This window comes from Photobacterium sp. GB-210 (assembly GCF_003026075.1).
Classification (GTDB): domain Bacteria; phylum Pseudomonadota; class Gammaproteobacteria; order Enterobacterales; family Vibrionaceae; genus Photobacterium.
In genome coordinates this window covers 115344-173014 of sequence record NZ_PYNU01000001.1, presented here as the reverse complement: position 1 = coordinate 173014, position 57671 = coordinate 115344, and the positions used below count along the sequence as shown (strand labels likewise).

At 40.5% G+C, this 57671-nt stretch carries 57 protein-coding genes and 2 tRNA genes (1 of these 59 only partly in view); 26 read left to right on the top strand and 33 right to left on the bottom strand.

Annotated elements, in window-relative coordinates:
* The first annotated feature begins 35 nt into the window (after window positions 1–35).
* Both C9J38_RS00885 and C9J38_RS00880 read left to right on the top strand, forming a co-directional pair.
* Window positions 36–112 (top strand) — tRNA-Arg (locus C9J38_RS00885).
* 362 nt (window positions 113–474) lie between these two features.
* Window positions 475–1008 (top strand): hypothetical protein, encoded by a 534-nt coding sequence (locus C9J38_RS00880; RefSeq protein WP_233217610.1) that lies wholly within the window; start codon window positions 475–477, stop codon window positions 1006–1008.
* 103 nt (window positions 1009–1111) lie between these two features.
* Here C9J38_RS00880 and C9J38_RS00875 read toward each other — a convergent pair.
* Window positions 1112–1187: transfer RNA gene (locus tag C9J38_RS00875), tRNA-Ala, on the bottom strand.
* Between the two features lie 204 nt (window positions 1188–1391).
* Between C9J38_RS00875 and C9J38_RS00870 the strand changes: the two genes are divergently transcribed.
* A complete protein-coding gene (locus C9J38_RS00870; protein ID WP_107205470.1) occupies window positions 1392–1928 on the top strand; it encodes an LA_2272 family surface repeat-containing protein in 537 nt (178 codons plus the stop codon).
* Between the two features lie 60 nt (window positions 1929–1988).
* On the opposite strand, the gene gltX is transcribed toward C9J38_RS00870, so the two are convergent.
* The 4 genes from gltX to zipA form a co-directional block, all read right to left on the bottom strand.
* Entirely contained in the window at window positions 1989–3413 is a 1425-nt protein-coding gene (gene gltX, locus C9J38_RS00865) for a glutamate--tRNA ligase (RefSeq protein ID WP_107205469.1), read from the bottom strand.
* A 414-nt stretch (window positions 3414–3827) separates the two neighbouring features.
* On the bottom strand, window positions 3828–5237 hold the full coding sequence (locus C9J38_RS00860) for a porin (RefSeq protein ID WP_107205468.1): 1410 nt from the start codon (window positions 5235–5237) through the stop codon (window positions 3828–3830).
* Window positions 5238–5766: 529 nt separating this feature from the next.
* A complete protein-coding gene (gene ligA, locus C9J38_RS00855; RefSeq protein ID WP_107205467.1) occupies window positions 5767–7779 on the bottom strand; it encodes an NAD-dependent DNA ligase LigA in 2013 nt (670 codons plus the stop codon).
* 144 nt (window positions 7780–7923) lie between these two features.
* Window positions 7924–9291 (bottom strand): cell division protein ZipA, encoded by a 1368-nt coding sequence (zipA, locus tag C9J38_RS00850; protein WP_107205466.1) that lies wholly within the window; start codon window positions 9289–9291, stop codon window positions 7924–7926.
* 355 nt (window positions 9292–9646) lie between these two features.
* Between zipA and cysZ the strand changes: the two genes are divergently transcribed.
* The 5 genes from cysZ (at window position 9647) to crr (ending at window position 14572) form a co-directional block, all read left to right on the top strand.
* Entirely contained in the window at window positions 9647–10408 is a 762-nt protein-coding gene (cysZ, locus tag C9J38_RS00845) for a sulfate transporter CysZ (RefSeq protein WP_107205465.1), read from the top strand.
* Window positions 10409–10678: 270 nt separating this feature from the next.
* Window positions 10679–11647, top strand: a complete 969-nt coding sequence (gene cysK, locus C9J38_RS00840) for a cysteine synthase A (protein WP_107205464.1) — start codon at window positions 10679–10681, stop codon at window positions 11645–11647.
* A gap of 308 nt (window positions 11648–11955) precedes the next feature.
* Window positions 11956–12243 carry an HPr family phosphocarrier protein gene (locus C9J38_RS00835; RefSeq protein WP_008986407.1) on the top strand — a complete coding sequence of 96 codons (288 nt, stop codon included), beginning with the start codon at window positions 11956–11958 and terminating at the stop codon, window positions 12241–12243.
* Between the two features lie 54 nt (window positions 12244–12297).
* Window positions 12298–14022 (top strand): phosphoenolpyruvate-protein phosphotransferase PtsI, encoded by a 1725-nt coding sequence (ptsI, locus tag C9J38_RS00830; protein ID WP_107205463.1) that lies wholly within the window; start codon window positions 12298–12300, stop codon window positions 14020–14022.
* 40 nt (window positions 14023–14062) lie between these two features.
* Complete coding sequence (crr, locus tag C9J38_RS00825) at window positions 14063–14572, top strand: PTS glucose transporter subunit IIA (protein ID WP_005370195.1); 510 nt, start codon at window positions 14063–14065, stop codon at window positions 14570–14572.
* A gap of 122 nt (window positions 14573–14694) precedes the next feature.
* Here the strand turns inward: crr and C9J38_RS00820 are convergent, their stop codons facing one another.
* The 3 genes from C9J38_RS00820 to C9J38_RS00810 form a co-directional block, all read right to left on the bottom strand.
* A complete protein-coding gene (locus C9J38_RS00820) occupies window positions 14695–15591 on the bottom strand; it encodes a Dyp-type peroxidase (protein ID WP_107205462.1) in 897 nt (298 codons plus the stop codon).
* 210 nt (window positions 15592–15801) lie between these two features.
* On the bottom strand, window positions 15802–16215 hold the full coding sequence (locus C9J38_RS00815) for a hypothetical protein (RefSeq protein WP_107205461.1): 414 nt from the start codon (window positions 16213–16215) through the stop codon (window positions 15802–15804).
* A 19-nt stretch (window positions 16216–16234) separates the two neighbouring features.
* Window positions 16235–16681, bottom strand: a complete 447-nt coding sequence (locus tag C9J38_RS00810; protein ID WP_107205460.1) for a DUF2919 domain-containing protein — start codon at window positions 16679–16681, stop codon at window positions 16235–16237.
* Between the two features lie 425 nt (window positions 16682–17106).
* Here C9J38_RS00810 and C9J38_RS00805 point away from each other — a divergent pair, with 425 nt between their 5' ends.
* The 3 genes from C9J38_RS00805 (at window position 17107) to C9J38_RS00795 (ending at window position 18209) form a co-directional block, all read left to right on the top strand.
* The gene (locus C9J38_RS00805) at window positions 17107–17454 is read left to right on the top strand and encodes a DUF2956 domain-containing protein (RefSeq protein ID WP_107205459.1); all 348 of its coding nucleotides are present in this window, start codon (window positions 17107–17109) and stop codon (window positions 17452–17454) included.
* A gap of 14 nt (window positions 17455–17468) precedes the next feature.
* A complete protein-coding gene (locus C9J38_RS00800; protein ID WP_107205458.1) occupies window positions 17469–17906 on the top strand; it encodes a DUF1499 domain-containing protein in 438 nt (145 codons plus the stop codon).
* A 69-nt stretch (window positions 17907–17975) separates the two neighbouring features.
* Window positions 17976–18209, top strand: coding sequence for a hypothetical protein (locus tag C9J38_RS00795; RefSeq protein ID WP_107205457.1), 234 nt, complete (start codon window positions 17976–17978; stop codon window positions 18207–18209).
* 45 nt (window positions 18210–18254) lie between these two features.
* Here the strand turns inward: C9J38_RS00795 and C9J38_RS00790 are convergent, their stop codons facing one another.
* From C9J38_RS00790 to napF, 6 genes are all read right to left on the bottom strand, one after another.
* Window positions 18255–18395: a TIGR02808 family protein gene (locus tag C9J38_RS00790; protein WP_107205456.1), complete on the bottom strand. Its 141-nt coding sequence runs from the start codon at window positions 18393–18395 to the stop codon at window positions 18255–18257.
* Window positions 18396–18410: 15 nt separating this feature from the next.
* Window positions 18411–18986: a NapC/NirT family cytochrome c gene (locus C9J38_RS00785; protein ID WP_107205455.1), complete on the bottom strand. Its 576-nt coding sequence runs from the start codon at window positions 18984–18986 to the stop codon at window positions 18411–18413.
* 19 nt (window positions 18987–19005) lie between these two features.
* A complete protein-coding gene (locus C9J38_RS00780) occupies window positions 19006–19515 on the bottom strand; it encodes a nitrate reductase cytochrome c-type subunit (protein ID WP_107205454.1) in 510 nt (169 codons plus the stop codon).
* A 67-nt stretch (window positions 19516–19582) separates the two neighbouring features.
* Window positions 19583–22069: a periplasmic nitrate reductase subunit alpha gene (gene napA / locus C9J38_RS00775; RefSeq protein WP_107205453.1), complete on the bottom strand. Its 2487-nt coding sequence runs from the start codon at window positions 22067–22069 to the stop codon at window positions 19583–19585.
* A complete protein-coding gene (locus tag C9J38_RS00770; protein WP_005370174.1) occupies window positions 22066–22338 on the bottom strand; it encodes a chaperone NapD in 273 nt (90 codons plus the stop codon). Before C9J38_RS00770 ends, napA begins: the two co-directional genes overlap by 4 nt.
* A gap of 21 nt (window positions 22339–22359) precedes the next feature.
* Window positions 22360–22857, bottom strand: a complete 498-nt coding sequence (napF, locus tag C9J38_RS00765) for a ferredoxin-type protein NapF (RefSeq protein WP_199195408.1) — start codon at window positions 22855–22857, stop codon at window positions 22360–22362.
* Between the two features lie 287 nt (window positions 22858–23144).
* On the opposite strand from napF, the gene narQ reads away from it, so the two are divergent.
* Window positions 23145–24830, top strand: coding sequence for a nitrate/nitrite two-component system sensor histidine kinase NarQ (narQ, locus tag C9J38_RS00760; RefSeq protein WP_107205451.1), 1686 nt, complete (start codon window positions 23145–23147; stop codon window positions 24828–24830).
* Between the two features lie 4 nt (window positions 24831–24834).
* Window positions 24835–25461 carry a response regulator gene (locus tag C9J38_RS00755; protein ID WP_107205450.1) on the top strand — a complete coding sequence of 209 codons (627 nt, stop codon included), beginning with the start codon at window positions 24835–24837 and terminating at the stop codon, window positions 25459–25461.
* A 48-nt stretch (window positions 25462–25509) separates the two neighbouring features.
* On the opposite strand, the gene C9J38_RS00750 is transcribed toward C9J38_RS00755, so the two are convergent.
* Window positions 25510–25788: a helix-turn-helix domain-containing protein gene (locus tag C9J38_RS00750; protein ID WP_107205449.1), complete on the bottom strand. Its 279-nt coding sequence runs from the start codon at window positions 25786–25788 to the stop codon at window positions 25510–25512.
* A 240-nt stretch (window positions 25789–26028) separates the two neighbouring features.
* Between C9J38_RS00750 and C9J38_RS00745 the strand changes: the two genes are divergently transcribed.
* From C9J38_RS00745 to C9J38_RS00735, 3 genes are all read left to right on the top strand, one after another.
* Window positions 26029–26382, top strand: a complete 354-nt coding sequence (locus C9J38_RS00745) for an ArsC family reductase (RefSeq protein ID WP_005370164.1) — start codon at window positions 26029–26031, stop codon at window positions 26380–26382.
* Window positions 26383–26395: 13 nt separating this feature from the next.
* Entirely contained in the window at window positions 26396–27526 is a 1131-nt protein-coding gene (gene dapE, locus C9J38_RS00740; protein WP_107205448.1) for a succinyl-diaminopimelate desuccinylase, read from the top strand.
* 159 nt (window positions 27527–27685) lie between these two features.
* On the top strand, window positions 27686–27880 hold the full coding sequence (locus C9J38_RS00735) for a DUF2897 family protein (protein WP_107205447.1): 195 nt from the start codon (window positions 27686–27688) through the stop codon (window positions 27878–27880).
* An 82-nt stretch (window positions 27881–27962) separates the two neighbouring features.
* Here the strand turns inward: C9J38_RS00735 and C9J38_RS00730 are convergent, their stop codons facing one another.
* The 6 genes from C9J38_RS00730 to C9J38_RS00705 all read right to left on the bottom strand — a co-directional run bounded on the left by C9J38_RS00730 (window position 27963) and on the right by C9J38_RS00705 (window position 34609).
* Window positions 27963–29204 carry a glutamate-5-semialdehyde dehydrogenase gene (locus tag C9J38_RS00730; RefSeq protein WP_107205446.1) on the bottom strand — a complete coding sequence of 414 codons (1242 nt, stop codon included), beginning with the start codon at window positions 29202–29204 and terminating at the stop codon, window positions 27963–27965.
* Window positions 29205–29286: 82 nt separating this feature from the next.
* Window positions 29287–30441 (bottom strand): glutamate 5-kinase, encoded by a 1155-nt coding sequence (proB, locus tag C9J38_RS00725; protein ID WP_107205445.1) that lies wholly within the window; start codon window positions 30439–30441, stop codon window positions 29287–29289.
* 255 nt (window positions 30442–30696) lie between these two features.
* Entirely contained in the window at window positions 30697–31101 is a 405-nt protein-coding gene (gene crl, locus C9J38_RS00720) for a sigma factor-binding protein Crl (RefSeq protein WP_107205444.1), read from the bottom strand.
* 273 nt (window positions 31102–31374) lie between these two features.
* Window positions 31375–32634 carry an esterase FrsA gene (frsA, locus tag C9J38_RS00715; protein ID WP_107205443.1) on the bottom strand — a complete coding sequence of 420 codons (1260 nt, stop codon included), beginning with the start codon at window positions 32632–32634 and terminating at the stop codon, window positions 31375–31377.
* Window positions 32635–32791: 157 nt separating this feature from the next.
* Window positions 32792–33250 carry a xanthine phosphoribosyltransferase gene (gene gpt / locus C9J38_RS00710; RefSeq protein ID WP_107205442.1) on the bottom strand — a complete coding sequence of 153 codons (459 nt, stop codon included), beginning with the start codon at window positions 33248–33250 and terminating at the stop codon, window positions 32792–32794.
* Window positions 33251–33319: 69 nt separating this feature from the next.
* The gene (locus C9J38_RS00705) at window positions 33320–34609 is read right to left on the bottom strand and encodes an NCS2 family permease (protein WP_107205441.1); all 1290 of its coding nucleotides are present in this window, start codon (window positions 34607–34609) and stop codon (window positions 33320–33322) included.
* Window positions 34610–35701: 1092 nt separating this feature from the next.
* On the opposite strand from C9J38_RS00705, the gene C9J38_RS00700 reads away from it, so the two are divergent.
* A complete protein-coding gene (locus C9J38_RS00700) occupies window positions 35702–37162 on the top strand; it encodes an aminoacyl-histidine dipeptidase (RefSeq protein ID WP_107205440.1) in 1461 nt (486 codons plus the stop codon).
* Window positions 37163–37266: 104 nt separating this feature from the next.
* Here the strand turns inward: C9J38_RS00700 and dinB are convergent, their stop codons facing one another.
* Window positions 37267–38346, bottom strand: a complete 1080-nt coding sequence (gene dinB, locus C9J38_RS00695; RefSeq protein WP_255418438.1) for a DNA polymerase IV — start codon at window positions 38344–38346, stop codon at window positions 37267–37269.
* A gap of 234 nt (window positions 38347–38580) precedes the next feature.
* On the opposite strand from dinB, the gene C9J38_RS00690 reads away from it, so the two are divergent.
* On the top strand, window positions 38581–39801 hold the full coding sequence (locus C9J38_RS00690; RefSeq protein WP_107205438.1) for a response regulator: 1221 nt from the start codon (window positions 38581–38583) through the stop codon (window positions 39799–39801).
* A gap of 61 nt (window positions 39802–39862) precedes the next feature.
* On the opposite strand, the gene nqrM is transcribed toward C9J38_RS00690, so the two are convergent.
* The 9 genes from nqrM to bolA all read right to left on the bottom strand — a co-directional run bounded on the left by nqrM (window position 39863) and on the right by bolA (window position 48005).
* Window positions 39863–40084 (bottom strand): (Na+)-NQR maturation NqrM, encoded by a 222-nt coding sequence (gene nqrM, locus C9J38_RS00685; RefSeq protein ID WP_105060759.1) that lies wholly within the window; start codon window positions 40082–40084, stop codon window positions 39863–39865.
* Between the two features lie 11 nt (window positions 40085–40095).
* Window positions 40096–41121, bottom strand: a complete 1026-nt coding sequence (locus C9J38_RS00680) for an FAD:protein FMN transferase (protein WP_199187029.1) — start codon at window positions 41119–41121, stop codon at window positions 40096–40098.
* A 152-nt stretch (window positions 41122–41273) separates the two neighbouring features.
* Window positions 41274–42500 carry an NADH:ubiquinone reductase (Na(+)-transporting) subunit F gene (gene nqrF / locus C9J38_RS00675; RefSeq protein WP_107205436.1) on the bottom strand — a complete coding sequence of 409 codons (1227 nt, stop codon included), beginning with the start codon at window positions 42498–42500 and terminating at the stop codon, window positions 41274–41276.
* A gap of 22 nt (window positions 42501–42522) precedes the next feature.
* Window positions 42523–43119 carry an NADH:ubiquinone reductase (Na(+)-transporting) subunit E gene (nqrE, locus tag C9J38_RS00670; RefSeq protein WP_005370126.1) on the bottom strand — a complete coding sequence of 199 codons (597 nt, stop codon included), beginning with the start codon at window positions 43117–43119 and terminating at the stop codon, window positions 42523–42525.
* Window positions 43120–43126: 7 nt separating this feature from the next.
* Complete coding sequence (locus C9J38_RS00665) at window positions 43127–43759, bottom strand: NADH:ubiquinone reductase (Na(+)-transporting) subunit D (protein WP_107205435.1); 633 nt, start codon at window positions 43757–43759, stop codon at window positions 43127–43129.
* The gene (locus tag C9J38_RS00660; RefSeq protein WP_107205434.1) at window positions 43752–44543 is read right to left on the bottom strand and encodes a Na(+)-translocating NADH-quinone reductase subunit C; all 792 of its coding nucleotides are present in this window, start codon (window positions 44541–44543) and stop codon (window positions 43752–43754) included. The genes C9J38_RS00665 and C9J38_RS00660 overlap by 8 nt, the downstream gene beginning before the upstream one ends.
* Window positions 44533–45777, bottom strand: a complete 1245-nt coding sequence (locus tag C9J38_RS00655) for an NADH:ubiquinone reductase (Na(+)-transporting) subunit B (protein ID WP_107205433.1) — start codon at window positions 45775–45777, stop codon at window positions 44533–44535. The genes C9J38_RS00660 and C9J38_RS00655 overlap by 11 nt, the downstream gene beginning before the upstream one ends.
* Window positions 45778–45780: 3 nt before the next feature.
* On the bottom strand, window positions 45781–47121 hold the full coding sequence (locus C9J38_RS00650; RefSeq protein ID WP_107205919.1) for a Na(+)-translocating NADH-quinone reductase subunit A: 1341 nt from the start codon (window positions 47119–47121) through the stop codon (window positions 45781–45783).
* A gap of 572 nt (window positions 47122–47693) precedes the next feature.
* Window positions 47694–48005 carry a transcriptional regulator BolA gene (gene bolA, locus C9J38_RS00645; protein WP_107205432.1) on the bottom strand — a complete coding sequence of 104 codons (312 nt, stop codon included), beginning with the start codon at window positions 48003–48005 and terminating at the stop codon, window positions 47694–47696.
* A 148-nt stretch (window positions 48006–48153) separates the two neighbouring features.
* Here bolA and C9J38_RS00640 point away from each other — a divergent pair, with 148 nt between their 5' ends.
* The 8 genes from C9J38_RS00640 to C9J38_RS00605 all read left to right on the top strand — a co-directional run bounded on the left by C9J38_RS00640 (window position 48154) and on the right by C9J38_RS00605 (window position 55185).
* Window positions 48154–49278, top strand: coding sequence for a methyltransferase (locus C9J38_RS00640; RefSeq protein WP_107205431.1), 1125 nt, complete (start codon window positions 48154–48156; stop codon window positions 49276–49278).
* A 98-nt stretch (window positions 49279–49376) separates the two neighbouring features.
* Window positions 49377–49946, top strand: coding sequence for a YajG family lipoprotein (locus C9J38_RS00635; protein ID WP_107205430.1), 570 nt, complete (start codon window positions 49377–49379; stop codon window positions 49944–49946).
* Window positions 49946–50497 carry a peptidylprolyl isomerase gene (locus C9J38_RS00630; RefSeq protein ID WP_107205429.1) on the top strand — a complete coding sequence of 184 codons (552 nt, stop codon included), beginning with the start codon at window positions 49946–49948 and terminating at the stop codon, window positions 50495–50497. The genes C9J38_RS00635 and C9J38_RS00630 overlap by 1 nt, the downstream gene beginning before the upstream one ends.
* 43 nt (window positions 50498–50540) lie before the next feature.
* On the top strand, window positions 50541–50909 hold the full coding sequence (locus tag C9J38_RS00625) for a hypothetical protein (protein ID WP_107205428.1): 369 nt from the start codon (window positions 50541–50543) through the stop codon (window positions 50907–50909).
* A gap of 184 nt (window positions 50910–51093) precedes the next feature.
* A complete protein-coding gene (locus C9J38_RS00620; RefSeq protein ID WP_107205427.1) occupies window positions 51094–52488 on the top strand; it encodes an MFS transporter in 1395 nt (464 codons plus the stop codon).
* 321 nt (window positions 52489–52809) lie between these two features.
* Window positions 52810–53562, top strand: a complete 753-nt coding sequence (locus tag C9J38_RS00615; RefSeq protein ID WP_107205426.1) for an outer membrane protein OmpK — start codon at window positions 52810–52812, stop codon at window positions 53560–53562.
* A 116-nt stretch (window positions 53563–53678) separates the two neighbouring features.
* Complete coding sequence (gene panE / locus C9J38_RS00610) at window positions 53679–54575, top strand: 2-dehydropantoate 2-reductase (RefSeq protein ID WP_233217679.1); 897 nt, start codon at window positions 53679–53681, stop codon at window positions 54573–54575.
* Window positions 54568–55185 (top strand): DJ-1 family glyoxalase III, encoded by a 618-nt coding sequence (locus tag C9J38_RS00605; protein ID WP_107205424.1) that lies wholly within the window; start codon window positions 54568–54570, stop codon window positions 55183–55185. Before panE ends, C9J38_RS00605 begins: the two co-directional genes overlap by 8 nt.
* Window positions 55186–55273: 88 nt before the next feature.
* Here the strand turns inward: C9J38_RS00605 and thiI are convergent, their stop codons facing one another.
* Entirely contained in the window at window positions 55274–56725 is a 1452-nt protein-coding gene (gene thiI / locus C9J38_RS00600) for a tRNA uracil 4-sulfurtransferase ThiI (protein ID WP_107205423.1), read from the bottom strand.
* Window positions 56726–57089: 364 nt separating this feature from the next.
* Window positions 57090–57671 carry the 3' portion of a flagellar motor protein MotB gene (locus tag C9J38_RS00595; protein ID WP_107205422.1) on the bottom strand. It continues 342 nt past the right edge of the window, so only the last 582 of its 924 coding nucleotides appear in the window; its start codon lies off the right edge, out of view — the gene reads right to left on this strand; the stop codon is at window positions 57090–57092.

Below are 57671 nucleotides of genomic sequence, written 5' to 3'. Positions count from 1 at the left end.
TATATTTTTGAAAATATACCGTATAATACTCAAATGCTTCCTTAGCTCAGATGGATAGAGCGTCCCCCTCCTAAGGGGAAGGCCACTGGTTCGACTCCAGTAGGGAGCGCCATATTTTTCAAAGGCTTAGCGATTTTTTATTGCTAAGCCTTTTTTATTTTCACACAATGTAGTGTCGTAACAATACAATATAGATTCAGTCTTTATCACTTCGGGTCGCATGATTTAATCTGCTCTTCTTTGAACAATCTGCTTTATAACGTGTTATTAGCCTTATTTTTGTGGCTAATAAACGGCTACAACTATTATTATCAAAAATATTTTTACTGTTTTAAATCAATAAAATGGATTTATTTAGCTCATTACTTGAAACATAACGTTACAATATTTGAACGTTGTTTTTTATTGTTTAGTGTTTATACTGCCAGCACTTCATAACTCTCATGTTATGAGTTTGTATAGGACATTATGAAAATGAAATTAGCATCTCTTATTGTATCTGCCGCTCTTCTTGCCCCTGCAGCAGCTATGGCTAACACACCAGTTCAGCTTTCAGTACCCGGCGTAAACCTACCAGCAGGTAACGTTACAGGGGTTCGCTTAAATGCTTTATATGGGCATACCGCTTCTGTAACAGGTGTAAACTTCTCATTATTAGGTCTTTCAGATATTGATACATTCAAAGGTCTAAACTTTGGCCTAGCATTTGGTGTGAACCGTACTCGTTCGATGATGACGGGGCTTGAATTTGGTCTTGCAAACTTGAACGACGGTAATGCGAAAGGGGCTGATTTTGGTGCCGTAAACTATACTGCTGGCAACTTTACAGGTGCGCAGTTCGGTACATTTAACTACGCAGGAACACTAAATGGCCTACAGTTTGGCTTAGTGAACGCAACCGATCATATTAATAAAGGTATTCAGATCGGCCTGATTAACTATGATAAGTCTGGTACTTTCGTCAGTAACAGCTTACCTGTATTCCCTATTGTAAATGCGCGATTCTAAGATTTCGCTATAGCAATAAAGAGCCTCGCCACTATGCGGGGCTTTGTTTTAAATGGATAAATTTAGACATAAAAAAACCTCGCACAAGGCGAGGTTTAGAATTTGGTGGAGCTAAGCGGGATCGAACCGCTGACCTCTTCGCTGCCAGCGAAGCGCTCTCCCAGCTGAGCTATAGCCCCAAAACAAGAATACAATAAAATCTCACTGCATCAGTGTCAACATAACTACAAAGATATAAGCATATTTGTGAATTAACTCAAAAATATAACCCTAACAAACATAAAATAATCACGCCTATATCATTTACTTACCATTGACACCTCTAGTAATAAAGTGCGGTTAAATATCTTTAATGGTGACGACTAACCTTAAGGATTATTTTCATGAAGCTTCAACTGACCTCTCTTTTACTCGCAACGGCAATTTGTGCTCCATCCGTTTACGCTGATTCTCCAGTACAACTTTCTGTTCCAACAATTAACTTGCCTGCAGGTGATGTATCAGGTGTTCGAGTAAGTGCACTTTATGGTCGAAGCCACAATGTGAAAGGGTTAAATTTTTCCGTTCTTGGTCTTTCTGATATTGATAACTTTACAGGAATTAACCTTGGTTTGTTCTATGGTGCAAACCGTACCCGTACAAGTATGAAAGGGTTTGAATTAGGTTTAGCAAACTTTAATGGCGGAACAGCAAAAGGGGCTGATGTCGGCCTAGTAAACTACACAGCAAGTAATTTCACAGGTGCGCAATTGGGACTCTTTAATTATGCAGGTAGTTTAAATGGACTCCAATTTGGCTTTATGAACGCAACAAATCATATTAATAAAGGTATTCAAATAGGTTTAATCAACTTCGACCGTTCGGGTACTTTCGTTAGCAAAGATCTTCCTGTTTTCCCTCTTGTGAACGCAAGATTCTAATTAGCAAATATAAAAAACGGAGCATTAATGCTCCGTTTTTTTATTTTATATTTAACAAGCTTATGCGTTAGCTTCACGCTCTGCAATAAATGCTAACGCCATTTTGATACGAGCGACAACACGCTCTTTACCAATAAGCTGCATCACAGCATCAACAGAAGGCGACTGACCTTGACCTGTAACAGCTACACGTAAAGGCATACCCACTTTACCCATACCTAGCTCAAGTTCTTCACACACTTGTGCAATAACGGCATGAAGATTTTCTGTTGTCCACTCTTCAAGTGCTTCAACTTTAGCCAGTGCAAGCGCTAACGCTTCTTTTGCCACAGGACGTAAATGCTTTTTCGCCGCGCCAGCTTCAAATTCGTTAAAGTCTTGGTAGAAGTAACGAGATTGTTCAGCAAGTTCGATCAATGTATTACAACGCTCACCCACTAGCGTGATCACATCTGTAATAGCAGGGCCATTTTCAATAGAAATTTCTTTCTTATCTAAGTGCCATTGTAGGTATTTCGCAACATACTCAGGTTCAGCTGTTTTGATGTAATGGTTATTTAGCCATAATAGCTTATCAGTATTAAATGCAGATGCTGATTTACTTACTGATTCTAGGCTAAATAGATCAATCATCTCTTGTCGTGAGAAAATCTCTTGATCGCCATGAGACCAACCTAGGCGTACTAAGTAGTTCAGTAATGATTGTGGCAGGTAACCATCATCACGGTATTGCATTACACCTACAGCGCCATGACGCTTAGATAATTTTGCGCCATCATCACCTAAAATCATTGCGCAGTGTGCAAACTCAGGTACTGGTGCACCTAGCGCTTTATAGATATTAATTTGACGAGGCGTATTGTTGATGTGGTCTTCACCGCGAACAACTTGAGTAATACCCATATCCCAGTCATCGATAACCACACAGAAATTGTACGTTGGGCTACCATCTGTACGACGAATGATAAGATCATCAAGCTCACTGTTCGCAATTTCGATGTGACCACGGATTTTATCATCAAAAACGACCGTCCCTTCTTTAGGGTTACGGAAGCGAATACAGAATGGTGAATCTTCTGTTGCTGCGGCATTAGCTGCAATAATTTTAGGGTGGTTTGCATCGTAGCGAGGTTTAATACCAGCTGCCATTTGCTCTTCACGGATTTCGTCAAGAAGCTCTTTCGGACAGTAACACTTGTACGCTTTGTCTTCTGCTAGAAGTTGATCAACCACTTCGTTATAACGATCAAAACGCTTAGTTTGGTAGTAAGGGCCTTCATCCCAGTTAAGCTCTAACCACTCCATCCCTTCCATAATCGCGTCGATAGCTTCTTGAGTTGAACGCTCTAGATCCGTATCTTCAATACGAAGTACAAACTCGCCGCCCATATGTTTAGCGTATAACCATGAGTAAAGTGCAGTACGAGCACCACCTACGTGCAAAAAGCCAGTTGGACTTGGTGCAAAACGAGTTTTAACCGTCATTGGAATTACCTTATGAATGACTATACAGTAAGGACTACTGTGTCTTATCTAATGAGGAGTATTTTAGCACTGTGAGGTAAATCTACAATAATCAGTAGACAATGATTATTTAGAATAAATAATTTTAACAGGAGTTAAGAGAATCGATTCTCTTTTTTAATTAAAAATCATTTGTTATGTCACTTTTGTTCTTACAAGCAAACCAAAGCGCAAAAAATGAGATCACTATTTGGTAAACACATGCGATTTGACCATAACTACCCGCCCCACTCATTCCGTTATGCCCATTCGTTCCACAAGCATAAACAGTCGATGATGCTATCTCCAATAAAACATTAACTATCTTATTTTTAATACAAACAAAAAGACCCACTAAAAGTGGGTCTTTAAAACATTCTTTAACTTTCAGTTATATTAGAAAGTGTAAGGAATGATAACTTGGAAACGTAGATCTGTTTCATCTGCAGAATTTGCACCTTCAAACTCGTCACGCTCTAGCACTGTACCGTGTAGACGAACGGTTGAACCTTTAAGTGCGCCAGTTTGAACAGAGTAAGAGATTGTACCATTAACTGCGTACTCGCTCTTGTAATCCCAATCGCCTAAAGCACCTTCAGCTGCTGACTTACCGCCAGAACCGTAACCGAAGCCTAGGTAGTAGTTCCAACCATTACCTTGGTCAAATGATAGACGGTTGTAGATAGAAACTTCACCAGATTTGTTCCAATCAGATAGTGCATCCCACCATAGTGAGTAAGTACCGTTAGTCATACCGTATGTGTAAATCATACGTGGGTTAACATCACGGTCGTTATCACTCTTAGCGTAGTTAAGATTAGTCATCCAAGAGAACTGACCAAAGCTTGCGTTAAATGCTAAACCAGTGGTGTAACCAAGACCATCATACTGAACATCATCATTTACGCCGTAGAAGTCGTATGCAACAGACATTGTGTCGTTGATATTGTATTTAGCGTAAACTTTGTAACCCGTTGTATCAACTGGATCGTGGTAACCTGTTACAACACCGTTAGCCCAGTCAACACCGTTTTGGTATTTAACATCTGTAACTTGACCTAGACCAAACTGTAGGAATAAATCATCAGTTGCATTACCTTGTAAACCTAGAGAGTGTGCAATACCCCAAGTTGTATCAGCCCAAAGAGCAGGAGCGTAATCATTTTTGCTTAGTAGCCAAGGAGCTGTAAACTGATCTGCAATGAAGTAAGTTGCTTTGAAGTTACCAATGTTTGCGTTAAGTTCAGCACCACGGTATGTACCTGGTACGAAAGACCAAACGTTACCTAAAACACCGTTACCATTCGCTTGAGTGAAACCAAAACGACCGTCTACGTTTTCGCCAGCTTTAAACTTAAGCGCTGCTTTTGTAACTTTAACAGGACCGCCTTCACCAGCACCCCAGTCTAAGTTATTACAAGTAGAAATTTCGTTACATAGGTACTCACCAGTACCACCGTTCATTGCACTATCATTGTATAGGTCACCAGAAAGGTAACCAGCAATGTCAGCGCCTAACCAACCATTGTGGTAGCCAGAAGTGAAGTCTAAAATAAGGTTGTAAGAAGAGTAGTTTAAACGACTCCATACATCGCCATCTTCACCGCCAGGAGCACCAGTTGAACGAGTACGTGAACGTGTATCAACAACAGCAACACCAGCTAGTGTTGAACCTTCAAGGAACTCATTAACTTGTTCTACATATTCAGGGCCAGCTGCACTGTCTTCCGTTGCCATTGCTGGCATTGCTACTGCACCTAACATTGCTGCTGTTAAAGCAGAAACTTTAAAAAACTTTGATTCCATGGAATAACTCCTAAAAGATATAAGCTGTTTACCTGTAACCTGAAAGGTTGGCCGCCGAAGGTTACAAGTAAATTTCCCATATGTTAGCCGAATCATTTCGACCAATTCATATTTTTTTCGTTCAAAATTGAACTTTGTGTAACTTCGCTATTAAGACTACTTTCGCAGCGCAAAACATCAATAAGAACTTACTTTCTTGTGTTAAAAATTTGATTCAGTGCAAAGTTTCCAGCCTATAGTGATCCAGTTCAAATGTTTTCATCAATAAATAAAATCACAATAAAAACAATAACCTACAAACATAACGGCATATATATGTGACCCTGATCGTATTTTCATTTTTATTGACATACCTGATTTTTTTTAAAAACAAATTATTAACACAATGATTTATTGTTGATAATGAAACATCTATTACACGTATTGATCACACAGTTATATACACTGTTTCATTTAATTCATAAAAAAAAGCCGCCCAAAATTGAGCGACTTTTTTTGTAACAAGGTTTATCAACCTTATAAAAAGGTATTAAGCCATCAGATCAACGAGTTTTTGTTCGTCCCAGATCTCAATACCTAGCTCTTGTGCTTTCGTTAATTTAGAGCCAGCCGCTTCACCTGCCACTAATAAATCAGTTTTCTTCGAAACACTGCCTGTGACTTTTGCACCTAATTTTTGTAATGCAGCTTTCGCATCAGAGCGAGTTAATTGAGATAGAGATCCTGTTAGTACAACCACTTTTCCATCAAGCGGTAATTCGACATCCTCATCAATTTTTTCAATTTCAGGCCAATGTATCCCAACTTCTTTTAACTCGTTCACAACGACCATATTGTGCTCTTCACGAAAGAAATTAAAGATATGCGCAGCAACAATACCGCCCACATCCGGCACTTCAATTAACTGCTCTTTCGTTGCTTGGCTAATTGCTTCTAATGTCTCAAAGTAATTCGCTAGGTTTGCAGCCGTTGCTTCACCTACCTCACGAATACCTAGAGAATAAATAAAACGAGGTAATGTTGTCAGTTTTGAAGCATTCAGCGCATCAACCAGTTTTTGAGCTGATTTAGGTCCCATACGCTCAAGTACCGTCACTTCTCCTGCACTGAATTTAAACAAATCAGCAGGTGTGGTTACCATTTCACGATCAACCAGTTGCTCTATCACTTTTTCGCCACAACCATCAACGTCTAATGCTTTACGTGATACGAAGTGTTTTAACGCTTCTTTTCTCTGGGCTTGACAGAAGAGGCCACCGGTACAACGTGCGACGGCTTCGCCCTCAATACGTTCAACCTTTGACTGACAAACAGGGCACTCTGTTGGAAATACAATCGCTTGCGCATTTTCTGGGCGACGAGACTCAACCACTGAAGCGATTTGTGGAATGACATCACCAGCACGACGAATAATAACGGTATCGCCAATCATCACGCCTAAACGCGCCACTTCATCAGCATTATGCAGTGTTGCATTACTGACTGTTACACCGCCCACAAACACAGGTTCAAGCTTAGCAACGGGTGTAATTGCACCTGTACGCCCAACCTGAAACTCGACATTGTTTAGAATTGTCATCTCTTCTTGGGCTGGGAATTTATAAGCAATTGCCCAACGAGGTGCTCGAGCAACAAAGCCAAGCTGTTGTTGTGTATCAACATCATCAACTTTAATCACCACACCATCAATTTCATAGCCTAGTGATTGGCGCTTTTCACCAATACTCTGATGATAAGCAATAACTTCTTCAATACTGTCAACTTTGCGAATTTCTGGGCACATTGGAAGCCCCCATGCTTTTAACTGGCACAGGCGTTCATATTGCGTATTGGCAAGTTCACGTCCATCGACAACACCGACAGCATAGGCATAAAAACTTAACGGCCGCGTCGCGGTAATTTTAGGATCTAGCTGACGTAAGCTACCAGCTGCTGCATTTCGAGGGTTTGCAAATGCCTTATCACCTTTTTTAAGCGCTTTGATATTTAACGCTTCAAAGCCTTTTTTAGGCATAAAGACTTCGCCGCGAACTTCTAATCGCTCAGGCCAGTCGTCGCCTTGAAGCTTTAAGGGAATAGCGCGAATAGTACGCACATTATGAGTAATATTTTCACCTGTTGCGCCATCACCACGGGTTGCTGCTTGTACTAACACCCCCTTTTCATACATTAGGCTCACAGCAAGACCATCTAATTTAGGCTCACAGCAGTAACTAAGTGTTGCTCCTGAACGCAAACGATCTTGTAAACGTTTTTGAAATGCACGTAAATCATCATCATTAAACGCATTGTCTAACGAAAGCATCGCGATCTCATGTTTAACTTGAGTAAACCCCTCTAACGCAGTACCACCAACACGTTGGCTTGGCGAATCAACCGTTATCCATTCTGGATGCTCAGCTTCGATCTTTAGTAATTGCTGCATCATCCGGTCATATTCAGCATCAGGAATTTCTGGGTTATCTTCAACGTAATAACGATGACCGTGGTAATCGAGTTGCTGTCGTAGCGTTAATAATTGTTGCTGAAGGTCAATACTCATTTTTTCTACCTGACAAATCTTGATAGTTTCTGCCAAAACAACGCCCTATCGATAATAAAACGATTAAGACTATTGCCTAAATTTAAATAAAAAAACAGGCCCCTTAAAGGAGCCTGCTCATTAATGACTTCATCTTTTTAAAGATTAAGCATCATTATATTTCACTGATTTTTCTCGATATTGCGTAATACGATTTGGCGTGATCATTACACGATCTTGATCGAGAACATCTGCATTTAACTCATCAGCAATTTGCTGTGCTGTTTGTAGCATTAAGTTAAAGTTACTGGCTGCCTTACCGTAACAAGGCAACATTAAGAAAAAGCCGATACCTGGTGTTTCAAAATGTTGGTAGTTAGTTTCAGGGAAAGAGCCTGGATTTAGCAAGTTAGTTACTGAGAAAATAACAGGTTCCGTGCCAGCTAAATCAGCATGACGATGGAACACTGAATTCTCACCAAAAATTAAACCATGACGCTCTAAACATGCGAACAGTGACGGCCCACGTAAAATCTTACCATTGCGCGCATGAACACATAGCGATATATAAGTTGGTGGTAATGGCTCTGGCTCTGGCTCTGGCTCTGGCTCTGGCTCTGGCTCTGGCTCTGGCTCTGGCTCTGGCTCTGGCATGAAAGATACACTTGGCTCTTGCTTGGCTTGAATCGAAGGCTCGGCAACTTGCACAACGTTTTCTTCAACGACTGGCGTTGCTACTTCAACTTGTGCAGGCTCTTCAGCAGGAACAAATTGTGCTTGAGGCTCAACAGCAGATTTTTCAATCGGTTGTTCAATAATTTCAGGCTCAACCACAGGAATGTCGACGACCACCTGTTGTGCTTGCTGAAACACTGGCTCGGCCGCTACAGGTTGCTGAACAGTTTCTTGCACTGGAGTATACGTAGGCTGCTGTGGTTGCTGAATGATTTCAGGCTGTACTGGCGCTTGCGTTTCTACAACAGGAGCTGTAGTCGCTGAGTTAATAGTTGCCGCAACCTGAGGCTGTATAACAGGTTCAACAGGAGCGCTATTCGGTTGAGCAGCCGATTGTTGAACATTTACAGGTTGTACAGATTGCACAGATGTTTGTGGTGATACTTGCTGAGGTTGCTCAACTGTCGTAGCTTGTGGTTGAACGGTTGTCACTTTTGTAGGTACATCGTCATTATCTGTTGCTGACATTCTAGGGAGATCATCATCACCGTCATCAACCGTAACATTGCCTAATAATGGATCTTGCTGTGGACGCTCACCAAAACTAAAACCAGGCTCTTTGCGTTTTGTTGGCTTTGTCTTTTCAACCACTTCCTGTGGCTTACTTACAACACGTGCTTCACTGACACTCTCTTCAACGTCACCTTGAAGATCAAATGCCGTTTCATCGATTTTACCTACTGGCTTTTCACCAAACTTGGCCGGTTTTTCTTTTCGACTTGTCCATAGACCATGAAAAAGAAGCGCTGTAATCGCAAGCGCACCAACAATAATAAGAACTAGACGCAATTCCTGCATACGAATACTCTGAAATTAACTCGTTATCCCTAGACGGGGTTAATAATAGTAAAAAATCAACTAGGCAGACAAAATCTCTAGCTAGAATTTCTTGCCGATGACTTACTGTACCAAAACTCAAATGATAATGAGAAGTTGAATATCGCTATTCAGGCAAGATAGTCTTTACAACGTGAGTTTTGTACACTTTATACACCATTTTTCATTATGAATGATGAGATTTAATGGTTTGTCAAAACTGTGACAACCATATTTTCATTTGATTCCATCCTACATAGCCCGTTAACATACTCTATATAATCTCTCTATCATCCCTCATCAAAATAAATGTGAGAGATCCGATTAAGGAAATCGAATGTCGCAACAGCATGCCATAAAATCAACAACCAGCGGTGCTGGATACTTTTTTACAGGGTTACAACTGGTTACCCAACCAGGAACGCGTCGTTTTGTAATCATCCCATTGCTCATCAATATTCTTTTATTAGGTGGCGCATTTGCCACCTTACTTACTCAGTTGAATGGCTGGATTGATGGTTGGTTAAGTTACCTGCCTAGCTGGCTTGAGTGGCTATCTTATGTGTTATGGCCGTTACTTGCTATTGCTGCATTAGTGACGTTTTCTTATTTCTTCAGTACCATAGCCAACTGGATTGCTGCGCCATTTAATGGGCTATTAGCTGAATATATAGAGGCTAAACTCACAGGTAATAATCCACCTGATGATAGTTTTAAAGCGTTAATAAAAGATCTACCTCGAACCATGGGCAGAGAGTGGACTAAATTAAAGTATTACTTACCCAAAGCAATTGGCTTATTGATCCTAATGTGGATCCCTGCCATCGGCCAAACGCTTGGTCCTATTTTATGGTTTTTATTTAGCGCTTGGATGATGACGATTCAATATGTTGATTATCCGTTTGATAACCACAAAGTGCCATTTATTGATATGCGAGATGCCCTCAAAGAACATCGTGGCCAAGCGTTAAGTTTTGGTGCCATCGTAATGTTTTTCACTATGACCCCAATTATTAACTTACTTGTCATGCCTGTTGCTGTTTGTGGTGCGACAGCAATGTGGGTTGATCATTACCGCGAGCAATTTAAACGCTATTAAGATCAACGATAAATATCTACCAAAGAGCACTTATTCTAGTGCTCTTTTCTTTTCTATTACCCTTGCTGCAAACACCATTGTTTATCGTTATTTGAGTAAAACATATTTGTAAATTAGTCACTTGACGCTTTTCATCCCACTATATATCTTTAGTTCAATATAATTCACACATTGATAACAATAAGATATAACCATTAATTACTTTTCAAATCACTTATCCAGTATATTCTTAATTTATATTACTTTTAACGTGTCACGAAGGAACGAAGCATGAGCAAGATTTATGAAGATAACTCACTAACTATTGGTAATACTCCGCTAGTGCGCCTTAACCGTGTAAGTAACGGTAAAGTGTTAGCTAAAGTAGAAGCTCGTAACCCAAGCTTTAGTGTTAAATGCCGTATTGGCGCTAACATGATTTGGGATGCTGAGAAAAAAGGTCTTTTAAAAGAAGGCGTTGAACTTGTAGAGCCAACTAGTGGTAATACTGGTGTTGCACTTGCTTTTGTTGCTGCTGCACGTGGTTACAAACTCACATTAACCATGCCTGAGAGCATGAGTCTTGAGCGTCGTAAACTATTAAAAGCGTTAGGTGCAAATCTTGTACTAACTGAAGCGCCTAAAGGCATGAAGGGCGCGATTGATAAAGCTGAAGAAATTGTAAATTCAGATCCAACTAAATACCTACTGCTACAGCAATTTAATAACCCAGCAAACCCAGAGATCCATGAAAAAACCACAGGTCCTGAAATTTGGGATGCAACAGATGGTGAAATCGATGTATTTGTCTCAGGTGTGGGCACAGGCGGTACACTTACAGGTGTTAGCCGTTTTATTAAACAGCAAAAAGGTAAAGCCATTACTACAATTGCAGTTGAGCCACTAGAGTCACCTGTTATAACCCAAACATTAAATGGCGACACTGTTCAACCAGCGCCGCACAAAATCCAAGGTATTGGTGCTGGTTTTATTCCTGGTAACTTAGATTTATCATTAATTGATGAAGTTCAAAAAGTAAGCTCAGATGACGCAATTGAAATGGCGCGTCGCCTAATGGATGAAGAAGGTATTCTTGCTGGTATTTCATCAGGAGCTGCGGTTGTTGCTGCAAATAACATTGCAGCTCGCCCAGAATTTTCAGATAAAAATATTGTTGTAATACTGCCTAGTTCAGGTGAGCGTTACCTATCAACAGCACTATTTGCAGGCATTTTCACAGAAAAAGAAACACAACAGTGATCACACTTTATAATTTTTAATAGGTATATCACTATGAAAAAAGCCCCTCTGCGGGCTTTTTTGTTGCATTTTGGACTTAGCTTTAATATAAAACTCGCACGTTTTATTTTTCGCTCCGAAATAAAGGGGTGAAAAAGCGCTTTAATTACTAACAAGTAAGTTTCTGATAAAACTTTGACTTGGATTAAAGCTAAGACAATATGATATTAGGTAGTTTATACTGCAGCAGCACAAGCAAATTATCTGTATTATGCTTGTCATAAATAATTTAATTATTAAATAAAATACTATATCTATCGGGGTGAATTATGTATCAGAAGCAAGTTGAAATCACAGCACCAAATGGTTTACACACTCGTCCAGCGGCTCAGTTCGTTAAAGAAGCTAAATCATTCGATGCAGATGTGACTGTAACTGCTAATGGCAAAAGCGCTAGTGCGAAAAGCCTATTCAAGCTTCAAACTCTTGGCCTAATTAAAGGCGCACAAATCACTATTTCTGGTGAAGGTGCTCAAGCTCAAGAAGCTGTTGATGCTCTAATTCAGCTAAAAGAAGATCACGACGGTTCTCCAGTTGCAATGTTCCGCGAAATCTAAGCTACGTTTATATACAAACGAGTTTTCAGTTTTTAGTTAATTTAAGGTAAGGCTATGATTTCAGGTATCTTGGCATCTCCAGGTATTGCTTTTGCTAAAGCACTACTGCTGCAAGAAGAAGAGGTTGTTCTAAATAAAACACCGATCTCTGCAGACCAAATCGATAACGAAATTCAACGTTTCTTCGACGCACGAAAGAAATCGTCTGAGCAGCTAGAAGTAATCAAAGAAAAAGCACGTGTCACCTTTGGTGAAGAGAAAGAAGCGATCTTTGAAGGTCACATCATGTTGCTTGAAGATGAGGAGCTTGAAGAAGAAATCATAGCCCTTATTAAAGATAAAATGTCTGCTGACTTTGCAATCTACTCTGTTATCGAAGAACAAGCACAAACACTTGAATCTTTAGATGATGAGTACTTAAAAGAACGTGCAAGTGATATCCGCGATATCGGTAGCCGTTTTGTTAAGAATGCATTAGGCATTAACGTAATCAACCTAAGTGCTATCAACGAAGAAGTTATCCTTGTTGCTAACGATCTTACACCGTCTGAAACAGCACAGATTAACCTTGATTATGTTCGTGGTTTTATCACTGATATCGGTGGTCGCACCTCACACACTTCAATCATGGCACGCTCGCTTGAGATCCCAGCGATTGTTGGTACAAACGATATCACATCAAAAGTTAAATCTGGCGATATGCTAGTACTTGATGCAATCAATAATCAGGTTGTAATCAATCCAACAGATGATGAATTAAACAAATTTAAAGCTATCAGCGACGCACATAAAGCAGAGCAAGAAGAACTAGCTAAGCTAAAAGATCTTCCAGCAATCACGCTTGATGGTAAGCAAGTAGAAGTTTGCGGTAACGTTGGTACAGTAAAAGACTGTGACGGCGTAAACCGTAATGGTGGTGAAGGTGTAGGTCTATACCGTACTGAATTCTTGTTCATGGATCGCGATTCTCTACCGACAGAAGAAGAGCAATACCAAGCGTACAAAGAAGTTGCAGAAGCAATGCACGGTGAGCCAGTGATTATCCGTACTATGGATATCGGTGGTGATAAAGATCTTCCATACCTAGATCTACCAAAAGAAATGAATCCATTCTTGGGTTGGCGTGCAATCCGTATCAGCCTTGACCGTCGTGAAATTTTACGTGATCAGTTCCGTGCTATTCTTCGTGCATCTGCACACGGTAAAATCCGTATCATGTTCCCGATGATTATTTCGGTTGAAGAAGTACGTACACTTAAAGCTGCAATTGAAGAGTTTAAAGTTGAATTAACGGCTGAAGGTTTAGCTTTTGATACTGACATCGAGATCGGTGTGATGGTTGAAACGCCAGCAGCTGCAGCAATTGCACACCATTTAGCGAAAGAAGTTTCTTTCTTTAGTATTGGTACCAACGACTTAACCCAGTATACTCTAGCAGTTGACCGTGGTAATGAGCTAATCTCTCACCTTTACAACCCACTATCGCCTGCTGTACTTACAGTGATCAAGCAAGTTATTGATGCTTCTCACGTTGAAGGTAAGTGGACAGGTATGTGTGGTGAGCTTGCCGGCGACGAACGTGCTACCCTACTTCTTTTAGGTATGGGTCTTGACGAATTCAGTATGAGTGCGATTTCTATCCCTCGCATCAAGAAAGTTATCCGTAACGCTAACTTTGCTGATGTAAAAGCAATGGCAGAGTATGCATTAACTCTACCAACAGCTGCTGAAATCGAAGAGCACGTAGAAAAATTCATCGCAGAAAAGACCATCTGCTAATATAGCTGCAGATAATATAACAACGCTTAGGAGCATCGATATGGGTCTGTTTGACAAATTGAAGAAACTGGTTTCTGACGACAGCAGTGAAGCTGGTGCAATTGAAATCATCGCACCACTTTCTGGCGAAATCGTTAACATCGAAGATGTGCCAGATGTCGTATTTGCTGAGAAAATTGTTGGTGATGGTATCGCTATCAAACCAGCTGGCAACAAAATGGTTGCACCAGTAAACGGTACTATTGGTAAGATCTTTGAAACGAACCACGCTTTCTCTATTGAGTCTGACGATGGCATCGAACTTTTCGTTCACTTCGGTATTGATACTGTTGAACTTAAAGGCGAAGGTTTTACTCGCATCGCTGAAGAAGGCCAAACTGTTAAAGTTGGCGACACTATCATCGAATTCGATCTTGCACTATTAGAAGAGAAAGCAAAGTCAACTCTGACTCCAGTTGTTATCTCTAACATGGACGAGATCAAAGAGCTAACTAAGCTTTCTGGCGCAGTAAACGTTGGTGAAACACCAGTACTACGCGTTAAGAAATAAGTTAAGTTCTATAACTGATAAAAAAGCGCTACTTCGGTAGCGCTTTTTGTTTATCTGAGCTTTAAAAAAGCATGCTTAAAACAGAGTTCATCGCATGCTTGTATTTATCGATTTTATAGTGATTAAAGGCTCTTTAGCATCGCCATCGATGGTGCAAAGAAGTATGCGCCAGTTACCGGTTTTGAGAAACGTAACATTTGGTCTGTTTTACCATCAGTTTCACCAAACATGCTTTCAAGCTGCGCGTCAAAGTGATGCTGACGCTGACAGTAAGCAATGAATAGTAAGCCATGATCTGATGTTACAGAGCCATATGGCAAGCTGTGGCGCAGAATCTTTAAGCCTTTACCATCTTCCTTAATATCAACGCGGCCAACGTGTGACGCAGCTGGCACATCTTCTAGTTCAATAGAATCTGGTTTCGTTCTACCAATCACTTTTTCTTGTGCTTTTACGTTTAGACGATGCCATGCTGGTAGGTTATGAACATAACGCTGTACCATTACATAGCTACCACCCGCAAACTCACCTTCAGCAATAACACCCACATTAGCACGATCTTCTGCTGTTTGTGGATTCTCTGTGCCGTCAATGAAATCTGTCATGTCACGGTGGTCAAGGTATTGGAAACCATAGGTTTCATCTAACACTTCTACGTCTTGAGACAATTTTTCTAAGAAAACGCGAAACGCATAAAAGTTAAGATCATGGCGATTAGAATGGATATGCAGTAAGACATCCCCCCCTGTTGCTGGCGCAATAGTCTCACCTTCACCTAACTGACGAAACTCTGTTAATTCAGCTGGGCTTTGTTGACCTAAAGACTCCCAAAATGCCTTACCGAAGGCAACACTTGCATGTAACTTTGCGTCTTGCTGCTCAGTATTGAGATCCGCAAGTAACTGATGAATTGACTGGCATTGAGCAATAACATTTTGCTTATTACCTACAACATTCATCACCACATAAAGGGCAAAGGCGCCACGATCTGGAACGATTGCTGGTTGGGCAATACTCATAGGTGTCTTCTCCTAACAGGATGTTTAGTCAAAAATGAAAAGTAATTATAACGATATAAAGACGTAAATCACTTGATCTTAATACATTAGTAGAAAGTTTTACTCTTATCCCAACGATATAGGACATTTTGATACCGACTTAATACTAAAACGCCTTCTAAAAAGAAGGCGTTATTAAGAAGAAAAAGATCAACTATCGATGTTAATACATTATGCCGTCATTATTTCAATTTGAAGTTTAACGCGCTCTTCTAAGTCGGTATTTTCACTTTCAAATAATACTGGCATATTAAGCCCAGTAGACAAAGTTTTGGCTAAAATAGTACGCCAACCACCATCATCTAATCGCTCTTGGATCTGAAAAGCAATTTTCACTTCATCTGGAGAAACATCAAGTAGTTGAGCACGACCAATCACTTCACGACACAAGTTATGTTTACTTTGACTTAAGCCATTAAAAAATATCGTTTCTTCACCAGGCACTAATGATAATGAGGTATTCACTGTATGCTTCGAATGACAGTAACTGCTCAATTCAAAGCTAACATCAAGTAACCAATCAGCCATCGCTAACGGGCTCAGTAACGTGCTTAACAGCAATTGTCCTCGACTAAAATCATTCATTACAGCTCCCCTTTACAGGCTAGTCTGCAAATATATCTTTAACTCGAGAGCTTCTTAGAAGGTACAACCCAAGCCATGCTGTTAACAGTAATGTGGTTGCCCGTATCCAGCTAAACTCACCATGACTGATAACCAAATGATATATTTGCATTAAAAAATCAAAACTATATGCAGCAAGTAACACTCTTTTCCCTTGCCGCCACAGAAAATGTATTAATTTATTATTTTTATTTCGTTGACCTGATAACCACATCAATAATATTGCGGGACTACCTATTGCCATACCTATATATAAAACATCTCTTATTGGATAAATAAGCTCAAGTAATTCACCGCCTTGAGTACGGCTAACCCCCGCCATAACAAACACTAACCAAGCTTTGGCGTTAAATAGCAAGACGAACCACAACACGGTATTAATTTTTAATTGTCCATGCTGATCATAAGCATCTATCGGATATAACAAGCCATTTCCCTCAAATAGGTATCCAATGAAATTCAGATCAGAGCTTAATAAACTTCTCTATGGTTCACAAACGACTCTAATCTATTCATTTAGATTTTGAACAACAAGGATAAAGTTTTGTGCTGAACCGCACTTTTCCATTTTTTATATTGCCGTTATCGTCACACTTTTTGATCTAAAAAAAACAAAAACACTGTTTTTTAAACATAGATCACAGACAGTAAAAGGTATATACAAATACCTAAAAAACATAAAGTTACACATTAAAAACACCGTTAACAAACCCTTTACCTATTTCTGAAAATTTCCTACACAATCAGTAAGATAGTCCATTACCTTTTCCGTCTATTTTATTGCTATGACATCAACTCTGTTATTTATGGGATATAATCAACGCTTAAATGTTATTTTCAGGGATCTATACCATGGCGAGTAGAAAACAACCGGCCTCTTCACCAGAAACACAAGCTGAAGCTATACGTATAGCAAAGGCCACACAGAAGGTAGGGCAAACAAAAGAGCAAACTCGACTGATTGCACAAGGCATTCAAAAAGGTATAGAGCAATATAAAAAGCAGCAAAAAGCTAAAGCTCGTGAGCAAGACAAACTGAAAAAAAAGGTTTCACGTAATAAGGCCTCTAATGATGCTAACAACGCCTCAGAAGTCATAACTAATACAACTGTTATCCACCATCAGAGTAAACTCGCTTGGGGGCTTTTAATTGCCTCATGGTTAGGGTTTATCACTTACCTACTTCTTCCGCGATTATAAAAAGGATTTACATCGTGTTACTTCGCTTTACGCTATTGCTGTTACTCTTCCTCACTGGCTGTAGCGATACAAAGACAACCTCATGGACGCGTTCAATAAATCAGCTTTGTGAAAATAAGCCCAATTGTGTCTCAACGATTGAAAAGCGTGAACAGTTTAGCGTTAAGCCTTTTCTTTTAACGGCGAAAGGTGAGCATAGCTGGGAAGAAATAAAACGGGTAGCGCTTCAGTTACCAGGTGCAAAAATAGCAGAGCAATCAGATCACTATCTTCATATTGAAGCCACCAGCAAGATTTTTCGGTTCATTGATGACTTTGAAGTCGAAAAAAAAGCACAGCAGTTACAAGTACGCTCTGCATCACGAGTTGGTTATTCTGATTTTGGTGTGAATAGGAAGCGAGTTGAAACATTCCGTAGCCAATTAATAAAGCACGAACTGATTAAACAATAAAAAACAATTTGATAATAATTCTCATTTGCATGTATATTTATAATATTATTCGAAACAGGATTAATTATCATGGATAAGACAACGTTTAAGCTCTTCACGCTATTAGGACTAAGCGTTATTCTTGGTTTACATTTTATTGAAGTCAGTACAAACGAAAGTCAGTCATTCTCTATCGCTTATTTTATGTTTGAATGGCTGCCACTTTACCTTGCTTGGGGATGTTGTTTGCGATTGGGTATCGCCAGTGGCAGCGTAATCCCCCCGCGAAAAAACAACAAAAGCCGCCCTTCTATAACGCACTAGCGCATTAAAAGGACGGCTTATTATTTCTTTATCTCGAATATTGGCTTATTCGCTAATTTTTTTATCTTTACCTAGCGAAAGTAGCCAAATACAAATAGCTGCGACTACAGCAAACCCAGATAGAACAATCACCGGCATGGCTGCGTAACCGAGTATATGCCAAATCACTGACTCTAATGTGCTCATCTTATCTCCTTAGGTTTATTGCCAACCTTCAATGTTTTTCATATCAGGCAGTTTATGTGCAATACCCTTGTGGCAATCAACGCACGTTTTATCTCCTGATGCTAATGCCGTCGAATGCAGTTTTGCACTACGAGGCGCTTGCTCTGAGAAATCCATATAATTGAATTCATGACAATTACGGCACTCTTGTGAGTTATTGTCCTTCATTCGCTTCCATTCCCGTTCTGCTAAATGCCCACGGCGATCAGCAAATTTTTCAGGAGTATCAATCGTTCCCATTAAATGGGCCACAATTTCTTTTGATGCCTGTACTTTACGCACGATCTTATCTGTCCAATTGTGAGGAACGTGACAATCCGAACAAATAGCACGGACACCAGAACGATTAGAAAAGTGGATCGTTTCTTGAATTTCTTCAACGATTGGTGCGTGACAACCAGCACAGAACTCTTCAGTGTTAGTCTTTTCCATCGCGGTATTAAATGCCCCCCAGAATAATAAGCCGCCAATAAACCCCATAAAGAGAACGAGACCTACTGCTACTTTGCTGGGTGTTTTTAAGCGTAACCAAAACGTTTTTAATAACTTCATATATCATCCCTTACTTTGGTTACTGCAATGCACTAACACGTTTGAAGTCATTCTCTACTAATGGCTTAGCATCCGCTTGTGGTACGTGACACTGCTGGCAGAAGTAACGACTTGGTGATACATCAGATAGCACCTGTCCTTCTTGCGGTGACACATAGTGCGTTACACTGATTTTGGTTGCGCCCATCTCTTTGGCATTTTTCCAGCTATGACAAGCAAGGCATTTGTTTGCGTTTAGCGACACTTCGTAATGACGGATCGTGTGTGGGATCAACGGTGGCTGATACACATAATCGTTATCAATTACACCTTGATCTTTCGGATAATGCTTCATTGGATCAGCAGGGCGTGTATCTTCTAATTCAGCAGAACCACGTAATGATTCAAGGCCACCAATACCGCCCGGATTTAATATTTCTGTTTTCGCTACGGCTTCTGATACCGGTTTAGCTGGTGTTGATTCTTCGCTTTGCACAACCCCAGCCATTAATGCACTCACCGCTAATATAACCAATAAGATTCTTTTCATGATGTTCTCCGCCAACAGGCTAATTCTGAAATGAGGCGAGTGATTGATTCACTCGCCATAGGCAGGCTTATACCTTGCTGATTTTAACTGGACATTTTTTGAAGTCTGTTTGCTTCGATAGTGGATCGGTGGCATCAAGGATCAACTTGTTCACCAAAATTCGAGCATCAAAAAACGGCACAAAAACCAAACCTTGTGGCGGGCGATTACGGCCTCGTGTTTCTACTCGACAGCGTACTTCACCTCGGCGATTAGAGATTGCGACTTCATCACCACGACGTAAACCGCGTGTTTTAGCATCTTCTGGGTGGATATAACACAGCGCATCTGGCACTGCTTTATATAATTCAGGAACACGTCGAGTCATGGTACCTGTATGCCAATGTTCTAATACTCGACCTGTACAAAGCCACATATCAAATTCAGCATCAGGTACTTCAGGTGGCGCTTCATAAGGCGCTGAAATAATCCATGCTTTACCATCAGGCTTACCATAAAAGTCCCAACCAGAACCTTTTTTTGCATAAGGATCTGAGCCTTCTTTAAAGCGCCATTGCGTTTCCTTGCCATCAACAACAGGCCAACGTAAACCGCGCACTTGGTGGTAAGTATCATACGGTGCTAAATCATGACCATGATCACGACCAAATGCCGCATATTCTTCAAACAAGCCTTTTTGAACATAGAAGCCTTGCGCTTTTGCATCATCATTTAACGGTTGGGTTTCCGTTAATGGGAATTTATCAACCTGTCCATTGCGGAATAAAATGTCATACATGGTTTTACCACGGTACGCTGGCATTTTATTAACCAACTCATTTCCCCACACTTCTTCAATAGTAAAGCGCTTCGAGAATTCCATGATCTGCCATAAGTCAGACTTAGCTTCACCTGGTGCTTCAACTTGTTGATACCAAGCTTGTGTACGGCGCTCTGCATTACCATATGCCCCTTCTTTTTCTACCCACATTGCGGTTGGTAAAATAAGATCGGATGCTTGTGCGGTAACGGTTGGGTATGGGTCGGAGCAAACAATGAAGTTTTCTGGGTTACGGTAACCCGGTAATCGCTCTTCATTAATATTAGGGCCAGCTTGCATGTTGTTATTACACATCACCCAATACGCATTTAACTTACCGTCTTTTAACATGCGATCTTGAACAACAGCATGATAACCAGGTTTAGGTGGAATAGTGCCTTCCGGTAACTTCCAGATTTTTTCAGCAATGGCTCGGTGTTTAGGATTCGCAACCACCATATCAGCAGGCAAACGGTGAGAGAACGTCCCCACTTCACGTGCTGTACCACAAGCAGATGGCTGACCCGTTAATGAAAATGGACTGTTTCCTGGGGTTGAAATTTTACCGGTTAATAAGTGCAGGTTATAAACCAAACTGTTCATCCACACACCACGGGTATGTTGGTTCATTCCCATGGTCCATAGTGACATCACCTTGGTTTTAGGATCAGCATAAAACTTCGCAAGCTCTATTAACTTTTCAGGTTTAACTCCTGACATTTCTGATGTTTTTTCAAGCGTATACTCAGCAACAGAAGCTTTGTATTCCTCAAAATTCATTGGGAAAATATCACCTGAATTCGGGTGAGCAGCTTGCTGTTGTAGTGGGTTATCGTCACGCAGACCATAACCAATATCTGTTTCAGCACGTTTAAAGTGGGTATGTTTGTTAACAAAGTCCCAATTAACCGCATCGTTTTCAATGATGTAATTAGCTATAAAGTTGGCGATGGCTAAATCGGTTTGAGGCTTAAAAATCATACCGTTATCAGCGAGTTCAAAAGAACGGTGATAATATGTAGACAGTACATTGACTTTAACATGAGGGTGACTTAAACGACGATCAGTAATGCGAGTCCATAGAATAGGGTGCATTTCTGCCATATTTGAGCCCCATAAGACGAATGCATCAGCATGTTCAAAATCATCGTAACAACCCATCGGCTCATCAATACCAAAGGTACGCATAAACGCACCAACAGCAGATGCCATACAGTGGCGTGCATTCGGATCGATATTGTTAGAACGGAAACCGGCTTTCATCATTTTTGATGCCGCATAACCTTCCATCACCGTCCATTGACCTGAACCAAACATACCTATGCCTGATGGACCATGTTTCTTTAAGGCTAATTTCCACTTTTCAGCCATGATATCGAAAGCTTGATCCCAAGAGATTGGAGTGAATTCGCCTTCTTTATCATATTTTCCATCTTTCATACGAAGCATTGGCGTTTGTAGACGATCTTTGCCGTACATGATCTTTGAAAGGAAATAACCTTTAATACAGTTAAGACCTTTATTTACTGGTGCTTTAGGATCACCTTGAGTAGCAACAACTCGACCATTTTGGGTACCCACCAAAACAGAACAACCTGTACCACAAAAACGACACGGCGCTTTATCCCATTTAATTTTTGTTTCATCAGAACTAACAATTAAATTAGTTGCTGACGCGGGTAAGGTAATACCTGCAACAGCCGCAGCTGAAGCGGCAGCATTTGCTTTAACAAATGCGCGTCTTGTCATTTTCATGAGTTGCCCTCTGGTTGCGTCTCAAAGTGCTCTATTTGGTGATACACCAAAAAAGTAATTAACACATTTTCTAAATTATTGATTTTATCTATGGTATCGGTCACGTAGCCTTGGTTTTCTGTCTCAAGTACTACAATGATTTTCCCTTCTTCACTGTCGCCCGGTATTTCGGTATTTGGCATTGCTAAGATCTGCTCTTTTATTTCTTGCAAGTGCTCAGGTTTTACATGAACCACGAGACTTGATATATGTACTTCTTGTAAAGACATACAGACCCTCTTTGATATGTACTATTGTGCGTTGTTCTCTACACAATCGATTGTTATTGCTGATACAGGACACCCAGATAAACAGGCACCACATCCAGTACAGTCTTTCTCTGTAATCGTTGGCATCGCGACTTTTCCAACCTGTAATTGAAATTTGATCGCTTGAGGTTCACACATATCACCACAGCTTCTGCATTCAATATTTTTAGATGCTATACAACTTTCATTAATCGTTGCAATGATGTCCCATGGCGATTCTAATTGCGGAAGGAACAACGGTTCAGGACACGCCTCTGCGCACTGATAACAAAAAGTGCATTCACCTTCACCTTGGCTGAAATCCACTTGAGGAAAGCCGCCATCACCTTTCACTATGATGTTTGTCTCACAATGTTCGATACAACGTTCACAACGCGAACAAAGATCGGTAAAAGTATCTGCATGATTTAGCCAAGGTAAGCGTGGAATGTTTGATGGTGTTTTGCGTGTGAATAATGAACGTCTTAAACGATCAACCATCATTACCTCTATCGTTGTACTATTTGTGTTACATGGCTGATAAAATACTCAGCAAATAACTCAAATAGCATGCATTAATAAGCTATTCATCTTTTTATACATTAATTCTAAATAATGAAATAATTGCTTAAATACCCCCTAAGGGGTAATTGGTAGGAGTTTTTGCTCTAGATCAATAAATCTAGCTGATAAAGCTCACATTAATAGCTTAATTTTCTGCATCAAAAATTAAGCTATTAATAATTTCAGGGTAAGTAACAGTAAGGATTGCTGTGAATAGGCAAAAAATGACACATTCTGTAACAACGACGATAGCGCGTTCTTTAGTGTTAATTTTGATCATTTCGATAATAACGACTGCACTTGCATTAATGACATTGGTTTCGAGTCAAAATGATGCTGAAGCTATAAATATTGCAGGTTCTTTACGCATGCAAAGCTATCGATTAGCTTTTGATGTTGAAACAGAGTCGCCTCTTTTATCTACACATATTGAACAATTTGAACACTCGCTTTATTCAGCGCCAATGAAAGAACTCTCTTACTGGTTTACCTCTTCAGAGCTCCAACAACACTACGATCACATCGTTCTGCGCTGGGCAGAGCTGCACCCGATCCTTGAAAAAGATAACAACACGGTATTTATTCAACATGTCGCCCCATTCGTCCATCGTATTAATACTTTTGTTTCTGAACTGCAAAAATCATCAGAACTTAAAATCCAACGACTCGCTATTATTGGCGCCATAGGCCTTAGTCTGATTTCTCTTATCATCTTCTACACTATTCGTTATACACGCCAACAAGTTGTCGCACCTTTAAATGATCTTGTTGATGCTTGTAAGCAAGTAAAGCGTAAAGATTTTCGATTGGATTTATTAAATAATAGCAATAATGAACTAGGTATTCTTGCCCATACCTTTAGTAGAATGTCATCAGATCTTGAACAGCTTTATCAAGGCTTAGAGCGCAGTGTCAATGAAAAAACCCACCGCTTACGTCATGCAAACGAATCACTCCAAGTGCTTTATAATTGCTCACAACAACTTTCTGTTAGCCATTTAACCCGAGAACAATTTACCAACATGCTTGAAACCATGATTGCTATAGATGGCTTAATTGGTACAAAACTGATCATTGCAGAGCCAAATGGCAGCACATCAGAAATTCAAGTGGGTCAACAAGCAGGTCAACATTGGCAATATAACGAATTGTATATCGATGGTGAATTAATGGGACAACTTTGGTGGCAGTACACTTTACCTTGTCCTGATAAGGCATTAATTAATAATATCTCTCAGATCCTTGCTCGCGCTATCTATTACAACCGCGCTCAAAAACAAGCGGAATATTTATTGATAATGGAAGAGCGCGCGACCATTGCCCGTGAACTCCATGATTCATTGGCACAATCGCTCTCCTATTTGAAAATTCAATTAGCCTTATTAAAAAGAAAACTCAATCAAAGCGATCAAAATGAAAGTACCCATCAAACTGTCCATGATATTGAAGAAGAGTTAAGTAACGCTTATACCCAACTGCGCGAATTACTCAGTACATTTCGGTTGATGATTAAAGATGCCAATTTTGGTGAAGCCTTAAATCAAATGTTAGAACCATTAGAAGAGCAAACCGATGCACTCTTAATTATAGATAATCAAATATCATCAATGGCGTTAGATGCCCATAACCAGGTTCACCTGTTACAAATTATTCGAGAAGCAGTATTAAATGCGATTAAACATGCAGACGCCGATGAGATTATCGTAAACTGCCAACAAACCGATCAACATATTGATGTCATGATCATCGATGACGGTAGAGGATTCGACCTTAACGAGAGTAAACGTGATCATTACGGTTTAAGTATTATGCAAGAGCGCGCATCACGGCTACAAGGTGAATTAAAAATACAATCGGGAATCAATCAAGGCTGCACTATCTGCCTTCTATTTCCATTACAAAAAGGATAACACGATGACATGCTGGAAAGTTATGATTGTAGATGATCACCCTCTCATGCGTCGAGGGATAAGCCAACTATTAAGTATTGAATCAGACTTCCAATTAGTAGGTGAAGCCAGCAATGGTAATGATGCTATCGCACTCGCCCATGAAAAATCACCAGATTTGATCTTACTCGATTTAAATATGAAGGGATTGTCCGGTCTTGATACGCTAATAGCGATGCGTGATGAAGGAATACTTGCCTGTATTGTTATATTAACTGTCTCTGATAGTCGAAGCGATATTAAAACAGTACTCAATGCTGGCGCTGACGGTTATTTACTCAAAGATACTGAGCCTGATGAATTAATCGAACAACTAAAATCAGCGTTATGTGGTGGTAAAGCCTATAGTGATATCGTAAAAGAGTGCCTTGATTCACCACATACCCCTACGAATATTTTGTCTCAATTAACAGACCGTGAGACGCAAATATTACAAGAAGTGGCAAAAGGTCAACGTAATCGCCAAATAGCCGAACAGCTTTTTATCTCAGAAGCGACGGTTAAAGTTCATATGAAAAGTTTACTCAAAAAGCTACAAGTAAAATCCCGTACAGCCGCCACTATTTTATACCTTGAAGCCCAAGGCCAGTAATATCCTATTAAAAACGCATAACACGTAACGTCTTATGCGTTTTAATTTTTAGGATAACGCCGCTAATAAGTAGGGTTCTTTTTCTTTGATCCATTCCAAATCAAATGGCCCCCAATCACTCAGCGTATAGTAACCATCATTATGACGACGCCCATCTTGAATGAAAGCAAGCTCAATACCGATGCTAGGTAGCGCTTTTAATACATCTTGAATAGTGCGACGCGGCCAGCCTGTTTGCTCAACCAAACGAGGGACATTAGGTCTCTCTGTATTTTCTACTAACAATGCTAAATAAAGTCGACGGGCAAAAACCGGATTCAGTTCCATTGAGGCCTCCATAAAATATTCCACATATTATTAAGCAGTGGAAAATATTTATGTTGAGTTTGATCAAGCCCGCTTTATCTTTACTTCTATTAAATAGAAAAATAAAAAAGCATTATTGTTTTTGTTAACAATACCGTTCTCAATCTCTTACAATCAGCTCACAAACAACAACACTTGCGGTCATTGTGTAATCTCGTTATAAAAGACTATCCATTAAAATATAATCAAGTCAGATCTTTTATGAGTACTACAGCCTACGGCATCAAAAACTGCGACACTATCAAGAAAATGAAAAAGTGGTTAGAAGCAGAAAATATCGAATACACTTTCCATGATTACCGTGTTGATGGCTTAGATCGCGCTCAACTCGAAACGTTTGAAACAGCACTTGGTTGGGAAGCCATGCTTAATAAACGTGGAACGACTTACCGTCAACTGACTGATGAGCAAAAAAATAGCTTAAACCGCGACAATGCCTTAGCCCTAATGTTAGAGCAACCAGCAATGATCAAACGTCCGCTATTAGTACACAATGATGCGTACTACTTAGGTTTTAAACCTGCTCAATACCAAGAAATTTTCCATCAACAATAACAAGGATACAAGGATGTCTGATAGCCCAGTTATTGCGCTTGCTAAAGATTTAATGAGTCGCCCATCTGTTACTCCTGAAGATGCAGGCTGCCAAGATGTAATGATCGCTCGTCTTGAGCAATTAGGCTTTATTATCGAAACCATGGTATTTGAAGATACCACCAACCTTTGGGCTCGCCGTGGTACCCAAGCTCCACTGTTTGTTTTCGCTGGTCACACCGATGTGGTACCGTCAGGTCCAGTAGAGCAATGGCACACGCCACCGTTTGAACCAACGATTATCGATGGCTACCTTCACGGCCGTGGCGCCGCTGATATGAAAGGCTCTCTAGCATGTATGATTGTTGCCATTGAGCGTTTCATCGCAGAAAACCCAGATCACAAAGGCTCAATTGCCCTGCTCATCACCTCTGATGAAGAAGGGCCATTTATCAATGGTACAACCCGTGTAGTTGATACCCTTGAAGCCCGTAATGAAAAAATCGATATGTGTATTGTCGGTGAGCCTTCAAGTACTCACCACGTTGGAGACGTTGTTAAAAACGGACGTCGTGGCTCAATTACCGGTGATTTAACCGTAAAAGGTATTCAAGGGCACGTTGCCTATCCACACCTTGCCAATAATCCCATTCACAAAGCATTACCAGCCCTCGCTGAGCTTGCTGCCACCACATGGGATAACGGCAATGCATATTTCCCACCGACCAGTTTCCAGATCCCAAATGTTGCCGCAGGCACGGGCGCATCGAATGTGATCCCTGGAGAATTTGAAGTGCAATTTAACTTCCGCTTTAGTACTGAATTAACGGATGAAGAAATAAAGCGTCGTGTACATTCAGTATTAGATGCCCATGGTTTAGATTACGACTTAAAATGGACATTAAGCGGTCATCCATTCCTTACCGATAAAGGTACGCTAGTCGAAGCGGTTGTTGCAGCGATTGAAGAAGTAAACCACCAGCAACCTGAACTTCTTACTACCGGTGGTACATCGGATGGTCGATTTATCGCTCGTACCGGTGCGCAAGTGGTTGAGTTAGGCCCTGTAAATGCCACTATTCACAAAGTGAATGAGTGTGTAAAAGTCGCAGATCTTGAAAAGCTAACCGACATGTACCAAAAAGTATTAGAAAAAGCACTGTAATAACAAACGCATTCAATACTCAAAGCAGCTAACGTATTGCACGTAAGAAGTGAAATATGTGGCTGCTTTTTTATTGCCATTAATGACTAATATATAAGCTAAATGATCGATAAAAGTGTTATCCTGAAAATACTCTATCACTAAATTAGTGAGGCTAATATGGAATGGCTTTTTAACCCTTGGGTGATCTCTTTTATTATTGTTGCCGTCATCGCTAGCAACATTGCAGCGCTAAAATATACCGCTTATATGAAGATTGAGATGCAGAAAAAACACAAACTGTTTGACGACAAACACCCTCTCAGTAAGCAAGAAAATCCTGTATCTCAAGATAAAAAAGACGACAAAGAATAAGAAAAAATCAAAAATTACTGGCATAAAAAAAGCTGCCAATTAGTGATTACTAGCCGGCAGCTTTTTACATTTTATTTAACGATTAAGCACGGCTTAAGTAATCAGCAACACCCACCCACTTATAACTCGTCAGCTCTTCTAAACCCATTGGGCCACGAGCATGCAGTTTCTGGGTTGATACCGCAACTTCCGCACCTAAACCAAATTGCGCACCGTCAGTAAAACGTGTAGACGCATTCACATAAACAGCCGCCGAGCCTGCCGCATTAACAAAACGTTCTGCCGACTGCAGGTTATTAGTTAAGATTGAATCGGAATGGCTCGCATTGTGCTTACGCATATGGAAAATGGCTTCATCCACATCGTTTACCACCTTAATACCTAAGGTGTAGCTTAACCATTCAGTATCAAAGTCACCTTCTGCTATCTTGCGCAGAGAAGACGCTTTACCTTCAAGTAGATTATAGGCTGCTTCATCAGCAACCAGTGCTACCTTGGCTTTGTTCATACGCTCAACTAAACGTGATAAGAAGGCTTCTGCTACTTTCTCATTTACAAGTAAGGTATCTAACGCATTACAGGCCGATGGACGCTGTACTTTGGCATTTTCAACCACATCTAAAGAACGAGTAAGATCGGCACTTTCATCAACATAAATATGGCTAATACCAAAACCGCCGATAATCACAGGAATAGTGCTGTTTTCTTTACACATTTTATGTAAACCCGCACCACCACGAGGAATGATCATATCTACGTATTGATCAAGCTTAAGCAGTTGTGAAACAAGTTCGCGATCGGGTTGCTCTATGTACTGTACAGAAGCGGCTGGTAGTCCTGCTTTTTCCAATGCCACTTGAATCACTTTTACCAGTGCCATATTGGAGTGAAATGTCTCGCGACCACCACGAAGGATGCTAGCGTTACCTGTTTTTAGGCATAATGCCGCAATATCAATCGTAACATTCGGACGCGCTTCATAGATCACACCAACAACCCCTAATGGAACGCGACGACGGCTTAAACGCATACCATTTTCAAGTACGCGGCTATCAAGCTCTGCACCAACAGGATCATTAAGATTAATCACATTACGCACATCATTTGCAATACCCGCTAATCGTGATTCATTTAGTAATAAGCGATCGACTAATGCATCAGACATACCTGATTCAAGTGCGGCATCAATATCTTGTTTGTTCGCTGCTAAGATAATGTCTTTATTACTTTCTAATTCATCAGCAATAATCGCTAAAGCATTATTTTTAACTGCAGTTGCCGTTGTTGCTAACTCGAAAGCAGCCTGTTGTGCCGCTTGTCCCATTAATTCAAGATTCACAATAATTCCTCTATTAATCCTTGTCGTGATGCCAATACTTCTCTGTATTTATACATACATGTCGTTTTTAAATAACTACCATATCATCACGATGGATAGCCACGTGACCATGTTCGTAACCCAACACAAGGTGGATTTCTTGGCTATGCTTTCCTGCAATTTTTGCCATATCTACACTCGAGTAGCGGCAAATACCACGTGCTAATAGGTTATTTTGTTTATCAAAGATACGCACCACTTCACCGCGTTCAAAATCACCTTTTACCATGGTGATCCCTTTCGCAAGTAAACTACTCCCACGTTGTTGCACAGCAATGACAGCGCCATCATCAATAACAATGTCACCGGCTGGAGGAGGCCCAGCTAAAATCCAACGCTTACGGCTTTCTAATGGGGATTCCAGCGGTAAGAAACGTGTACCAACAGATTTACCTTCCGCTAAATCAATAATGACATCAGGACGACGACCAGCAGCGATGATCACTTCAATACCAGCTCGACGAGCCACATCTGCTGCCTGTAGTTTTGTTGCCATGCCGCCTGTACCTAAACCACCCACAGTGCCACCCGCTAATTTACGCAGTGTTTCATCAATAGTATGTACTTCACGGATAAGCTCTGCATCAGGATTACTACGAGGATCGGCGGTAAATAGACCTGGTTGATCTGTCATTAATAACAGTTTATCTGCGCCACCTAAAATACCGACAAGTGCGGATAAGTTATCGTTATCACCCACTTTAATTTCTGTTGTCGCTACCGCATCATTTTCATTCACAACAGGAACAATACCGTTATCCAGCAAGGCAACTAACATATCACGCGCATTTAAATAACGTTCCCGATCGTTTAAATCTGCACGCGTTAATAGCATTTGACCGATATTGATCCCATAGATACCAAATAAGATTTCCCACTCTTGAATTAAGCGACCTTGACCAACCGCAGCCAGTAATTGCTTACTTGCCATTGTTTTGGGCAGTTCGGGGTAACCTAAATGCTCACGTCCTGCTGCAATTGCACCAGATGTGACAATAATAATTTTATGTCCTTGACGACGAAGCATCGCACATTGACGGACAAGCTCAACCATATGGGCGCGATCTAACTTCAGCGTACCGCCAGTAAGAACACTGGTGCCCAACTTAACAACAATTGTTTGTGATGCAGCAGATGCTGCAAGGTCTTGCTCTCGAGCATTAGTATTTTTGGTATCTGCCATGGGGATCAAACAAAATAGAAAGAAATAATATGTACTTTGTTTTATCAATACTGCTAATAAAGCACAAGAGAAAAACAATGACTAAATACATATAAGTGCGCAAATATTTAGTTAAACAACTGAAACGCTTACAAATCACACAAAATTATATTTAAGCCGCTAAATTCGGTTATCTTAGGCAACAAGATGTAAAAAAAAGATACAAAAAAACCCATCACTTCATTGGATGGGTTTTATAAATTGAGAGCAAATTATTTATGCTAGCTCAGTAAGCGGTGTTTGTGTGAGTTCTGAAGATGGAGATAAGGTTAATTGGCATTCATCAACAATAAATGGCGTCAACTTACGGTGAAAATCTAATAATGTTTTCATCACCGCATCTTTATGCTTTGCGGGTAACTTTCCATTACTCCACTCACCATTTAAATCAAAACGGCCAAAATCATAGCAATATTCATAACCATTATCGGTTACTGTTAAAATTAACCACCAGCCCCAAAATTCACGTTGTTCGGGCTCTTTATCAGCATTAACACAACTGGCTAAACAATCAAAAAAGAACTGACCTTCTTTTGATTTTTTCTCACGTAAGTAAGGACCCAGCGCAGTTAATTTTGTTATTAAACGCCCATGAGGCGGAAAAAGAGTTGTCGAAGTCATTGCAAATCCATCCATAGTCAACTGCAGTGATGAGTATGCTAATACTCAAAATAATATACGTTTACTAACGTTTTTTAATCACGTTGTTTATGTGCAACATGATAGCTATCAGTATTTATATATTATGGTTGAATATGGATAAAATGCCAGTGAAGATACGAAATTTTATTAACAATATCATAGTGGTATAAAATAAAGTTCGATATCCTCACTGCATACCGTCAAGGTTTTGTCTCCACCTTGACCATCAGAGCCAAATAATTGTCTACTTTATTACCTTAACTGCTCATTTAACCATTCAACGACAGTCGTTAATGAACGGTGGTAGCCATCATGAATAGGCTTTTCTGGTAACGTTATCGCTTTACCACCATAACTGGACAGCGCAATTAACTGATTATCACTTTCAGGGCATACAGGATCATTTTTTAAACTTATTCCCAGCATTGGCATATCAATACGTCGGCGCCCCAAAATTCCTTGGTGCTTTAACGACCATGCCGGAAGATGAGAAATGATGCTCGTTTCTGATTGACCATTTTTACCCATTCGAGATGCTAACACATCAAGATACATCCGAGGGATCTGCTCAATCATCTTAGGTTGGGTCAACACGCTATGAATCGCGCCGCCCAAGCTAATACAGGTTTTTAAACGTGTTGGCTCCATAAAACCTAAACGAATAGCTGCATTACCGCCCATTCGTAACCCTAGCATTGCAACTTTATGGTGATCGACCCAAGGGACATCACGTATCTGCTGTAATAACGCTTGATGAAGTCGACTGGTATCTTCCGTTAAGTTCCAACGATCACAATGACCGACAGATGGCATATCCAGTGTGACCATCGCATAACCTGCCGGCCCTAAATAATCTTCATATAAGCGCCATAAATCGCATTGCAATGTATCTAATCCACCGCTAACGATCACTGTCGGTAATAGTTTATCGGTACGAGGCAAATGAATGAAGGCTTCAAAGGTTTTACCTTCATACTTGACACTAATCGTTCGCATATCATGCGGGCGTAATTCTATCGCTTCACGATAACTTTGATTGGCTTGCAATTCTGCTTGATCAGCCAATTGATCGCCCTTGATATACGGATACGCGGCAATACTGTAATGCGTGCTGGCTTTTAATAACAACTCAGAAGCTTTAAGTTTCTCGCCTTCATTTAATAGAAGACGTGCTTGCTTTTGATAGCTTGCGCCCAATTGCGCCCATTCATATGTCCAGTTACCTGGCTTATAGCCAATCACCGTATCCAGTAAATGTTCACTCGTACGTGGAGATTTAGCACCCGCAATACGAGCAAGTACCGCTTCAAGCTCTATCGGATCGACGCCCTGCCAAATCCATTGTGGGCGACGTAAAACACGGTACCAGCTAGCCTTACTCTCACCATCCAGCGCATTGTTGACTCGCCCACTACGCACATGAGCAATTTTAACCAAATTCGATGTCTCTTTAGAGGTTGGTCTTGGGGCAAATAACTTTTCGGACAAATTTTCAGGGGATGGCTCAGACACGGCACTCTCCACGTGGTCTTGATGATGTGTAGTGATGATATACCCAAAATCACTTACGTATGTCGATTTAAAACAAAAAAAGACGCCTTATCGGCGTCTTATTAATCAATCTTAGTTTACAGCAGCAAAGCAATAAACCTTGATAAAGGGAGAATGCTTATCGCTTAGCGATTGGATCGACAAACGTTACTGCCATATCCCACGGTTGTTCAATCCACGTTTCTTGTGGGATATCAACAACGTAATCATCAACTAAATGTTGACCTGCAGGTTTTGCGCATACTGTTACAAATTTACCACGTGGGTACAGTTCACGAATTTTTTCAGCAGTACCGCCCGTGTCGACTAAATCATCAACAATAATAAAGCCTTCACCATCACCTTCTGCTTTCTTGATCACACGCATATCACGTTGGTGATCATGATCGTAGCTTGAGATACATACGGTATCTACATGACGGATACCCAGTTCACGCGCCAAAATAGCAGCAGGAACAAGACCGCCACGGCTAACAGCAATAATACCTGTCCACTGCTCAGCAGGTAGCAACTTTTCAGCTAGCTGACGAGTGTAAGTTTGCATGTTATCCCAAGTGATGATGAATTTATTACTCATAGATAAAGAACCTCTGGATCAACGATGTTAAATCGCCCTAAATAGATAAAGCTTTATGAAATCTAAAACTTAAAGAAAAATTATTTTTGCAAGGAACAATGCTGAAATAACCCAAACACTGATATTTACATCACGCCCCTTACCACTCATTGCTTTAACCGCAGCATAAGTGATAAAACCAAGGCCAATACCTTCAGCGATAGAATAAGTTAAAGGCATCAACAAGCAAACCACAACAACCGGTGCAGCTTCTGTTAGATCACGCCAATCAATTGCCACTAACCCCGACATCATCAAAATCGCGACGTAGAATAATGCACCAGCCGTTGCGTAGGCAGGTACCATGCCAGCTAATGGAGCAAAAAATAGAGCGAGTAAGAATAATACACCAACCGTTACCGCAGTAAGACCGGTACGACCTCCGACTGCGACACCGGACACACTCTCGACAAAAGAAGTGGTATTCGATGTACCCAATAAGGCACCAACAGAGGTTGCTGTACTATCTGCAAGTAACGCGCGATTTAAGCGTGGCAACTTGCCATCTTCACCAATTAAGTTTGCTTTTGTCGCAACACCGACAAGCGTACCTGCGGTATCAAATAAATCGACAAACAAGAAAGCAAACACAATTGAAATCAGGCCAACTTCCATTGCCCCCGAAAAATCTAATTGCATAAAGGTTGGTGCAATGCTTGGTGGCATTGACATAATGCCGCCATAAGTCACTTCACCAAATGCAATACTCAACCCAGTAACAATTAAGATTGCAATCAAGACTGCAGCTTTAAAGCCACGATGAACAAGCGCTATGGTTAGAAAGAAACCAAGTGCTGCCATCACAACAGGAAAACTGGTTAGATCGCCTACTTGTACTAACGTCGCAGGGTTATCTACGACAATGCCTGAACTCTGTAATGCAATGAAGGCAAGGAATAAACCTATACCTGCAGAAATTCCGGTTCGCAGCGCCATTGGTATGGAGTTAATGATCCATTCCCGTACTTTTAATAAACTTAACGCAATAAAACACAAACCTGATAAGAAAACAGCGGCTAACGCAACTTGCCATGTATACCCCATGCCTAGCACAACGGTATAAGTAAAGAAGGCATTTAAGCCCATGCCTGGTGCTTGTGCGACAGGATAGTTAGCAAAAAATCCCATCACAAAACAACCGATCATCGCTGCTAAACAGGTTGCAACAAATACTGCACCTTTATCCATTCCCGTACTGGATAGCATAGTAGGGTTTACAAAAATGATGTAAGCCATGGTCAGGAATGTTGTTAAGCCAGCAAGCAACTCCGTTCGCACAGTTGTGCCGTGTTCCTTTAGTTTAAATAACTTCTCAAGCATGTTTCTCTGTTCCTTGGAGATTGACACGTTAGTATTAAGCAAAAGAAAACGTTTGCGTTCTCAATTCGAGCGCGATTATAAACATCAGATCTATCAATTTCCAGAAAATATCGAGTAAATGCACAAAACTAAGACTAATAAATTTAATTTTGTTTTTTTGGCTTTTAAGAACAGATAATTAGCAATATAAAATCAATGCTTTAGCTAAAATATGCCAAATTAATATATTTCATCTATTTTATATTTATGAGATCTACAGCAATAAAACGTACTAAGGATCACATCGCGATGTGTGACTAACTTGTTATGACGATTTAAAGGTAAAAAAACGCCGCTTCAAAGCGAAGCGGCGGCGAATGTTGCAAATAATCGCTCACGATTATTTAGTATTCTCAAGTTAGGGGGTGAACAAGCTGTTCGGCTAACTAGTCAGCAACTAGATAACAAAATTCTTAGTAACCAAAGTAATTAGGGTAAGTAAAGTTACCTGTATATACAGAGCGGTTATTCCAAAAGTGTGTAATTGAATCAAAAATTTTCATTTTAAATCACCTTATAAATAAGTAATCCAAATTAACCACATAAATATTTATGCGCTTAATCCTTGGAGGGGAAAGACCATCGTGGTCGCACTTATCTCGGTTCCATGGAGGCGATATCTCGGGTTCATCCTGAACGTGTACAGTGTTTTCTCATACCTTTATGAGACTGTCTAAATCATAACCATTACGTAATTTACTTTCAAGCATTTCCTTTAACTTCGTCACACTTTTTACAAAAAAACATTGTTAAACCAATTTTGATGTAATTTTTTTCAATTTTGATCGGTTAAATCTTGCTTTATGATCAAGAAAATAAATATCAGAAATAATTACGTAATCATCAGCTCAATGTATACAAGTCAAGCGCCGTTAATACTTATTCATTATCGTATTCGTGGTTTAAGATTTTACTTTTTTCTCTACCTCCACCGAAGTCTGAATGATATGCTAAAAAAAATGCGATGGAGTAAATCGCTACTTATATATGTCATTTGACGGCTAATAGCCTGACAAGTGTCACTGGACCAAAATTCTATAAAGGTAGGCTTCCGTGTCTGAAATCAGTCAACTATCTCCTCAAGCTGTATGGCAATTTTTCGATCAAATTTGTTCGATCCCTCATCCTTCTAAATATGAAGAACAATTAGCACAATTCATCATTGAGTTTGCTAAAAAAGAAGGCTTAGATGTTCGCCGTGATGAAACAGGTAACGTCATTATTAAAAAGCCAGCAACAGCAGGCATGGAAAACCGTAAAGGTGTGGTACTTCAAGCGCACATCGACATGGTTCCACAGAAAAATGAAGAAACCGTTCACGACTTCACAACAGATCCTATCCAACCTTTCATTGACGGTGAATGGGTAACGGCAAAAGGTACAACATTAGGTGCTGATAACGGTATGGGTATGGCAAGCTGTCTTGCGGTACTGGCTGCTAAAGATATCGAACATGGCCCATTAGAAGTACTACTTACTATTGATGAAGAAGCTGGCATGACCGGTGCTTTTGGTCTTAAAGAAGGTTGGTTAGAAGGTGACATTCTACTAAACACTGACTCTGAGCAAGAAGGCGAAGTCTACATGGGTTGTGCTGGCGGTGTAGACGGCGCAATCACACTTGATATAAAGCGTGAAGCAACACCAGCAGATCACCAAGCAATTAAATTAGTCCTAAAGGGCTTAAAAGGCGGTCACTCTGGTTGTGATATTCATACTGGCCGTGGCAACGCAAACAAATTACTGGCTCGCTTTTTAGTCTCTCATGCAGACGATCTTGGCTTACGTATTAACAACTTCACAGGCGGTAGCCTACGTAACGCAATTCCTCGTGAAGCGTCTGCGATTGTTACCCTACCGGCTAAACATGTTGATCAACTAAATACATTATTCGCTCATTACCAAACGCTACTAAGTGCTGAGCTTGGTCATGTAGAAACAGATATCAACCTATTTACTGAATCTGCTGAACTACCAACAGATGTAATGGTAATGGCAGATCAAACACGTCTAATCAATGTATTAAACGTCTGCCCTAACGGTGTTATCCGTATGAGCGATGACATTGAGGGCGTTGTTGAAACATCGCTAAATATGGGTGTTATCACGACAGAAAGCGATAAAGTGATCGTACTTTGCTTAGTCCGTTCTTTAACTGACTCTGGTCGTAGCTATGTAGAAAGCATGTTGCAATCATTAGCAACCTTAGCAGGCGCACAATGTGAGTTTTCTGGTACATATCCAGGTTGGAAGCCAGACGCCGATTCTGAAATCATGCACGTATTCCGTGACATGTACCAAGAGATGTATGGTAATAAACCCAACATCATGGTGATCCACGCAGGTCTTGAGTGTGGCTTATTTAAAGAACCGTACCCTGAAATGGACATGTTATCATTTGGTCCTACCATCAAGTTCCCACACTCACCTGATGAGAAAGTGAAAATTGATACCGTTCAAATGTTCTGGGATCAAATGATTGCAGTACTTAAAAATATTCCTGTTAAAAAATAAACTAACGGAATAACAAAAACGGGCTTAACGTGATCTCATGTTAAGCCCGTTTTTATATGCACTGTAATAAATGTGTCAACAGAGAAGGTTCTGTTTTCATCTAATCAAAAACCAAAAGAAAGCTGTTGCGCTTTTAAACCAACCTCTAACCCAACACTTAAGCCTATTAAGCGTATCTCACGAGAATTTTGTCGGGTCATCGCTTCTTTTAATAAATCGATAAATTGCGCTTTATCTAATTTAGGATAAATATGCTCAACCGTAGTTTGTTGAAAGTCTGCAAATTTTAACTTTATACCTTGCTTGGCAATATCTAACTCAGGCCGTACTTTACGTAATCGTTGCTCAAGCTCAGGATATAACTGCTCAACCACTTGCCAACACTGATCAAAACTTGAAATATTTTGACTAAAGGTACGCTCTACCCCAACCGACTTTCGTTGTCGTTCAACAATCACTTCACGCTCGTCAATACCGTGTGCTCGAGACCATAATGATTGCCCAAATTTGCCAAATTGCTGTAGCAGTAAATGACGGTCATAATTTTGTACATCACGACCAATATACAAGCCTTTCTCATGGAGTTTTTGAATAGTTACCTTTCCTACCCCAGGTATTTTTTCTAGTTTTAGTTCAGCAACAAAACTATCCACATCTTCAGGTGTAACCACATATTGACCATTAGGCTTATTCAGATCTGAAGCAACTTTGGCAATAAACTTCACCGGAGCCACACCCGCAGAAGCGGTGAGCTGTAACTCCTCTTCAATTGCACGGCGAATATCCTGAGCAATTAAGGTCGCAGAGCCATGAAGCATTTCGCAATCAGATACATCTAAATATGCTTCATCTAAGGATAATGGCTCGATTTTATCCGTGTACCTTAAGAAAATAGCCCGTATCTGTTGGGATATTTCACGATAAACCTGCATTCTGCCTGGCACTAAGGTTAAGTGTGGGCATAATTTTAAAGCATGAGCCGTTGGCATTGCTGAATGAATACCATATTTACGGGCTAAGTAATTACAAGTACTGACGACGCCTCGCGTCGAGCGGCCACTAATTGCTATCGGAATATCACGTAAAGCTGGATTATCACGAGCTTCAACGGCAGCATAGAAACAATCCATATCGACATGAATAATTTTCCTTTGGCCTGCTATTTGTTTCGTTATATTCGCCACCAAAGACACTCGTAGTTACTGTTTATACATACAGCTATTATAACTATGAATTACGATAGTTGGAAAACTAAAAATATTCATCTAAAAAGGAATACAAATTAAGTTTGATATTTCACCAACAAGATCACAAAAATAAAACCTAATAAAATATTTGATAATCAACCCATTACATCTAATGTTATAAATATCAATATACACCGAATTTATTATGCGTATTGCTAAAAGGAGTTAACTTTGCAACATCAAGTACTTGTTGTCGAAGATAGCCGCGCATTTCGTCACTATCTTGATGACCAATTGAAACAAGCTGGCTTCAAGGCTATTTTTGCCGAAAACCTATCACAAGCTAAAAAATTATTAGCCGACCCAGAACGTTATCTTTGTGCTGTACTCGATTATTGCCTTCCGGATGGTCAAGATGGTGAAATCATCGATCTCGTATTAGACCACAAGGTCAAATCGATCGTTTTAACTGCCCAATTTAATGAAACTATCCGCGAAAAAGTTCTTGCCAAAGGCGTTTTAGATTATTTACTTAAAGATAGTGCAGCTTCCGTTGCCTACCTTGTACCACTATTACTTCGTCTAGAAGCTAACTTAGAGCATAAAGCACTCGTTGTTGATGATTCTGACATGGTACGAAATCATGTCAGTCATTTATTAGAAAAACAGAACCTCACGGTATATGAAGCCTCTGACGGTAATGAAGCGCTACAAATCATTGATGATAATCCAGATATAAGCTTAGTTATTACTGATAACGATATGCCAGAAAAAGACGGCATTACTATGACCCGTGAAATCAGACGTGAGTACAGTCGAAATAAAATGGCGGTATTGGGTCTATCTGGTAGTGACGACAGCACGATGACGGCGCAGTTTCTAAAAGCAGGTGCCAACGATTTTCTCTATAAGCCCTTTAATCAAGAAGAGTTTAACTGTCGTATTCATCATATTCTAAATATGAAAGATACCTCTGATAAGCTGTATCGGATGGCAAACCAAGATGCTTTAACAGGGCTTTGGAATCGTCGTTACTTCTTCACTCATAGCTGTTGTCAAACTGAAAATGAGTCGTTGAATATAGCGATGATTGATATCGACTTTTTTAAAAAAGTTAACGATACGTATGGCCATGATGGTGGTGATGCCGTACTCATCAGCATCAGTAAAATCATTGATGCCCACTTTCCAGAATCGATTGTTGCCCGCTTTGGCGGAGAAGAGTTCTGCATTCAGCATTGTGGTCACTTCCCTAGCTTTTTATCAACCTTAGAACTTGTTCGACAACGCATTGAATCAATTACTATTCCCTACCTTGATCAGCAGATAAAAATCACTATAAGTATTGGTGCAGCAACAAATTTAAAAACACTGGATAGCCTAATTAAACAAGCTGACGATAACCTTTACACCGCAAAGAAAAACGGTAGAAATCAGTTAGTGAGCAATTAAATGGCATAAAAAAGCCTGAGTTAGCTCAGGCTTTTCTTTTATCTTTATTGCTCAAAGGCAGTTAGATAATTTGATTCTTTTTCCATTCAGCTGCACGAGCAGCGCGGGCTTCACGCTTTTTACGCGCATCACACGGCTCAGGGCAATCACATTCTTTTGCAATACCAATACCGTCTAATCCCCCACAGCTGCCACTTACGGTTTTACGTTGGAAAATATAGCCTACTGCCATTGCGACAATCACTAATAAGAAAACAGAAAATGTGACTAAGTAAATAACCATGACTACCTCATTTATTTTTTAACAACGTATTGCTCAAACGTATCTGACTTATATTCAACGAAGCCATCTTTGGTCTTTACAATCAACATTACAGGTAACTTCTCTTTATTGGCTAATGCTATAGACTCTTCTTCCCCCATAACAGAAAAAGTCGTCGCGTATGCATCTGCCGTCATACAAGATGGCGCAATAACTGTAACCGACACAACATGGTTAGCAATTGGCTTACCGGTTTGAGGATTGATCAAGTGAGAATAACGCACTCCATCTTCTTCAAAGTAATTACGATAATCACCCGATGTCGCTATTGCCATATCGCCAGCTTGAATTATATCTTGTACCGCCCTCTCACTTGCAACAGGTTTTTCAATCGCAATACGCCATGGCACATCAGAACGGTTCTTTCCTTGTAAGCGAACTTCACCGCCGACATCAACCATGAAATCTTTAACATGCAGATCATCTTTTAAATAATCAGCAACGACATCAACGCCATACCCTTTTGCGATAGATGAAAGGTCAACATACAGGTTAGGCAGATCTTTCACTAATTTATTACCCGATAATACCGCTAAATGTTGATAACCAATTTCGGTTTTTCGAGTCGCAATCTCTTTATCTGTAGGGGTAGATTCTGGGCGAGCTTCAGGACCAAAACTCCACAAGTTTACCAATGGACCCACCGTCACATCATAAGCCCCATTACTTAGCTTAGAAATACGTAATGCTTCAGAAATTACTTTTGCCGTTGCCGCAGAAACCTCAAAAGGTTGAGAAGATTGTTGCTGGTTAAATTGGCTTAATTCAGAATCAGGACGATAAGTCGACATTTGATCATTAACAAGCTCTAAACGCTTATCAATTTCTTTTTGGATAACTTCTGGGCTTGGTAATCCCTCTTGCTTGATGAGTTTTACTGAATAGTAAGTCCCCATTGTTTGCCCATTAATATCAATCTGTTGACGACTATCACCACAGCCTGTCAACAACATTAACGTTGATAACACCAACGTACTACACAGCAGGAAACGCTTCACTTCATACTCCATCGTTCATGTTGTTTTTTAGTCTGATCACTTCTCACTATTGATAAATAACCACAATAAAAAACAGGTTTAAAAGAGTTAGTAAGAAAAAAGGCTGACCATTCACTGGTCAGCCAATTTAATTGTGAGCGAAGGGCTATGTATTAGCCACCGAAATCATCAAGTAGGATGTTTTCATCTTCTACACCAAGATCTTTAAGCATGCTGATAACAGCCGCGTTCATCATTGGTGGACCACACATGTAGTATTCACAGTCTTCAGGTGCTTCATGATCACGTAAGTAGTTTTCGTAAAGCACGTTATGAATGAAGCCAGTGTAACCATCCCAGTTATCTTCTGGTTGTGGATCAGACAGTGCACAGTGCCATACGAAGTTATCGTTTTCAGCAGCAAGCATATCGAAATCTTCAACGTAGAACATTTCACGCTTAGAACGCGCACCGTACCAGTAAGACATCTTACGCTTAGAGTGCAGACGCTTAAGTTGGTCAAAGATGTGAGAACGCATTGGTGCCATACCAGCACCACCACCCACAAATACCATCTCATTGTCAGTATCTTTTGCGAAGAACTCACCAAATGGACCTGAAATCGTACACTTGTCACCTTCTTTAAGTGACCAAATGAATGATGACATTTGACCTGGTGGTACGTCTGGATTATTAGGCGGCGGCGTAGCAATACGCACGTTTAGCATAATAATACCGAACTCTTCAGGGTAGTTCGCCATTGAGTAAGCACGGATGATATCTTCATCAACCTTAGACTCGTAACGGAATAGGTTAAACTTATCCCAGTCTTCACGGTACTCTTCTGGAACATCAAAGTCAGAGTACTTAATATGGTGAGCAGGTGCTTCAATCTGGATGTAACCACCAGCACGGAAAGGTACTGATTCGCCATCTGGAATTTGTAGCTTAAGCTCTTTGATGAAGGTCGCTTTGTTATCGTTAGAGATAACAGAACATTCCCACTTCTTCACACCAAAAATTTCTTCAGGTAATTCGATGTCCATATCAGACTTCACGTTAACCTGACACGCAAGACGCTCGCCTTCACGTGCTTCACCTTTGGTAATGTGATCTAATTCTGTTGGCAGAATATCACCGCCGCCAGATTTAATTTTTACACGACACTGACCACAAGAACCACCGCCACCACATGCTGATGATACGAAGATACCGTTACCCGCTAGAGCACTTAGTAGCTTGCCACCTGCACCTGTGGTGATCGCTTTTTCTGGATCGCCGTTTACTGAAATAGTGATGTCACCTGTTGGTACTAGCTTAGATTTAGCAAATAGAATTACTAAAACTAGAGCCAGGATAATCAAGGTGAACATGACTACGCCAAGAAGAATAATATCCATTGATATTCCTTACTTATCCTGATTACAGCTGTACGCCAGAGAAAGACATGAAGCCTAACGCCATCAAACCTACGGTGATAAAGGTAATACCTAAACCACGAAGACCTGCCGGTACATCTGAATATTTCATCTTTTCACGAATACCCGCAAGTGCAACAATTGCAAGCATCCAACCCGTACCTGAGCCGAAGCCGTATACGATAGATTCTACAAAGTTGTAATCACGCTGTACCATGAACGATACACCACCGAAGATTGCACAGTTAACTGTGATCAACGGAAGGAAAATACCTAGTGCGTTATATAGCGGCGGGAAGAAGCGATCTAGAATCATTTCTAGGATCTGTACTAACGCTGCGATAACACCGATGAAAGTAATAAAGTTCAGGAAGCTAAGGTCAACACCTTGAACTAATGCACCATCTTTCAATAAGTAAGTGTAAACAAGGTTGTTTACAGGTACTGCAATCGTAAGTACTACGATTACGGCAACACCCAGACCAAACGAGGTCTTAACTTTCTTAGATACCGCAAGGAATGTACACATACCTAAGAAGAAAGATAATGCCATGTTCTCGATAAAAATCGAACGAACTAATAGGCTAAGATAATGTTCCATGTTCCCCTTACTCCTTCGCTTCTACTTGTTCTGGACGGAAAGTACGAATCACCCAGATCATGAAACCAATTAGGAAGAAAGCAGACGGAGCTAACAGCATTAGACCGTTAGGCTGGTACCAACCACCATCAGACGTTAGTGGTAATACTTGCATACCGAATAGCTTGCCAGAACCTAGTAGTTCACGGAAGAAAGCAACTGTAATCAGAACAAAACCATAGCCTAAACCGTTACCAATACCATCTAAGAAAGACGGAAGCGGTGGTGATTTCATTGCGTATGCTTCTGCACGACCCATTACGATACAGTTAGTAATGATAAGACCAACGAATACAGATAGCTGCTTAGAGATATCGTATAGGTACGCTTTTAGTACCTGATCTACCACGATTACTAGTGATGCGATAATTGCCATCTGAGCAATGATACGCACGCTGTTCGGGATTTGATTACGTACAAGTGAAACAAATAAGTTAGAGAATGCAGTTACTACTGTTACTGCGATTGTCATAACAAATGCTGTTTCTAGCTTAGTGGTTACCGCTAGCGCCGAACATACACCAAGGATTTGAAGGGCGATTGGGTTATTACTAATAAAAGGTCCAAATAGGATCTTTTTCATTTCTTTAGCATCAGCCATTATTCAGATCTCCTGCACGTAGCTTAGCAAGGTAAGGACCGAAGCCTTGAGCACCAAACCAGAAGTCGAAGGTGTGCTGTACACCATTACTTGTTAATGTTGCACCAGAAAGACCATCAACATCGTGTTCGCTACCTGCTGGTGCGCCACCTTTAACAATCTTAATTGCAGGCTTGAAGTTCATATCGTACAACTTCTTGCCAACGAACTGCTCACGCCAAGTTGGGTTTTCAACTTCACCACCCAGTCCCGGAGTTTCAGCTTGATCGTAGTAAGTAATACCATCAACAGTGTTACCGTCCATACCAACAGCAACAAATGCGTACATCATTGACCATAGACCGTTACCGTGGATAGGTAAGATAACTTTGGTTGTTTGACCTGCAGCATCTTTAACAAGATATACAGTCGCAACGTTAGCACGACGAATGATCTTCGCTAAATCTTCGTTCGCTGGAAGCTTAGTAGATTCAGCTGGATCTTTCGCTGCTGCACGCTGATCATATTGTGCCGCAGTTTGACCATCAATCTCAGAAACGTATTCACCGGTTTTAATGTTAACAAGCTTAGGCTCGATGAACTTACCGTATGTTTCTTTAACGTTCGTTGTTGGTGTTAGCAAACCTGCAACAGAAAGAATATTACGCTGTACGTCAAGTACCGCATTTTCTTCTTGCTTAGGGCGTAATGAAACAGCTGCTACTGATACGATGATTGAACACACTAGGCTCAATACAACAACAAAAAGCAGCGTTCTTTTCATGCTATCTTTATTACTTGCCATGGCGAGCCAGTCTCCGTTTGATATTGCCTTGAACAACTAGGTTGTCAAATAGAGGTGCAAATAAGTTAGCGAATAGAATCGCTAGCATCATGCCTTCTGGGTATGCAGGGTTAACTACACGAATCATTACAGCCATTGCACCAATCAATGCGCCATACCACCATTTTGCTTTGTTGGTAAACGCTGCAGAAACAGGATCCGTTGCCATGAACATCATACCGAATGCAAAACCACCTAATACAAGGTGCCACTGCCAAGGCATGCTGAACATTGGGTTCGTATCAGAACCAATGATATTAAATAGCGTTGCTGCTGCAATCATACCGATCATCGTACCGGCAATAATACGCCATGAAGCAATACCCATAACAACGATGAATGCACCACCGATCAGGATAGCTAATGTTGATACTTCACCAATAGAACCTGGGATATGACCGATGAACGCGTCCATCCAAGTAATTGTTTGACCCGTGATAGTGTTAACAACACCCGCTTCACCACCTTGAGCCCACTGACTTAGCGGAGTCGCGCCAGAGAAACCATCCGCCGCAGTCCAAACTAGATCACCAGAGATCTGAGCTGGGTATGCGAAGAATAGGAACGCACGACCTGCAAGTGCAGGGTTAAGGAAGTTACGACCAGTACCACCAAAAATTTCTTTTGCGACGACAACACCAAAGGTAATACCTAGTGCTGCTTGCCAAAGCGGTAATGTAGGTGGAACGATCAAGGCGAAAAGAATAGAAGTTACAAAGAAACCTTCGTTAACTTCATGCTTACGCACTATACAGAACAACACTTCCCAGAAACCACCCACAGCAAATACTACTGCGTAGATAGGTAGGAAATATGTTGCACCAAGCAACATCTTACTGCCCCAACCTGCGTCAACGGATAATGTTCCGCCTAGCATTTGAGTAAACCAGTAATGCCAATCTGCAGCAATAATGGCTGTTAGCTTGTCAGCTGTGTATAGGTGGTTAAGACCAGCAATAGCTTGATCACCCACGTTGTACATCCCCCAGAACATTGCTGGGAAGACCGCAAGCCAAACCATGATCATCAGACGCTTAAGGTCGATGCTGTCACGAACGTGCGCAGAAGTACGCGTTACTTGACCTGGTGTGTACATGATAGTTGCAAACGCTTCATATAGCGCAAACCAACGTTCATGCTTACCACCAGGTTCAAAGTGATGTTCAATATCTTCGAGGAAATTCTTGAGACCCATGAATTACCCTTCCTTCTCAATTTTGTCCAAGCACTCACGTAGCAATGGACCAAACTCATACTTACCAGGGCAAACAAATGTACATAGTGCTAGATCTTCTTCATCTAGTTCTAATGCACCAAGTTGTTGCGCGCTGTCTGAATCACCAGCACATAGATCACGAAGCAGTAATGTCGGCTCGATATCTAGTGGCATTACTTTTTCGTAATTACCGATAGGTACCATTGAACGCTCAGAACCATTCGTTGTTGTTGTCATATTAAACAACTGACCAGGGAAGAACTGGCTTAAGAATGTGCGAGTTACAGAAAATTTGTTTTTACCAGGTACAATCCAGCCCATGAATTCTTTTTCATAGCCTTCACGCAACGCCGACACTTGTAAGTGATAGCGACCTAGATATGCATGTGGACCTTCAGCTTTTACACCGTTAAGCACAGAACCAGAAAGAACACGCAGTTGACCAGGCATCATTTCTGAATCAGTCAGTTGCTCAAGAGAAGCACCAATGCGAGTACGCACTAGACGCGGCTTATTAACAACAGGGCCTGCAAGAGAAACAACGCGATCTGTATATAGCTCACCTGTTAGGAATAACTTACCGAACGCAATAACGTCTTGGTAATTAATACCCCAAGCAATGTGATTTGCATCTGCACCATAGAGCATGTGAATGTGCGTACCAACAAGACCCGCTGGGTGCGGACCGTTAAATACGTGTTCTTCAACATTTGCTTCTGATGAACGCGGAAGACTAGCACCAGACTTACAAACGTAAACTTTACCGCTAGTTAGACGAGAAAGAACCGTCAAACCTGCAATGAAAGCATCACTTTGTTCATTGATGATAACTTCTGGATTCGCAGCCAATGGATTGGTATCCATAGCCGTCACAAAAATAGCTTGAGACTCAGATCCAACAGCTGGAACCTTGCTAAATGGACGCGTACGAAGCGCAGTCCACATACCTGACTCAACCAATTGATCGACAACAACAGCACGATCTAGTTGAGCAAGTTGAGCTGACTCATACTTGTTAAATGTGATTTGCTCATCGCCTTCGACATCAATTACTACAGATTGAAGAACGCGCTTAGCACCACGGTTAATTTCCGCTACCTTGCCACTAGCTGGAGCAGTGAACTTAACGCCAGGATTCTTTTTATCTTCAAAAAGAACCTGACCTTTTTTCACTACATCCCCTACGCGAGCATGCATTGTAGGACGCATACCAACATATTCTTCGCCAAGCAAGGCGACTTTAGAGATGGCATTACCATCATGTATCGCCTGGGTAGGAGTCCCTGAAATTGGGATATCCAAACCCTTTTTTATTGTAATCATACGCACTTGCACTACATTAAAGGGAAAAAAGAATTTTCTATTGCGCAATTAAGACACGACTTTTCACAGTTCGAAATCGGTCTACAAGTGAATTTCACTTGCCAAGTACCAATACCGCAACATCTAGTTAACTACCTCACCACATCCATTAGCGGCAAGTAGTTTTTCAAGGCGGCGATTCTACCACTAACCGCGTTGTTTTTTCTATGCCAATACGCGCGATTCCGACTGAAAACCAAGCAACAATTGAAGCGCAATAGTTTAATAACTCAATAAGTTTGATGAAGCGCACATTTATTAAAAATAACGCCATTCGACCTTGCATTTATTTTCAGGTCTGTTTTTAACATAAATGTCATCATCACTTTTATTGAGATAATCAAATTAATACATACCGTTAACAAGTGAGTGTTATTTGAATCATCACCTAAAATTAGATTAAATATTGACCGCGATGATAATTTTTAACAAATTTAGATGCTAGTTATAGATTCGCACTCAGTTTTATATTACCGACAAATAATAAAAAAGGCCGTTATAACAACGACCTTTTATTTAATATATTTCACTAATTATCCAATTTGTGAACCACCACGACAAGATGGTGATGCAGGTGCTGCCATTAGCTCAGACCACTCCGCTTCAGTGTAAGTGTGAATAGCTAGAGCATGAATATCATTTGCCAATTCATCGGCCAACACACTATTAATAGCACGATGCCTTGCGATTAAACGCTGGCCATTAAATTGAGCACTCACAACGACAACTTTAAAATGACTCTCAGAGCCAGGGGGAACATTATGCATGTAACTTTCATTAAGCACTTCTAAATGCTTAGGTGCAAACGCATCATGAAGTTTATGCTCGATACGTTGTTGGATCATATTTACTTTACCTCCGCTCGCAATATCGCACTATTGCCAAATCTTTCTCTACTTTATTCTTGTTCTGATGTCGTATTTCCTTTGCACTCGCGTGGTGTTCTGCGAAAATAGCCGACTATTTTGTAAACATACCTGAAAGTTATCCGCAATGAAACCAGAGCTAACCTTACACCAACGCACTCTATCGCTAACTCGTTTTCCAGTAAGGAAAAATGAAACTCTGCAAGCATGGGATGCTGGCGATGAGTACCTGATCAATTATTGCAACGATCTGGAACTCGACCCTGAACGTCCAATTCTTATCATGAACGATAGCTTTGGCGCATTAAGTTGCTGGTTTTCAAATCAAGCACCTGTCACAAGTGTGACGGATTCTTTTGTCTCTAAACAGGCATTTATTGCTAACTTAGAAAACAACCAATTACCAATGATTAATATTGTTGATTGTCTTTCAAAATTGCCTAACAACCCTCAGTTAGTTTTGTTAAAGCAGCCTAAAAACAATCGGTTATTAAGCTGGCAATTACAACAATTATGTCACTTACTTCCTGCTGATTGCACTATTATTGCGGCAGGTAAAGTAAAAGAGATTCACTCTTCAACCTTAAAGCTATTTGAAAAGTTTTTAGGTGAGACCAAAACATCACTAGCCGTTAAAAAAGCGCGATTAATATTTTGTAAAACCAATCCTAACTTAGCAAAGCCCCTACCCCGCCCTACGCAATGGGAGGTGCCTGAGCATAAGTTAACAATCACTAACCACGCCAACGTATTTTCTAGTGATAGTTTAGATATTGGTGGTCGTTTACTGCTAGATTTCATTCCACAAGATGCAAAGTATAAAGATATTATCGATCTTGGTTGTGGTAATGGGGTGATCGGTATTAAAGCTGCACAATTAAACCCACAAGCTAACGTTGTTTGTGTCGATGAAAGTTTTATGGCGACTGCATCATGCCGTGAAAATGCAGATATAAACTTAGACAATCCTAAACAATTACAAGTAGTAACAGCTAACTGCTTAGATAACTTCCCACTTGATAGCGCTGACTTAGTCTTATGTAATCCTCCTTTCCACCAGCAAAATACCGTTACTGATCATATTGCTTGGCAAATGTTCTGCGATGCACAACGAGTATTACGTCAAGGTGGCGATCTGATCGTGATCGGGAATAGGCAATTGGGTTACCATGAAAAGTTAAAACGTGTCTTTGGTAATGTAAAACTTATCGGCCAAAGTAATAAATTTGTGGTTTTACAATCGTCAAAATAATCTAACGTGTTTATGACGTTAATTTATTGCTTGTGATATTTAATACGACATTGATTTTTCGTTTATATTTAAACAACGAATACAAGGAAATGGAGAGCATGAAAAAATATATTGTGATTGCCGCAGCATTATTACTAAGCGCATGTGCAAGCCGTCCTGCGCAACCACCACTCGCTTTAACATTAACGCCAGTTTTAGCACAGCAAGCCACATCACAGCTTGCAGTACAACTATCAAGCAAAGATGATCGTAATCATAACTATATCGCCATTGTTGATAGTGGTGCGACCAATGTTGAAGAGTTTCAACCGGAAAGTAATATTGCATCAACCTTTCAAGCTGCATTAAAAAAACAATTTGCCAGCGAAGGAATTACTGTAAACACTGCTTCAACGTCAAATATTGCTATCAATATTCAGCAAGCCTTAGTCAAGGTAACCCAAGGCTTAGTTAAACATGATATTGATAGCCAACTTCAAATTGAACTTGTTGTAACTACACCAAAAGGTACTTTTAGTAAAAAATATTCTGCTCGTACTACCAAGCAAGAACCTTTTAAAGTGACACGCGAAGAAATCGCACAAAGTTTAGAGAAAATGATGAATTCAGTGCTTAAAGAGATCGCCAAAGATGGCGAATTGCATCAATACTTAACGGAGAATGTTTAATGTCACGTTTTTTACTTGCGCTATGTTTACTTATCGCTTTACCTGTCAGTGCTGCAACACAGGTCTTAGTAACAACAAATTTAGGGGATTTTACGATCCAACTAAATGAAGAAAAAGCCCCGATTAGTAGTAAAAACTTCTTACGCTATGTTGAAGAAGGTAATTACAACGGGACGATTTTCCATCGTGTTATCCCTGGCTTTATGGCTCAAGGCGGTGGTTTTGATAAAGACATGGTTAAACGTCCAACGCATGCTCCGATCAAAAATGAAGCAAGTAATGGATTGAAAAACGACACCGCAACTGTTGCTATGGCACGTACGCAAAATCCAAACTCTGCGACTAACCAATTCTTTATTAACTATAAAGACAATGCATTTTTAAATGCTGCAGGTAATAATCCAGGTTATGCGGTATTCGGTAAAGTGGTTAAAGGTTTTTCTGTTGTACAAGATATGGCTAAAATCCCAACGGGTTCTAATCGTGCAACAGGTATGCAAGATGTACCACAGCAGCCTATAATCATTGAATCAATGAAAGTTATTAAATAAATTGATTACGTCACCTGTGCGCAATCAAGTACAGGTGACGTATATGATCACACCTCTCTACCAACCGTCTGTTTTTCATCGTCAAAATAAACGAATTCAGCAGTTTATTTTTGAGCAAGCCCCTTCTTTTGCGCTGTCTACTATTGCAACTATTGAGGGCGACGTTCCTTTTTATCATCTAAAAAATGATGCCCATGAATGTCTTGCTCAGTGGTGGGACATGAATATCGCTGATAAAGATCCAATCGATGATTATGAAGCTACTTTTTGGCTATTACTTCAATACGTTATAAAGCTCGAAGATTACCAATTGCTAGGCAACATTTATATTCAACAAAAAATCACCAATCACGCTTATTACTTACTCAATCTTGCCCCTTGCCCTGAACTAACACAGATCCAGCGTCCTTAAATATTTACCCTTAAATATCAACCTACTTTTACGGTTTATGAATTAAAAGCACAAGTTGTTGTCGAACTGATAATGAAGCAATGCACACTAGGCTTATTGCTGCTAAGATCTGATTTATAAAGAAAAATAACAGTTTTATACTTTGCTAAGTATCAATGGTCGATACTTGTGTTACGAGGAAAATATGGACAAAGCCATACAACAAAATAATACCACCGGTTGGCGTGTGTATTTAAACCCCAAAGCATTGATCATGTTCGCGCTAGGGTTCTCTTCCGGCTTACCTATTTTATTAGTCTTTGGCACCCTTTCATTTTGGTTACGAGAAGCTGATGTTAGCCGAACCAGTATCGGTTTTTTCAGTTGGGTAGCCCTTGCTTATGGCTTTAAATGGGCATGGTCACCACTTGTGGACCGTTTTCCTTTGCCCATTTTTTCTCGATTATTTGGTCGACGTCGTGGCTGGATGTTATTTTCGCAGCTGATCATTATTTTATCGCTATGTGGTATGGCGACCAGCAACCCACAAACTGATCTTCTTCAATTTGCCTTATTTGCGATTGTTGTCGCCTTTGCTTCTGCGACACAAGATATCGTCATTGATGCATTTCGTATTGAACTTGCTACCGTACGTTTACAAGCCGCATTATCTGCAACCTATATGGCAGGCTATCGATTAGCGATGATCATGGCAGGAGCTGGCGCACTGGCTTTTGCTGCATGGTTCGGCTCTGATAGTGGTTATGATCCTGCAGGCTGGAAAGCCGCTTACTTTATCATGGCGGGTATGATGTCAATTGGCGTGATCACCACCCTCTTTGTTAAAGAGCCAAAGATCGACAGCTCATCAATTCAAAAAATCGAACATAACTACCAACAAAAATTACAGCAAAAAGGGATAGGTAAAAAACAAGCAAGACTCGCTGCGTGGTTTTATACCGCTGTCGTCATGCCTTTCCAAGACTTCTTTCAGCGCTATGGTAAAAACGCACTACTGATCTTATTGCTCATTAGTTGTTATCGCATTTCTGATGTGGTGATGGGCGTAATGTCTAATGCGTTTTATGTTGACATGGGCTTTACTAAAAATGAAGTGGCGTCTATTTCAAAAGTCTTTGGGGTGATCATGACCTTAGTCGGCGCTGGTTTAGGCGGTATTCTTGTCAGTAAATTTGGCACCTTACGTATTCTTGCCTTAGGCGCTTTATTATCCGCAATCACCAACCTGTTGTTTATGGTATTTACCTATGTTGGTAATAACCTCGAGATGTTAACTTTAGTTATTTCAGCAGATAATTTAGGTGCAGGTATTGCAACCGCGGCTTTCATCACCTTTATGTCTAGCCTAACCAATGTGGCTTTCTCTGCAACCCAATACGCATTATTTAGCTCTATTATGCTACTTTTCCCAAAATTTATTGCGGGATTCTCTGGCGTTTATGTCGACCATTTCGGCTATAACATCTTTTTCCTCACCACCGCATTGATAGGTATTCCAGTATTATTTTTAATCAAACTCGTTGCTAAGAATGATGCTTTAACCCTTCCTGAAACAACTGATACGTTGGAAGAGAAATAACCTCACCTATGATAAGTAAGGTTTCTGTTGAAAACGGAAGCCTTAACTTACCTTTCTCATGTAAATTGCGAATTTTTGCTACCAAAAAAATTAGCATAGAGTATTAAAGTCAAAAAAAGTTCATTTAAATCGCAATATAAATTCAGATTCATCACATTTTTAATGTAAATGTAATCGATTTCAGCCGATCACGATCACAAAAAGCAAAGGTTTGCGCAAACGTTACATTCCCAAACGAGATATAAAACACTAGAATCAGCGCCAGAAAAACGGGGCGGCCAAAAATCCCTATATTTAGACCATATTGAGTGAGATAAAAACATGCGCAAGTCACTAGTAGCTTTAGGCGTTTTAACAGCAGCATCAACATTCCCAGCACAAGCAGAGTACTTGTATGGTTTTGGTGATATGAGCGTTAACTACTTAGATTGGTCTAACGGTACAGAAGAGCGTGCTGGTCACCAAAAAGACTTCTGGTACTTAGAACTTGAAGGTGGTGCTGGTTTTAGCTGGGGTGAATTATACGGTTTCGCTGACTTAGAAAATGCAGATCAAGGTTCTGATAAAGCACGTACATCGGTTAAAGGTACAATCGCTTACAAAACTGGTATTGCAGAGCTTCGTCTATACGGACAAGTTTACAACACGAACAGCGATGGCTTCACTGCACAAAATAACGTGCTAGGTCTATCTTACGCATTCAACGGTGATGGCTGGTTCTTCAACCCATTTATCGGTTTCCACCACACAATGACATCTGCTGATTGGAAAAATCCTTCATCTTTTTCTGGTATGAATGGCGGTATGTTTGGTTGGGTTGCAGGCTACAACTTTAATGCATTCGGCGAAAAATTCATGATCAGTAACTGGCACGAGTCTGAGTTTGGTCGTAATGACAACTACATGATCGTTGCTGGTGAAGGCGATGATGTAAGCGCAAACGGTGCACTAGCACTATGGTGGAACGCAACGGATCACGTAACAACAGGCATTCAGTACCGTTACGCTTACAACAAGCTAGGTACTAAAGGCAACCAAAATGCTGTAATTTACTCAGTTAAATATAACTTCTAATCAATAAGTTATTGAGTAATTAATGAGAAAAGGCGCTATATCAGCGCCTTTTTTGATCCTGCACTATTTGAACAATGTTACTATCTACATCAATATAGTTAACAATGGATTGCAGTGTGAAAATCACAATATTGGGTGCAGGCGCAATCGGCTCATTATGGGCTATCGCTTTGCAACCGCAACATGATGTTCAAGTTTGGACCCGTTCATCCATAACCCGCTATCCACTCACGTTTCAATCTTTGAGTGGTAAAGTAAGAACTTACTGTTTCGATGCTAATCACATAGATCATTTACAACAAAGTGATTTACTCCTTGTGACAGTAAAATCGTTCCAAGTCATCACCGCCTTACATCCCCTTATTAACGATCTTTCAGCGCGATGCAAGATAGTGATCATGCACAATGGGATTGGAAGCCATGACGCTGTTAAGCAACTCTTTCCTAAACATACTATTTATTATGCCACCACATCCCATGCTGCTTTAAAAACAGCTGAAAGTACGCTACGCCATACAGGGCTTGGACAAACGTTTATTGGCCCATTGTCCTCTGTCATCTCCACTGATAACTCCATCGCTGACATGTTCAATCAAGCATTATCACCGTGCTATTGGCAAGATGACATCATGGAGCCATTATGGAAGAAACTCGCCATTAATTGTGCAATTAATCCATTAACAGCCATTCATCAATGTACTAATGGTGAGCTTGCTAATGAAGGCTATCAAGCCCAATTAATCCAAATTTGTAATGAAGTCACGCTCGTTATGCGAGCAGAAGGCTACAGGATAAAAAATGGTGAGCTTTATCAACAGGCACTCACGGTAATAAAAGCGACCGCTGATAATTATTCTTCAATGAATAGAGATGTTTTTTATCAGCGCCCAACAGAAATCGACTATATTACTGGCTATCTTATTCACCAAGCGAAAATATTCGATATTGCTGTGCCTGTGAATACCCAGTTATGGCAAACCATTACATCTATGGAGTCCTCATATCATGCTTGAACCAATAACGACTGCTCCTCGCGTTGCTGTTTGTCTTGCTCCTGGCAGTGAAGAAATGGAAGCAATTAATACAATTGCGATTTTAAAGCGGGCTGGATTTGAAGTAACGATTGCAAGTACTGCAGAAGATGGCGCACTAATTTTAGAAGGATCTCGCGGGATCAAGCTCGTAGCAGACGTGCCTTTGATCAATGTTGCCGATGAGCCATTTGATTGCGTGGTGTTACCCGGCGGTTTAAAAGGCGCGGAACATTTTCGTGATAGCCCACTGGTAGTTGAATTTGTAAAGCAGCATCATTACGACGGTAAACTGATCGCCGCGATCTGTGCAACGCCTGCGGTGATGTTTATTCCACATCAAGTGTTCACACATTCAATCATGACATGTCATCCTGCTTTTCAACATCATATACCAACACATCAATTACGCGTTAAACGTGTGGTGTATGATAAAAATACACGTCTATTAACCAGTCAAGGCCCCGGAACTGCACAAGAGTTTGCGCTAGAGATAGTGACGCAACTGGAAAATAAAGCCAAAGCGGCTGAAGTTGCAGAGCCTATGGTTGTATGGCCGAATATGCATTACGACGTATTACCACGTACTTAATCTGTTGAGACTAAGTAATAGAAACTCGCCCGATAACAAAAAGCCTCGCAATTACGAGGCTTCTTTTATTTAGACAAAGCAGTGGCGATTATAAAGGACGGTAAACTTTTACGTTCTCGAAACCATTCTCTTTTAGGTACAGCGCCTGAAGGCGGCTCATCACACCACGATCACAGTACAGAAGGTACGTCTTATCTTGCGGTAAGTCACCGAACTGCGTTGCTAGCTTATAGAAAGGTAAATGCTTAACTTCGATACCTTCAAGCTCTAATGGGCTTTCATCTTCTTCATCTGGGCTACGAATATCAAGTACAATGGCATCACCAGCGACCTGCTCAACTAATTCAACTTCAGGAGCTTGTTCTTGGCTTTGCTTTTCGATGTCACGAATATCCATCACACGCGCCTCATCAACAACACGATCAAGAATAGAGAAATCAAATTTGTCTTCTTCAATTTCAAGCTTCGCTTTGACCGCTTTTACTGTTGGGCTCTTAGAAATCACGCCACAGAACTCAGGCATGGTTTTCGCAAAGTCTTCAGTGCCGATTTCACGTGCAACATTGATGATATCTTCTTTATCCCAGTTAATCAGTGGACGAAGAATTAGGCTATCTGTTACGCCGTCAATATGACGAAGGTTAGTTAATGTTTGGCTTGAAACCTGACCTAGCGCTTCACCCGTTACTAATGCTTCGATACCGAATTTATCAGCAACTTTACCCGCAGCACGCATAAACATACGCTTAAGGATAACGCCCATTTGACCATCGTCGACTTTCTCTAAAATCTCACCAACAACAGGTTCAAAATCAATCGCGATAAATTTAACTTTTGCTGAAGAACCAAACTTGTTCCAAATATAATGCGCAACCTGCTTAACACCGATCTCGTGTGCAGGACCACCTAAATTAAAGAAACAGTAATGGACTTTACTACCACGTTTGATATGCAAGTAGCTTGAAACACCAGAATCAAAACCACCAGAAATTAAACTTAATACATCTTCTTGTGTACCTAGCGGGAAACCGCCTAAACCTTTATGGCGGAATAATACAAGGTTCAATAGGTTATGTTCAATTTCAATGTTAACTGTCACATCAGGCTTTTTCAGTCTTACTTTTGCAGACTCGATAGCTTGATTAAGACCACCACCGACATAACGCTCAGCTTCAATCGAAGTAAAATCATGCTTACCAACACGCTTAGCACGAACACAGAATGTTTTACCTTCCAGCTCAGGGCCAACAAGCGCTAATGTTTGCTCAAAAACATTATGAAGATCAGTAAATTCCGTTTGCTGTACTTCAAGGGTATGGTGAATACCAGGTGTCTGCGTCAGAATCGCTAAAATCATATCGCGCTTTGATTCATCAGATTCATTAATTTCCAATGAAAAACGGCGGTTATAAACGCTAACAGACTCTGACTGGCGCTTTAAGATGATGCGTAAATTAGACTCAAGAATTTTGATAAAACGCTTACGCACTGAATCACTTTTAACAAAAATCTCTGGGTGTGGCTTAACAATAAATTTCATAACACGCTTCGCTTCACAGGGCTTACAGTACAGAATCAATTCATTAACGGATGATTTTTAACAGATCATATCGTGAAAATTGACAGAGAGTACCAAACGGAATTAAAGGCGCGAATTATACAGCAAGCTACCGACCACTGAAACAAAGATATGAAAACTCACGACGTTATCTTCGATTAGACTTACCGCATGTTATTGGCTTTCAATTATATTTACCTTAGTCATGATCATCTCTGCCAGCAACTCTCATCGACGAAATTCAGCGTAAATATCTTAAGCTCTTGATAAACAGCCACTCTATTTGCCCCAATAAAAATGGCAGCGCTAGCGCTGCCATTATGGTAATAACCTTAAGTACTACAATCTATTGAGCACTAAAGTTACTGCTGATCTCATCACTAAAATGCGGTTTACCTTGCATGATAGATATTTCCACTCGACGGTTTTTAGCTTGCCCTTCTCGAGTTTTGTTATCAGCAATTGGCTGAGTATCTGCCAATCCAACCACCCGCATTTTTGTATGATCAAACCCTTCTACTTTTTCCATTTCTTGCGCTACTGACACTGCCCGCTGCGCTGATAAATCCCAATTAGAACGGTATAACTCTGAATCCAATTTATCACTCGCGGTATGTCCCGTAACTCGAATAATGCCCGGCACATCTTTAACGAGCATCGCAACTTGGCGTACTAATGGCTTAAATTTAGGTTGTAAAAACGCCGAACCTTCTGGGAACGAACCTTTTTCACGAATACGAATTACCAACTGCTGGCCAAGATTCTCAATTTCTATAATTTTGTCACTGATCTCACGTTCTAATGCTTTAGTCAGTATCTCTTTTAGTTTCTCTTGTATTTGATCGGCTTCAGATTCGTCATTTTCATTATTTTGTGTCGCCGTTTTTTTACTTTGTCCACCTGTTAGTTTACCCGCATCACGTTGTGT

Bases quoted from the DNA above. Each gene is read 5' to 3' on its own strand.
- C9J38_RS00630 (WP_107205429.1), top strand. From the start codon at position 49,946: ATGTCACGTTTTTTACTTGCGCTATGTTTACTTATCGCTTTACCTGTC.
- C9J38_RS00605 (WP_107205424.1), top strand. From the start codon at position 54,568: ATGCTTGAACCAATAACGACTGCTCCTCGCGTTGCTGTTTGTCTTGCT.
- C9J38_RS00640 (WP_107205431.1), top strand. From the start codon at position 48,154: ATGAAACCAGAGCTAACCTTACACCAACGCACTCTATCGCTAACTCGT.
- C9J38_RS00805 (WP_107205459.1), top strand. From the start codon at position 17,107: ATGGCGAGTAGAAAACAACCGGCCTCTTCACCAGAAACACAAGCTGAA.
- C9J38_RS00785 (WP_107205455.1), bottom strand. From the start codon at position 18,986: ATGAAGTTATTAAAAACGTTTTGGTTACGCTTAAAAACACCCAGCAAA.
- C9J38_RS00750 (WP_107205449.1), bottom strand. From the start codon at position 25,788: ATGGAACTGAATCCGGTTTTTGCCCGTCGACTTTATTTAGCATTGTTA.
- gltX (WP_107205469.1), bottom strand. From the start codon at position 3,413: ATGACGGTTAAAACTCGTTTTGCACCAAGTCCAACTGGCTTTTTGCAC.
- zipA (WP_107205466.1), bottom strand. From the start codon at position 9,291: ATGCAGGAATTGCGTCTAGTTCTTATTATTGTTGGTGCGCTTGCGATT.
- thiI (WP_107205423.1), bottom strand. From the start codon at position 56,725: ATGAAATTTATTGTTAAGCCACACCCAGAGATTTTTGTTAAAAGTGAT.
- C9J38_RS00770 (WP_005370174.1), bottom strand. From the start codon at position 22,338: ATGTCTTTACAAGAAGTACATATATCAAGTCTCGTGGTTCATGTAAAA.
- crl (WP_107205444.1), bottom strand. From the start codon at position 31,101: ATGACTTCGACAACTCTTTTTCCGCCTCATGGGCGTTTAATAACAAAA.
- ptsI (WP_107205463.1), top strand. From the start codon at position 12,298: ATGATTTCAGGTATCTTGGCATCTCCAGGTATTGCTTTTGCTAAAGCA.
- C9J38_RS00650 (WP_107205919.1), bottom strand. From the start codon at position 47,121: ATGATTACAATAAAAAAGGGTTTGGATATCCCAATTTCAGGGACTCCT.
- bolA (WP_107205432.1), bottom strand. From the start codon at position 48,005: ATGATCCAACAACGTATCGAGCATAAACTTCATGATGCGTTTGCACCT.
- C9J38_RS00660 (WP_107205434.1), bottom strand. From the start codon at position 44,543: ATGGCAAGTAATAAAGATAGCATGAAAAGAACGCTGCTTTTTGTTGTT.
- C9J38_RS00820 (WP_107205462.1), bottom strand. From the start codon at position 15,591: ATGAGTATTGCCCAACCAGCAATCGTTCCAGATCGTGGCGCCTTTGCC.
- crr (WP_005370195.1), top strand. From the start codon at position 14,063: ATGGGTCTGTTTGACAAATTGAAGAAACTGGTTTCTGACGACAGCAGT.
- C9J38_RS00870 (WP_107205470.1), top strand. From the start codon at position 1,392: ATGAAGCTTCAACTGACCTCTCTTTTACTCGCAACGGCAATTTGTGCT.
- C9J38_RS00620 (WP_107205427.1), top strand. From the start codon at position 51,094: ATGGACAAAGCCATACAACAAAATAATACCACCGGTTGGCGTGTGTAT.
- C9J38_RS00835 (WP_008986407.1), top strand. From the start codon at position 11,956: ATGTATCAGAAGCAAGTTGAAATCACAGCACCAAATGGTTTACACACT.
- gpt (WP_107205442.1), bottom strand. From the start codon at position 33,250: ATGAGTAATAAATTCATCATCACTTGGGATAACATGCAAACTTACACT.
- C9J38_RS00665 (WP_107205435.1), bottom strand. From the start codon at position 43,759: ATGGCTGATGCTAAAGAAATGAAAAAGATCCTATTTGGACCTTTTATT.
- C9J38_RS00745 (WP_005370164.1), top strand. From the start codon at position 26,029: ATGAGTACTACAGCCTACGGCATCAAAAACTGCGACACTATCAAGAAA.
- nqrM (WP_105060759.1), bottom strand. From the start codon at position 40,084: ATGGTTATTTACTTAGTCACATTTTCTGTTTTCTTATTAGTGATTGTC.
- napF (WP_199195408.1), bottom strand. From the start codon at position 22,857: ATGGTTGATCGTTTAAGACGTTCATTATTCACACGCAAAACACCATCA.
- cysZ (WP_107205465.1), top strand. From the start codon at position 9,647: ATGTCGCAACAGCATGCCATAAAATCAACAACCAGCGGTGCTGGATAC.
- C9J38_RS00655 (WP_107205433.1), bottom strand. From the start codon at position 45,777: ATGGGTCTCAAGAATTTCCTCGAAGATATTGAACATCACTTTGAACCT.
- narQ (WP_107205451.1), top strand. From the start codon at position 23,145: ATGACACATTCTGTAACAACGACGATAGCGCGTTCTTTAGTGTTAATT.
- C9J38_RS00755 (WP_107205450.1), top strand. From the start codon at position 24,835: ATGACATGCTGGAAAGTTATGATTGTAGATGATCACCCTCTCATGCGT.
- C9J38_RS00790 (WP_107205456.1), bottom strand. From the start codon at position 18,395: ATGAGCACATTAGAGTCAGTGATTTGGCATATACTCGGTTACGCAGCC.
- C9J38_RS00730 (WP_107205446.1), bottom strand. From the start codon at position 29,204: ATGGGACAAGCGGCACAACAGGCTGCTTTCGAGTTAGCAACAACGGCA.
- C9J38_RS00635 (WP_107205430.1), top strand. From the start codon at position 49,377: ATGAAAAAATATATTGTGATTGCCGCAGCATTATTACTAAGCGCATGT.
- C9J38_RS00780 (WP_107205454.1), bottom strand. From the start codon at position 19,515: ATGAAAAGAATCTTATTGGTTATATTAGCGGTGAGTGCATTAATGGCT.
- C9J38_RS00860 (WP_107205468.1), bottom strand. From the start codon at position 5,237: ATGGAATCAAAGTTTTTTAAAGTTTCTGCTTTAACAGCAGCAATGTTA.
- proB (WP_107205445.1), bottom strand. From the start codon at position 30,441: ATGGCAGATACCAAAAATACTAATGCTCGAGAGCAAGACCTTGCAGCA.
- C9J38_RS00735 (WP_107205447.1), top strand. From the start codon at position 27,686: ATGGAATGGCTTTTTAACCCTTGGGTGATCTCTTTTATTATTGTTGCC.
- C9J38_RS00625 (WP_107205428.1), top strand. From the start codon at position 50,541: ATGATCACACCTCTCTACCAACCGTCTGTTTTTCATCGTCAAAATAAA.
- nqrF (WP_107205436.1), bottom strand. From the start codon at position 42,500: ATGGATATTATTCTTCTTGGCGTAGTCATGTTCACCTTGATTATCCTG.
- C9J38_RS00880 (WP_233217610.1), top strand. From the start codon at position 475: ATGAAATTAGCATCTCTTATTGTATCTGCCGCTCTTCTTGCCCCTGCA.
- ligA (WP_107205467.1), bottom strand. From the start codon at position 7,779: ATGAGTATTGACCTTCAGCAACAATTATTAACGCTACGACAGCAACTC.
- C9J38_RS00815 (WP_107205461.1), bottom strand. From the start codon at position 16,215: ATGAATGATTTTAGTCGAGGACAATTGCTGTTAAGCACGTTACTGAGC.
- cysK (WP_107205464.1), top strand. From the start codon at position 10,679: ATGAGCAAGATTTATGAAGATAACTCACTAACTATTGGTAATACTCCG.
- dapE (WP_107205448.1), top strand. From the start codon at position 26,396: ATGTCTGATAGCCCAGTTATTGCGCTTGCTAAAGATTTAATGAGTCGC.
- C9J38_RS00615 (WP_107205426.1), top strand. From the start codon at position 52,810: ATGCGCAAGTCACTAGTAGCTTTAGGCGTTTTAACAGCAGCATCAACA.
- C9J38_RS00705 (WP_107205441.1), bottom strand. From the start codon at position 34,609: ATGCTTGAGAAGTTATTTAAACTAAAGGAACACGGCACAACTGTGCGA.
- C9J38_RS00795 (WP_107205457.1), top strand. From the start codon at position 17,976: ATGGATAAGACAACGTTTAAGCTCTTCACGCTATTAGGACTAAGCGTT.
- nqrE (WP_005370126.1), bottom strand. From the start codon at position 43,119: ATGGAACATTATCTTAGCCTATTAGTTCGTTCGATTTTTATCGAGAAC.
- napA (WP_107205453.1), bottom strand. From the start codon at position 22,069: ATGAAAATGACAAGACGCGCATTTGTTAAAGCAAATGCTGCCGCTTCA.